We start from the raw sequence: 56,289 nt of genomic DNA on the forward strand, positions 1-56,289 counted from the left end.
CAAGCTTCCTGCAGTCTCTCCTGGTACCTTACTGAACCAGCAGACAGCAATCTGTCGCTAAGGAACAATAGATTATGAAATACAATAACATTATTTTCCTCGGTTTATGTCTGGGGTTAACCACCTATTCTGCTTTATCTGCAGATAGCGTTATTAAAATTAGCGGGCGCGTCCTCGATTATGGCTGTACAGTCTCATCGGATTCGCTTAATTTTACCGTAGATCTCCAAAAAAACAGTGCCAGACAATTTCCAACGACCGGTAGCACAAGTCCAGCCGTCCCTTTTCAGATTACATTAAGTGAATGCAGCAAAGGGACAACGGGAGTTCGGGTTGCATTTAACGGTATTGAGGATGCAGAAAATAATACTCTGTTGAAACTGGATGAAGGAAGCAATACGGCCTCCGGTTTGGGTATAGAAATACTGGACGGAAATATGCGTCCGGTGAAATTGAATGACCTTCATGCCGGGATGCAGTGGATCCCATTGGTACCAGAACAGAACAATATTTTGCCTTACTCCGCTCGTTTGAAGTCAACTCAGAAGTCCGTCAATCCTGGACTGGTGAGCGCTTCGGCAACCTTTACCCTTGAATTTCAATAATCAGAGTCAGATATGAAAAGACTTCACAAGAGGTTCCTGTTAGCTACGTTTTGCACATTATTCACAGCAACTCTCCAGGCCGCCGATGTCACTATCACTGTTAATGGTCGGGTAGTCTCTAAACCATGCACTATTCAAACCAAAGAAGCTAACGTTAATCTCGGAGATCTTTATACACGCAATCTGCAACAACCTGGTTCTGCATCTGGCTGGCACAATATTACTTTGTCATTAACCGATTGTCCGATTGAAACAAGTGCAGTGACGGCAATCGTGACAGGTTCAACTGACAATACGGGTTATTACAAAAATGAAGGTACTGCCGAAAATATTCAGATAGAGCTGAGGGATGACCAGGATGCGACGTTAAAAAATGGCGATAGCAAAACGGTTATTGTTGATGAGATCACTCGTAATGCACAGTTTCCACTTAAGGCAAGAGCTATCACGGTGAATGGAAACGCAAGCCAGGGAACGATCGAGGCGCTAATCAATGTGATCTACACCTGGCAATAACGTCGATTCGATTTTCTTAGCCTTCTTTTTAAATCAATTTTTTAACCTTAGGATATATCATGGGTAAAACAATCAGTATAAAGGTCCTGTTCGGTATTTATTTTCTATTAATGGCAGGTAAAGTTTTTGCCTTCAGTTGTAATGTCGATGGCGGGTCAAGTATTGGAGCTGGTACAACCTCTGTTTATGTTAATCTCGACCCTGTAATACAGCCGGGCCAGAATCTGGTTGTAGACTTGTCTCAGCATATAAGTTGCTGGAATGATTACGGCGGCTGGTACGACACTGATCATATAAACCTGGTACAAGGCTCAGCTTTCGCAGGCTCTCTACAGTCATATAAGGGATCGCTGTACTGGAATAATGTGACCTACCCCTTCCCGTTGACGACAAATACCAACGTATTGGATATTGGTGATAAGACACCGATGCCATTACCGTTAAAACTCTATATTACCACAGTCGGGGCGGCCGGTGGAGTTGTCATAAAAGCCGGGGAAGTTATTGCCCGTATTCATATGTATAAAATTGCCACGTTAGGAAGCGGAAATCCGCGTAATTTTACGTGGAATATTATTTCAAATAACAGTGTTGTTATGCCAACAGGCGGCTGCACTGTTGATAGTCGTAATGTCACCGTGGATCTCCCGGACTTTCCTGGAAGCGCAGAAATACCCCTTGGCGTATATTGCTCAAGCGAACAAAAGCTCTCATTTTATCTTTCGGGTGCCACCACTGACAGTGCCCGACAAGTGTTTGCTAACACGGCACCTGATGCAACAAAAGCATCGGGAGTGGGTGTCTCTCTGATACGTAATGGAAAAATACTGGCAACGGGAGAAAATGTCTCCCTGGGGACAGTAAATAAAAGCAAAGTACCTCTGGGTTTAAGCGCAACCTATGGACAAACAGGAAACAAGGTTGCAGCCGGAGCCGTCCAGTCAGTCATTGGTGTCACTTTTATCTATGAATAATTGTGATTTTGACCTTAGTCTAAGCGCTCCATTCGCGAAAATTGCGCGGATAATTATTTTGTGAAGGCTATTATCCTACACCTGTAAGAAAATCCGCGCACAATTAACGCCAGAGTCTTATTTTTTATATTGAAAAACATGTTAATTTAAACACTATGAGAGATGATGCTTAACTTATCGTATTTATACCATTCTATTATTTAACGATAATAGATTAAAAATAGAAAGAGAGTAGTCCCCTACTCTTATATATCCATATTGACGATAATCCCTTTGTATATACTGTGCATCATCGCTATTTCAAATCCTAATAATTCATTTCCACACAGGATAAGTAGATGAAGAAAAAAATTGAATCCTACCAGGGGGCTGCCGGTGGTTGGGGTGCTGTTAAATCCGTAGCGAATGCAGTACGTAAGCAGATGGATATACGCCAGGATGTTATTGCCATGTTTGACATGAATAAGCCAGAGGGCTTTGACTGTCCGGGTTGTGCATGGCCAGATCCTAAGCACAGTGCGTCATTCGACATTTGTGAAAATGGCGCAAAAGCAATCGCCTGGGAAGTCACGGATAAGCAGGTAAACGCCTCTTTCTTTGCTGAGAATACGGTTCAATCATTACTTACCTGGGGAGACCACGAGCTTGAGGCTGCGGGGCGTCTCACCCAGCCTTTGAAATATGATGCCGTCAGCGACTGTTACAAGCCATTAAGCTGGCAACAAGCTTTCGACGAAATTGGCGAACGCCTTCAAAGCTATAGTGATCCCAATCAGGTTGAATTCTATACTTCGGGCCGCACTTCCAATGAAGCTGCCTTTCTTTATCAGCTTTTTGCCCGTGAATACGGGAGCAATAACTTCCCCGACTGCTCCAACATGTGCCATGAACCGACCAGTGTGGGTTTGGCAGCGAGTATCGGTGTAGGTAAAGGGACCGTGTTGCTGGAAGACTTTGAGAAATGCGATTTAGTCATTTGCATTGGGCATAACCCTGGTACAAACCACCCTCGCATGTTGACTTCGTTGCGCGCTTTAGTGAAACGGGGAGCGAAAATGATCGCCATCAATCCTCTACAGGAACGTGGCCTGGAGCGATTTACCGCACCGCAAAACCCGTTTGAAATGCTGACGAACTCTGAGACTCAGTTGGCCAGTGCCTACTACAACGTGCGCATTGGTGGTGATATGGCGTTGCTCAAGGGGATGATGCGCCTGTTAATTGAGCGCGATGATGCTGCAAGCGCCGCAGGTCGGCCCTCATTGCTGGATGACGAATTTATTCAAACGCATACCGTCGGCTTTGACGAGCTACGCCGTGATGTTCTCAATTCCGAGTGGAAAGATATCGAGCGTATTTCTGGACTAAGTCAGACTCAAATCGCCGAACTGGCTGATGCATATGCCGCTGCCGAACGCACCATTATCTGTTACGGGATGGGGATCACTCAGCACGAACATGGTACCCAGAATGTACAGCAACTGGTCAATCTGCTGTTGATGAAAGGTAACATTGGCAAGCCTGGTGCGGGTATCTGCCCACTACGAGGTCACTCTAATGTACAGGGCGACCGAACCGTCGGTATCACCGAGAAACCGTCTGCAGAGTTTCTGGATCGCCTGGGTGAGCGCTATGGCTTCACCCCACCTCATTCACCTGGACATGCTGCAATCGCCAGCATGCAAGCTATATGTACGGGGCAAGCTCGAGCATTGATCTGCATGGGGGGCAACTTTGCGCTGGCAATGCCAGATCGGGAAGCGAGCGCTGTACCGTTAACGCAATTAGATCTGGCGGTACACGTAGCCACTAAGCTTAACCGCTCTCATCTGCTGACCGCACGGCATAGCTATATTCTGCCGGTTCTGGGACGTAGCGAGATTGACATGCAAAAAAGCGGTGCGCAGGCGGTAACCGTTGAGGATTCAATGTCGATGATTCATGCCTCGCGTGGCGTGTTAAAACCCGCCGGTGTAATGCTGAAATCAGAGTGTGCAGTGGTCGCAGGTATCGCGCAGGCGGCACTACCCCAGAGCGTGGTAGCCTGGGAGTATCTGGTGGAAGATTATGATCGCATTCGCAATGACATTGAAGCTGTGCTGCCAGAGTTCGCCGACTATAACCAGCGCATCCGACATCCTGGAGGTTTTCACCTGATAAACGCAGCTGCTGAAAGGCGCTGGAGGACGTCGTCAGGTAAGGCTAATTTCATTACCAGTAAAGGGCTGTTAGAAGATCCCTCTTCAGCGTTTAACAGTAAGCTAGTCATGGCGACAGTACGCAGTCACGATCAGTACAACACGACGATTTATGGTATGGATGATCGCTATCGAGGGGTATTCGGTCAACGAGATGTGGTCTTTATGAGTGCTAAACAAGCTAAAATTTGCCGTGTAAAAAACGGCGAAAGAGTTAATCTTATTGCGCTTACGCCAGACGGTAAGCGAAGCTCACGCCGCATGGATAGATTAAAAGTGGTCATTTACCCTATGGCTGACCGCTCACTGGTGACCTATTTTCCAGAATCGAATCACATGCTAACACTTGATAACCACGATCCATTAAGTGGCATTCCTGGCTATAAAAGTATTCCGGTTGAATTAGAACCATCAAATTAATGCCTCTTCTCATTTCTTCTGCTGTCATCCGCACAGCAGAAGAATTCCTCATTGACTATTATCGCGCAATTTGCTCACATGGATTAAATTAAACTACATACTATAAGATATAAACTTCTGCCTACAGATGTAAGAAACTCCGCTCAGTACTGAAGCGCCAGTCCTATTTCCTCTATTCTCCAGCCTGTTATATTAAGCATACTGATTAACGATGCTTAACGTCATTCGTTTAATAAACACATTTGAAATGCATGCGACCATAGTGAAAAATAAAATCACGCAAAGAGACAACTATAAAGGGATCATGTCTGTAATTGTGGTTGTCTTATTACTGACCCTTACATTGATAGCCATTTTTTCGGCAATTGATCAGCTGGGTATTTCAGAAATGGGTCGCATTGCAAGGGATCTTACACATTTCATTATCAATAGTTTGCAAGACTGAAAATAAACAGCAAATTATAAATATGAAATGTTAAAAAAGTATCGATAAAAACTTTATTGTTTTAAGGAGATAAAATGTCGCTCGTTTGTTCTGTTATATTTATTCATCATGCCTTCAACGCTAACATTTTAGATAAAGATTACGCCTTCTCTGACGGCGAGATCCTGATGGTAGATAACGCTGTTCGTACGCATTTTGAACCTTATGAGCGGCATTTCAAAGAAATCGGATTTAATGAAAACACCATTAAAAAATATCTACAATGCACTAACATCCAGACAGTGACGGTGCCTGTTCCTGCGAAGTTTTTACGTGCTTCAAATGTACCGACGGGATTGCTTAATGAAATGATTGCTTATCTCAACTCGGAAGAACGCAATCATCATAACTTTTCAGAACTTTTGCTTTTTTCTTGCCTGTCTATTTTTGCCACATGCAAAGGTTTCATTACACTATTAACTAACGGTGTGCTATCCGTTTCCGGGAAAGTGAGAAATATTGTCAACATGAAGCTGGCGCACCCATGGAAGCTGAAAGATATTTGTGACTGCCTGTACATCAGTGAAAGCCTGTTGAAGAAAAAACTTAAGCAAGAGCAAACGACATTCTCACAGATTCTTTTAGATGCCAGAATGCAGCACGCAAAAAATTTGATACGCGTAGAAGGTTCAGTCAATAAAATTGCCGAACAATGTGGTTATGCGAGTACATCTTATTTTATTTATGCGTTCCGCAAACATTTCGGCAACAGTCCGAAGAGAGTTTCGAAGGAGTACCGTTGTCAAAGGCACACCGGTATGAACACGGACAACACGATGAGTGCTTTAGCTATTTGATTATTTGCTAACGAGTAGTCAACCACACACGCTACGTAAGAATTAAATGGGGCAGCCATTTCCTGCCCCGCGTTGTTTTTAGGCGATATATTTCTTGAAATAAATAAGTGACATTCATCACATATTTATGCATTTGCATAACCTGTTGCATGATTATTTATGATCTCAATTCGGCATTTTGTCATTAAAATGCAATAATTTATTAAATATCAATAGATTAGTTGTTTATCGGCGAGAAATTACTTAGTAGAACAGAAAGTAATGTCAACGCTTTATGGACTGTTATTTCCCTTTTTTTAGCTAAATCTGCTATCTCTTTATGTGACTCACTTCACTTACATCCACTTATTTCTCTTCGTAAAATTACTTTGGAATTAAGTACAATAAGAAGAGGAACATTTATGAAGTCTGCATTAAAGAAAAGTGTCGTAAGTACCTCGATATCTTTGATACTGGCATCTGGTATGGCTGCATTTGCTGCTCATGCGGCAGATGATGTAAAGCTGAAAGCAACCAAAACAAACGTTGCTTTCTCAGACTTTACGCCGACTGAATACAGTACCAAAGGAAAGCCAAATATTATCGTACTGACCATGGATGATCTTGGTTATGGACAACTTCCTTTTGATAAGGGATCTTTTGACCCAAAAACAATGGAAAATCGTGAAGTTGTCGATACCTACAAAATAGGGATAGATAAAGCCATTGAAGCTGCGCAAAAATCAACGCCGACGCTCCTTTCATTAATGGATGAAGGCGTACGTTTTACTAACGGCTATGTGGCGCACGGTGTTTCCGGCCCCTCCCGCGCCGCAATAATGACCGGTCGAGCGCCCGCCCGCTTTGGTGTCTATTCCAATACCGATGCTCAGGATGGTATTCCGCTAACAGAAACTTTCTTGCCTGAATTATTCCAGAATCATGGTTATTACACTGCAGCAGTAGGTAAATGGCACTTGTCAAAAATCAGTAATGTGCCGGTACCGGAAGATAAACAAACGCGTGACTATCATGACAACTTCACCACATTTTCTGCGGAAGAATGGCAACCTCAAAACCGTGGCTTTGATTACTTTATGGGATTCCACGCTGCAGGAACGGCATATTACAACTCCCCTTCACTGTTCAAAAACCGTGAACGCGTCCCCGCAAAAGGTTATATCAGCGATCAGTTAACCGATGAGGCAATTGGCGTTGTTGATCGTGCCAAAACACTTGACCAGCCTTTTATGCTTTACCTGGCTTATAATGCTCCGCACCTGCCAAATGATAATCCTGCACCGGAGCAATATCAGAAGCAATTTAATACCGGTAGTCAAACAGCAGATAACTACTACGCTTCCGTTTATTCTGTTGATCAGGGTGTAAAACGCATTCTCGAACAACTGAAGAAAAACGGACAGTATGACAATACTATTATTCTCTTTACCTCCGATAATGGTGCGGTTATCGATGGTCCTCTGCCGCTGAACGGGGCGCAAAAAGGCTATAAGAGTCAGACCTATCCTGGCGGTACTCACACCCCAATGTTTATGTGGTGGAAAGGAAAACTTCAACCCGGTAATTATGACAAGCTGATTTCCGCAATGGATTTCTACCCGACAGCTCTTGATGCAGCCGATATCAGCATTCCAAAAGACCTTAAGCTGGATGGCGTTTCCTTGCTGCCGTGGTTGCAAGATAAGAAACAAGGCGAGCCACATAAAAATCTGACCTGGATAACCTCTTATTCTCACTGGTTTGATGAAGAAAATATTCCCTTCTGGGATAATTACCACAAATTTGTCCGCCATCAGTCAGACGATTACCCGCATAACCCCAACACCGAGGACTTAAGCCAATTCTCTTATACGGTGAGAAATAACGATTATTCGCTTGTCTATACAGTAGAAAACAATCAGTTAGGTCTATACAAACTGACGGATCTACAGCAAAAAGATAACATTGCCGCCGCCAATCCGCAGGTCGTTAAAGAGATGCAAGGCGTGGTAAGAGAGTTTATCGACAACAGCCAGCCACCGCTTAGCGAGGTAAATCAGGAGAAGTTTAACAATATCAAGAAAGCACTAAGCGAAGCGAAATAACTAAACCTTCATGCGGCGGATTTTTCCGCCGCCTTATTGAGCGAGATAGCGATGCACGTTACAGCCAAGCCCTCCAGTTTTCAATGTAATCTCAAATGTGATTACTGTTTTTACCTTGAAAAAGAGTCGCAGTTTACTCATGAAAAATGGATGGATGACAGCACTCTGAAAGAGTTCATCAAACAATATATCGCAGCGTCTGGCAATCAGGTCTATTTTACCTGGCAAGGCGGTGAACCCACTCTGGCTGGCCTGGATTTTTTCCGTAAAGTTATTCACTATCAACAACGCTATGCAGGTCAAAAACGTATTTTTAATGCATTACAAACGAATGGCATTTTATTGAATAATGAATGGTGTGCCTTTCTCAAAGAACATGAGTTTCTGGTTGGTATCTCGATCGATGGACCCCAGGAGCTACATGACCGTTACAGACGCAGTAATTCAGGTAACGGTACTTTTGCAAAAGTGATAGCAGCCATCGAGCGTCTGAAATCATATCAAGTAGAGTTTAATACGTTAACCGTCATTAATAACGTTAATGTCCATTACCCTCTTGAGGTTTATCATTTTTTAAAATCTATCGGCAGTAAACATATGCAATTTATCGAATTGCTCGAAACCGGGACGCCGAATATTGATTTCAGTGGTCATAGTGAGAACACATTCCGTATCATTGATTTTTCTGTGCCTCCTACGGCTTATGGCAAGTTTATGTCGACCATTTTTATGCAATGGGTTAAAAACGATGTGGGTGAAATTTTCATCCGTCAGTTTGAAAGCTTTGTCAGCCGTTTTTTGGGGAATGGGCATACCAGTTGTATTTTCCAGGAATCCTGCAAGGATAATCTGGTTGTTGAAAGTAATGGAGATATTTACGAATGCGATCATTTTGTCTATCCACAGTACAAAATTGGAAACATTAATAAATCTGAACTCAAAACGATGAACAGTGTTCAACTGACAGCGCAAAAAAAACGGATTTCAGCGAAATGTCAGCAATGTGCATATAAACCTATCTGCAATGGTGGTTGCCCTAAGCATCGTATTACTAAAGTAAACAATGAGACTGTTTCCTATTTTTGCGAAGGTTATAAAATCCTTTTTTCAACCATGGTACCTTATATGAACGCCATGGTGGAGTTAGCTAAGAACAGAGTACCGCTTTACCACATTATGGATGTTGCAAAACAAATGGAGAATAATTAATAACGCTCCCCCTTAGCTCCATTCTTAGCCTCCTTCTTATGACCTTAACAAGGCACCCGACATAAATTCCTGTCGGGTGTTTCGTCTTCATCATCTTCCTTTGCGAAAATCCTGGCTTACGAGGTATGCGTCAGGGCATTAGCAATACCCTTGATTATCAATAGCATAACCATAACCACTGAAAATGAAATATTTCTTTATATTTCATATTGTTAAATGATACTTAAATAAATTTCATCAGTATATCATTGCCATAGATAATCATTGGATGGCACAATCAATTTTTCGCTAATGATAACCATTCCCATTACGTTTTGTATGTTGATAGCAAAGTATCTCTGTCTGCTGAAGCCCTTTTGGCTGCGTAAGAATAATAAAACTTCAGTGTTGTTAATCATTATTATCCTCGCCATGATCCTTGGCGTGGTTAAAATTCAGGTCTGGTTAAACGACTGGAATAATGATTTTTTCAATGCGCTAAGCCAGAAAGAAACTGATAAGCTTTGGCAGCTTGTCCTTTGGTTCCCTGCCCTGCTGGGGATCTTTGTATTAATATCCGTAAACAAAACATGGTTAATTAAACTACTGACTATTCGCTGGCGCGAATGGTTAACAGATTACTACCTTAATCGCTGGTTTGCAGATAAAAACTACTACTTCACGCAGATCTACGGCGAGCATAAAAATACAGATAACCCTGACCAACGTATCGCTGAAGACATTCTCTTACTGATCAGCAAAACGCTCAGTCTTTCATTTGGCTTCATCCAGTCACTTAGCATGCTGATCACCTTTACCGTTATTCTTTGGCAAAGCGCGGGTACGCTCTCATTCACTGTTGGTGGAACTGAATGGAATATCCAGGGGTATATGGTCTATACCGTCGTGCTCATTGTGATCGGTGGAACTTTATTTACCCATAAGGTTGGTAAACGTATTCGTCCGCTTAATGTGGAAAAACAACGTAGCGAAGCGACATTTCGAACTAATCTTGTGCAGCATAATAAGCAGGCAGAACTGATTGCGCTAAGCAATGCTGAGTCTCTACAACGCCAGGAGTTGAGCGAAAATTTTCATACCATTAAAGAGAACTGGCATCGTTTAATGAATCGTCAGCGGTGGCTTGATTACTGGCAGAATATTTATTCGCGCTCGCTTAGCGTTCTTCCCTACTTTCTGTTATTGCCGCAGTTTATTAGCGGACAGATCAATCTGGGCGGACTGATGAAATCGCGCCAGGCATTTATGCTGGTATCGAACAATTTAAGCTGGTTTATTTATAAATATGATGAACTTGCTGAACTGGCTGCGGTTATCGATCGCTTGTATGAGTTCCATCAACTCACCGAACAGCGCCCTACGAATAAGCCTAAAAATTGCCAACATGCGGTACAAGTGGCTGACGCGAGTATTCGTACTCCTGATAATAAGATCATATTAGAGAACCTGAACTTTCATGTTTCGCCAGGCAAATGGCTATTACTGAAAGGTTACTCTGGTGCGGGAAAAACTACACTGCTTAAAACATTATCCCACTGCTGGCCGTGGTTCAAAGGTGATATTTCTTCTCCTGCTGACAGTTGGTATGTGTCACAAACACCGTTAATCAAAACCGGCTTACTGAAAGAGATTATTTGTAAAGCACTTCCCCTGCCCGTAGACGATAAATCGTTGAGTGAAGTACTGCATCAGGTTGGGCTGGGGAAATTGGCTACGCGTATTCATGACCACGATCGCTGGGGAGATATTCTTTCCAGCGGCGAAAAACAACGTATCGCCCTGGCTCGATTAATTTTACGACGTCCGAAATGGATATTTCTTGACGAAACTACCTCTCATCTTGAGGAACAAGAGGCAATCCGCTTACTGCGTTTAGTGCGAGAAAAACTCCCCACAAGCGGCGTCATTATGGTTACACATCAACCCGGTGTCTGGAACCTGGCCGATGATATTTGTGACATTAGCGCGGTTTTATAAAAACAATAAAAGCCCTGCTGTACGGAGATATAAATAAATGAAGCGAGTTCTTATTCCTGGCGTCATTTTATGTGGCGCTGATGTAGCGCAGGCCGTCGATGACAAAAATATGTACATGCATGTTTTTGAAGAGATGACGGTCTATGCTCCTGTCCCTGTACCCGTAAACGGCAACACGCATTACACCAGTGAAAGCATCGAGCGTTTACCGACCGGGAATGGCAATATCAGCGATCTGCTGAGAACCAACCCTGCGGTACGCATGGATTCAACGCAAAGTACCTCGTTGAACCAGGGAGATATTCGCCCGGAAAAAATCTCTATTCACGGTGCGTCGCCCTACCAGAATGCCTATTTGATTGATGGCATTAGTGCAACTAATAACCTGAACCCAGCGAATGAGTCCGATGCCAGTAGTGCAACCAATATTAGCGGGATGTCACAGGGCTATTATCTTGATGTCAGCTTACTGGACAATGTGACGCTTTATGACAGTTTTGTGCCGGTTGAATTTGGTCGCTTCAATGGCGGGGTAATTGATGCAAAGATCAAACGCTTCAACGCTGATGATAGCAGCGTGAAACTGGGTTATCGCACTACGCGTTCGGACTGGTTAACATCGCATATCGATGAGAATAACAAGAGCGCATTTAATCAAGGTTCTTCAGGAAGTACTTATTACTCTCCAGATTTTAAAAAGAACTTTTATACCTTGTCGTTTAATCAGGAACTCGCTGATAACTTTGGCGTTACCGCCGGTTTATCGCGCCGCCAGTCTGATATCACCCGCGCGGATTATGTTTCGAATGACGGCATTGTCGCCGGCCGGGCACAGTATAAAAACGTTATCGATACTGCATTGAGCAAATTTACTTGGTTTGCCAGCGACCGCTTTACCCACGATTTAACCTTAAAATATACCGGCTCCAGCCGTGATTATAATACCAGCACCTTCCCGGAGTCTGATCGCGAAATGGGTAATAAATCCTATGGTCTGGCATGGGATATGGATACCCAGCTCGCATGGGCCAAACTGCGTACCACCGTTGGTTGGGATCATATTAGTGATTATACCCGTCACGATCATGACATCTGGTACACCGAACTTTCATGTACATATGGTGATATTTCAGGGCGTTGCACCCGTGGCGGATTAGGACACATTTCCCAGGCTGTAGATAATTACACCTTCAAAACACGCCTGGACTGGCAAAAATTCACCGTGGGTAATGTTTCGCATCAACCCTACTTCGGCGCGGAATACATCTATTCCGATGCATGGACTGAACGCCATAACCAGTCTGAATCCTATGTGATTAATGCTGCCGGAAAGAAAACTAACCATACCATTTACCATAAAGGTAAAGGCAGCCTGGGAATTGACAACTACACGCTGTATATGGCGGATCGCATTAGCTGGCGTAATGTGTCATTAATGCCCGGCGTGCGGTATGACTATGACAACTATCTGTCAAACCACAATATCTCCCCGCGTTTTATGACGGAATGGGATATTTTTGCTGATCAAACCTCAATGATTACCGCAGGTTATAACCGTTACTATGGCGGGAATATTCTTGATATGGGATTACGTGATATTCGCAATAGCTGGACGGAATCGGTATCAGGCAATAAAACCCTGACGCGTTATCAGGATTTGAAAACGCCTTATAACGATGAACTGGCAATGGGATTGCAGCAAAAAATCAGTAAGAACGTTATTGCGCGCGCAAACTATGTTTACCGTGAAGCGCATGATCAAATCAGCAAAAGCAGTCGTACCGACAGCGCGACTAAAACCACCATTACTGAATATAACAACGACGGTAAAACCAAAACGCATTCGTTCAACCTCAGTTTTGAACTGGCCGAACCCCTGCATATCAGCCAGGTAGATATTAACCCGCAAATTGTCTTTAGCTATATCAAGAGCAAGGGCAACTTGTCGTTAAACAATGGTTATGAGGAGAGCAATACCGGTGATAACCAGGTGGTTTATAACGGTAATCTGGTCTCTTACGATAGCGTTCCAGTGGCGGATTTTAATAATCCATTAAAGATCTCCTTAAACATGGATTCACGCATCAACCGAGCGGGTTGGTGTGGGCGAATACGCTGACCTGGCAAGAAGCGCGTAAAGCTCGCATTATCCTGGGTAAGACGAATGCGCAATACATCAGCGAATATTCAGATTACAAGCAGTATGTTGACGAAAAACTGGATAGCAGCCTGACCTGGGACACCCGCTTGTCCTGGACGCCACAATTTCTGAAACAACAAAACCTGACGTTCAGTGCCGATATTCTCAATGTACTGGATAGCAAAACCGCTGTTGATACAACGAATACCGGTGTGGCGACCTACGCCAGTGGCCGTACTTTCTGGCTTGATGTCAGCATGAAATTTTAATAGTTCGGATTTTACTTAACCGGGTAAATTCGCCCGGTTTTCGCATGGAGATAATTATGAGAAACCTCTGTTTCTTACTGACGTTAGTGGCAACTCTGTTGCTCCCCGGGCGGCTGATTGCCGCCGCCTTACCGCAGGATGAAAAGTTAATTACCGGGCAACTGGACAATGGCTTGCGATATATGATTTATCCGCATGCTCAACCAAAGGATCAGGTAAATTTATGGCTGCAAATTCATACCGGTTCATTGCAGGAAGAGGACAATGAGCGCGGCGTGGCTCATTTTGTAGAACATATGATGTTTAACGGCACAAAAACATGGCCGGGTAATAAAGTCATCGAAACATTTGAGTCAATGGGCCTGCGTTTTGGTCGCGATGTTAATGCCTATACCAGCTATGACGAAACAGTGTATCAGGTGAGTTTGCCGACTACGCAGAAACAAAATCTGCAACAAGTGATGGCAATCTTCAGTGAATGGAGTAATGCCGCAACCTTTGAAAAACTCGAAGTAGACGCTGAACGTGGCGTAATTACTGAGGAATGGCGTGCCCATCAGGATGCAAAATGGCGCACCTCTCAGGCGCGCCGCCCTTTCCTGCTGGCAAATACCCGTAATTTAGACCGTGAACCTATCGGCCTGATGGATACCGTCGCCACGGTCACACCGGCACAATTGCGCCAATTTTATCAACGCTGGTATCAACCAAATAATATGACCTTTATTGTGGTCGGCGATATCGACAGTAAAGAAGCGCTGGCGCTGATAAAGGATAATTTAAGTAAGCTTCCGGCTAACAAAGCAGCTGAAAATCGCGTCTGGCCGACAAAAGCCGAAAACCACCTGCGCTTTAATATCATCAATGATAAAGAAAACCGGGTGAACGGCATCGCACTCTATTATCGCCTGCCAATGGTGCAAGTGAGCGATGAGCAAAGCTTTATCGAACAAGCTGAATGGAGCATGTTAGTTCAGCTGTTCAATCAACGTCTGCAGGAACGTATACAGTCGGGCGAGTTGAAGACTATTTCTGGCGGCACTGCGCGCAGCGTTAGAATTGCACCCGATTATCAGTCGCTGTTTTTCCGTGTAAATGCACGAGACGATAATATGCAGGATGCTGCGAATGCATTAATGGCAGAGTTGGCAACTATTGATCAGCATGGTTTTTCCGCTGAAGAACTCGATGATGTCAAATCTACCCGCCTCACCTGGCTGAAAAATGCGGTTGATCAGCAAGCTGAACGTGATTTACGTATGCTGACCAGTCGCCTGGCATCCAGCTCATTAAATAATACGCCGTTCTTGTCGCCGGAAGAGACATATCAACTTTCGAAACGTCTGTGGCAGCAAATTACCGTGCAAAGTCTGGCGGAAAAATGGCAGCAGTTAAGAAAGAACCAGGACGCATTTTGGGAGCAAATGGTAAACAATGAGGTTGCCGCCAAAAAAGCATTGTCTCCTGCGGCTATCCTGGCGCTGGAAAAAGAGTACGCCAACAAAAAGCTGGCGGCTTACATCTTCCCAGGCAGAAATTTATCGTTAACAGTAGACGCTGACCCACAGGCGGAAATTAGCAGCAAAGAAACGCTGGCTGAGAATCTGACATCATTAACACTTTCCAATGGTGCCAGGGTTATTCTGGCAAAATCCGCGGGTGAAGAGCAAAAGCTACAAATTACTGCCGTATCTAATAAAGGCGATTTAAGTTTCCCTGCGCAGCAAAAATCACTTATCGCGCTGGCAAATAAAGCAGTAAGCGGAAGCGGCGTTGGTGAACTCTCCTCTTCCAGCCTGAAACGCTGGAGTGCGGAAAACTCGGTAACCATGAGCAGTAAAGTCAGTGGCATGAATACGTTGCTCTCCGTTAGCGCGCGGACTAATAACCCTGAACCTGGTTTCCAGTTGATTAACCAGCGAATCACCCACAGCACGATTAACGACAATATTTGGGCATCGCTGCAAAATGCTCAAATTCAGACGTTGAAAACGCTCGACCAGCGTCCAGCGGAGAAATTCGCCCAGCAGATGTATGAGACGCGCTATGCTGATGACCGCACGAAATTACTGCAAGAAAATCAGATTGCACAGTTTACTGCCGCAGATGCGCTGGCTGCCGATCGCCAGTTGTTTTCATCTCCTGCGGATATCACGTTTGTCATTGTCGGTAATGTCGCAGAAGACAAACTCGTGGCGTTAATTACGCGTTACTTAGGATCAATCAAACACTCTGATTCGTCATTAGCCGCAGGTAAACCATTAACTCGCGCGACGGACAACGCATCGGTTACTGTAAAAGAACAAAATGAACCTGTGGCACAGATTTCACAGTGGAAGCGTTATGATTCCCGAACACCTGTAAATCTGGCGACGCGTATGGCGCTCGATGCTTTTAACGTCGCACTGGCAAAAGATCTACGCGTTAATATTCGTGAACAGGCATCTGGAGCATACAGCGTTTCTTCTCGTCTCTCGGTTGATCCTCAGGCCAAAGATATCAGTCATTTGCTGGCTTTTACTTGTCAACCAGAACGACATGATGAACTGTTAACGTTAGCGAATGAAGTGATGGTTAAGCGTCTGGCTAAAGGGATCAGTGAGCAAGAACTGAATGAATACCAGCAAAACGTTCAGCGCAGCCTCGATATCCAACAGCGTAGCGTTCAACAATTAGCGAACACCATTGTAAATAGTCTTATTCAATATGACGATCCTGCAGCATGGACTGAGCAGGAGCAATTATTGAAACAAATGACGGTAGAGAATGTTAACACTGCCGTTAAACAATATCTTTCTCATCCGGTGAATACCTATACCGGAGTATTATTGCCAAAATAATAACAGCCCCGTCAACACCTCGTTGGCGGGGATTTTAGCAATATTCGCCATTTTTATGTAATAATTTTATAAATGCGTTCAAAATAATAGCCGAGTGCTAATAGTGATATTTTAAGGTCTGATTTTTATGTGATAATTCAGGAGGCGTAGAAAGTGCATAAAAATAACAGCATAAAACACCTTGCCACCACCCAAGAATTCAATAATATATTGATTTTCAATGATAAAATATAATTCGCATAATATCTCGCGATAAATAACATTAGGATTTTGTTATTTAAACACGAGTCCTTTGCACTTGCTTACTTTATCGATAAATCCTACTTTTTTAATGCGATCCAATCATTTTAAGGAGTTTAAAATGGATAAGAAGCAAGTAACGGATTTAAGGTCGGAACTACTCGATTCACGTTTTGGTGCAAAGTCTATTTCCACTATCGCAGAATCAAAACGTTTTCCGCTGCACGAAATGCGCGACGATGTCGCATTTCAGATTATCAATGACGAATTATATCTTGATGGCAACGCTCGTCAGAACCTGGCCACTTTCTGCCAGACCTGGGACGACGAAAATGTCCACAAGTTGATGGATTTATCCATTAACAAAAACTGGATCGACAAAGAAGAATATCCGCAATCTGCGGCCATCGACCTGCGTTGCGTAAACATGGTTGCCGATCTGTGGCATGCGCCTGCACCGAAAAATGGTCAGGCCGTTGGCACCAACACCATTGGTTCTTCCGAGGCCTGTATGCTTGGCGGGATGGCGATGAAATGGCGTTGGCGCAAGCGTATGGAAGCTGCAGGCAAACCAACGGATAAACCAAACCTGGTGTGCGGTCCGGTACAAATCTGCTGGCATAAATTCGCCCGCTACTGGGATGTGGAGTTGCGTGAGATCCCTATGCGCCCCGGTCAGTTGTTTATGGACCCGAAACGCATGATTGAAGCCTGCGACGAAAACACCATCGGCGTGGTGCCGACTTTTGGCGTGACCTACACCGGTAACTATGAGTTCCCGCAGCCGCTGCACGATGCGCTGGATAAATTCCAGGCCGACACCGGTATCGACATCGACATGCACATCGACGCTGCCAGCGGTGGCTTCCTGGCACCGTTCGTCGCCCCGGATATCGTCTGGGACTTCCGCCTGCCGCGTGTGAAATCGATCAGTGCTTCAGGCCATAAATTCGGTCTGGCTCCGCTAGGCTGCGGCTGGGTTATCTGGCGTGATGAAGAAGCGCTGCCGCAGGAACTGGTGTTCAACGTTGACTATCTCGGTGGTCAGATTGGGACTTTCGCCATCAACTTCTCCCGCCCGGCGGGTCAGGTGATTGCACAGTACTATGAATTCCTGCGCCTCGGTCGTGAAGGCTATACCAAAGTACAGAACGCTTCCTACCAGGTTGCCGCTTATCTGGCGGATGAAATCGCCAAACTGGGGCCGTATGAGTTCATCTGTACCGGTCGCCCGGACGAAGGCATCCCGGCGGTTTGCTTCAAACTGAAAGATGGTGAAGATCCGGGATACACCCTGTACGACCTCTCTGAACGTCTGCGTCTGCGCGGCTGGCAGGTTCCGGCCTTCACTCTCGGCGGTGAAGCCACCGACATCGTGGTGATGCGCATTATGTGTCGTCGCGGCTTCGAAATGGACTTTGCTGAACTGTTGCTGGAAGACTACAAAGCCTCCCTGAAATATCTCAGCGACCACCCGAAACTGCAGGGTATTGCCCAGCAGAACAGCTTTAAACACACCTGATAACGTTTAACGGTAACGCTGTCCCGAAACGAAGCCGTTTCGGGACAATTTCCAAAGTCTGTTCACTGGCATTAGCAACGGAAAATATTGTTCTGAATACGCTTCAGAACAAAACAGGTGCGGTTCCGACAGGAATACCGTTTTAGGGGGATAATATGGCTACATCAGTACAGACAGGTAAAGCTAAGCAGCTCACATTACTCGGATTTTTTGCCATAACGGCATCGATGGTAATGGCTGTTTATGAATACCCTACCTTCGCAACATCGGGCTTTTCATTAGTCTTCTTCCTGCTATTAGGCGGGATTTTATGGTTTATTCCCGTGGGACTTTGTGCTGCGGAAATGGCTACCGTCGACGGCTGGGAAGAAGGTGGCGTCTTCGCCTGGGTATCAAATACTCTGGGGCCGAGATGGGGATTTGCAGCGATCTCATTTGGCTATCTGCAAATCGCCATTGGTTTTATTCCGATGCTCTATTTCGTGTTAGGGGCACTCTCCTACATCCTGAAATGGCCAGCTCTGAATGAAGACCCCATTACCAAAACTATTGCAGCACTCATCATTCTTTGGGCGCTGGCATTAACGCAGTTTGGTGGCACGAAATACACGGCGCGAATTGCTAAAGTTGGCTTCTTCGCCGGTATCCTGTTACCTGCATTTATTTTGATCGCATTAGCGGCTATTTATCTGCACTCCGGTGCCCCCGTTGCAATCGAAATGGATGCGAAGACCTTCTTCCCTGACTTCTCTAAAGTGGGCACCCTGGTTGTATTTGTTGCCTTCATTTTGAGTTATATGGGCGTTGAAGCTTCCGCAACCCACGTCAATGAAATGAGCAACCCCGGGCGCGACTATCCACTGGCTATGTTACTGCTGATGGTGGCGGCAATCTGCTTAAGCTCTGTTGGCGGTTTGTCTATTGCGATGGTCATTCCGGGTAATGAAATCAACCTCTCCGCAGGGGTAATGCAAACCTTTACCGTTCTGATGTCACATGTGGCACCGGAAATTGAGTGGACGGTTCGCGTGATCTCCGCACTGCTGTTGCTGGGTGTTCTGGCGGAAATCGCTTCCTGGATTGTTGGTCCTTCTCGCGGGATGTATGTCACAGCGCAGAAAAACCTGCTGCCAGCGGCATTCGCTAAAATGAACAAAAATGGCGTACCGGTAACGCTGGTCATTTCGCAGTTGGTGATTACTTCTATCGCGTTGATCATCCTCACCAATACCGGTGGCGGTAACAACATGTCCTTCCTGATCGCACTGGCGCTGACGGTGGTGATTTATCTGTGTGCTTATTTCATGCTGTTTATTGGCTACATTGTGTTGGTTCTCAAACATCCTGACTTAAAACGCACATTTAATATCCCTGGTGGTAAAGGGGTGAAACTGGTCGTGGCTATTGTCGGTCTGCTGACTTCAATTATGGCGTTTATTGTTTCCTTCCTGCCGCCGGATAACATCCAGGGTGACTCTACTGATATGTATGTTGAATTACTGGTCGTGAGTTTCCTGGTGGTACTTGCCCTGCCCTTTATTCTCTATGCTGTTCATGATCGTAAAGGCAAAGGGAATACCGGCGTCACTCTGGAGCCAATCAACAGTCAGAACGCACCAAAAGGTCACTTCTTCCTGCACCCGCGTGCACGTTCACCACACTATATTGTGATGAATGACAAGAAACACTAACCATGTCTGAATGGTTATAAGATAAGGGAGCGATAATTCATCGCTCCCTTTTTCGTGCTTGCTGTCGTATTGACTTAACTGGGATAAGTACGAGAATGAGCGCACATCTGTTTACCGGAAACCAGCACATATGGATATCTGCTCCCGAAACGAGAAATTAGCGATTAGAAGACCAGCGATACTGGTTGCACTGGCACTTTTACTGTGTAGTTGTAAAAGCACGCCCCCAGAGTCAATGGTGACACCACCAGCGGGTTCAAAGCCACCAGCCACGACGCAACAATCGTCACAACCGATGCGTGGCATCTGGCTGGCCACGGTGTCTCGCCTCGACTGGCCACCGGTTTCCTCGGTTAACATTAGTAACCCCACCAGCCGGGCCCGTGTACAACAACAAGCGATGATTGACAAACTGGAGCATCTGCAACGTCTCGGCATAAACACGGTCTTTTTCCAGGTCAAGCCAGACGGTACCGCCCTGTGGCCATCGAAAATTTTGCCGTGGTCCGATCTTATGACCGGTAAGATTGGTGAAAATCCGGGTTACGATCCGCTGCAATTCATGCTCGACGAAGCCCACAAGCGAGGGATGAAAGTTCACGCCTGGTTTAACCCCTATCGCGTATCGGTTAATACGAAGCCCGGTACTATCAGGGAACTGAATAGCACTCTGTCTCAACAACCGGCGAGCGTCTATGTGCAACACCGCGACTGGATCAGAACGTCCGGCGATCGCTTTGTCCTCGACCCGGGCATCCCTGAAGTTCAGGACTGGATCACATCAATAGTTGCGGAAGTGGTTTCCCGCTATCCGGTAGATGGCGTGCAGTTTGACGACTATTTCTATACTGAGTCACCAGCTTCACGGCTAAATGATAACGAAACGTACCGCAAATACGGCGGCGCATTTGCGTCAAAAGCAGACTGGCGGCGCAACAATACTCAGCAGTTAATTGCGAAGGTATCGCACACCATTAAAAGCATTAAGCCGGAAGTCGAATTTGGCGTTAGCCCGGCAGGCGTGTGGCGTAACCGATCACACGATCCGCTCGGTTCCGATACCCGAGGCGCGGCAGCCTATGACGAATCCTACGCTGATACCCGTCGATGGGTGGAACAAGGGTTGCTGGATTACATTGCTCCCCAAATTTACTGGCCATTCTCACGGAGTGCCGCGCGTTATGACGTGTTGGCAAAATGGTGGGCGGATGTCGTTAAACCGACCAGGACCCGCCTGTATATCGGTATCGCCTTCTATAAAGTAGGAGAACCTTCAAAGATAGAGCCAGACTGGATGATTAACGGCGGCGTACCGGAACTGAAAAAGCAGCTCGATCTTAACGATGCCGTGCCAGAAATTAGCGGCACAATCTTGTTCCGTGAGGACTATCTGAATAAGCCACAGACTCAACAAGCGGTCAGCTATCTGCAAAGTCGTTGGGGCAGTTAAACTCCCATTCTTACTTTGTAACAAGCCGGTGCTTTCCCCCCGGCTTGTTACTCTCTTGAAATATCCCACTAGTAATCATGCTTACTTAAGTCAAATTAACTACGCAATTAACCACACTTAGTTAAACAGTCATAAATCCCCTAATAAAAATGTATGAACATGAAAAAACATACGATATTCGCTGTCACCGAAAAATAATTACGATGGGCTATACTCTTCTGAAGAACAGTAGCGTAGATTGAAACTGTCCTAAGTCGCTTATTTGTTTTCAGTATATCTTCATATTTCAGGAGAGTATGGTGCAGTTAGTCGATCTCGCACGTTGCGTTTCGTTTTGATTCCGTCTGCTTTCCCAGCCTTATAAGGGTGTGAATTATGGAGATGTATTTTAAAAGAATGAAAGATGAGTGGACCGGGCTTGTCGAACAAGCAGATCCGCTCATTCGTGCTAAAGCCGCGGAAATTGCCGTTGCGCATGCTCATTATCTGAGTATTGAGTTTTATCGAATTGTCCGCATCGACCCGCATGCCGAAGAATTCTTGAGTAATGAACAAGTTGAGCGGCAGTTGAAAAGTGCGATGGAACGCTGGATTATTAACGTGCTTTCTGCCCAGGTTGACGATGTCGAAAGGCTAATACAAATCCAGCATACCGTCGCGGAAGTGCATGCCCGCATAGGAATTCCGGTAGAAATTGTCGAGATGGGGTTTCGGGTGCTGAAAAAAATCCTCTATCCGGTAATCTTCTCTTCGGATTATTCCGCCGCAGAAAAACTTCAGGTCTACCATTTCTCGATTAACAGTATTGATATCGCTATGGAAGTGATGACCCGCGCGTTTACCTTTAGTGACAGTAGTGCCTCAAAGGAAGATGAAAACTATCGTATCTTCTCGTTACTGGAAAATGCCGAAGAAGAAAAAGAACGGCAAATAGCCTCAATACTTTCATGGGAAATAGATATTATCTATAAAGTCCTGCTGGATTCTGATTTAGGCAGTAGTTTGCCTTTAAGCCAGGCTGATTTTGGCCTGTGGTTTAACCATAAAGGTCGACATTATTTTAGCGGCATAGCCGAAGTGGGCCATATCTCCCGTCTGATTCAGGATTTCGACGGTATTTTCAATCAAACCATGCGTAACACCAGGAATTTGAATAACAGAAGTTTACGGGTGAAATTTTTATTACAGATAAGAAATACCGTATCGCAAATTATTACCTTGTTGCGTGAATTGTTTGAAGAAGTATCGCGCCACGAAGTCGGTATGGATGTCCTGACGAAATTACTTAACCGCCGTTTCCTGCCGACTATCTTCAAACGCGAAATTGCCCATGCCAACCGGACCGGTACACCGCTGTCAGTGCTGATTATTGACGTTGATAAATTCAAAGAGATTAACGATACGTGGGGCCATAACACTGGCGATGAAATTCTGCGTAAAGTCTCTCAGGCCTTTTATGACAACGTCCGCAGTAGTGATTATGTTTTCCGCTACGGTGGCGATGAATTTATCATTGTTTTGACTGAAGCTTCGGAAAACGAAACGTTACGTACCGCAGAACGTATTCGCAGTCGGGTGGAGAAAACCAAACTGAAAGCCGCAAACGGCGAAGATATTGCCCTCTCACTTTCCATCGGTGCCGCCATGTTTAATGGTCATCCTGACTATGAGCGCCTCATTCAAATAGCCGATGAAGCTCTGTATATCGCCAAAAGACGAGGTAGAAACCGTGTTGAACTCTGGAAAGCCAGTCTTTAGATGCGTCAGGATGCAGAGGTAATTATGAAGCTAACCGATGCGGATAATGCCGCCGATGGCATTTTTTTCCCCGCCCTTGAGCAAAATATGATGGGCGCGGTGTTAATTAACGAAAATGATGAAGTGATGTTTTTCAACCCCGCCGCAGAGAAGCTCTGGGGATACAAACGTGAAGAAGTCATTGGCAATAACATTGATATGCTGATTCCGCGGGATTTGCGTCCTGCGCATCCTGAATATATCCGTCACAACCGTGAAGGCGGTAAAGCGCGCGTCGAGGGGATGAGTCGGGAGCTGCAGCTGGAGAAAAAAGACGGCAGTAAAATCTGGACCCGTTTTGCGCTATCGAAAGTGAGCGCCGAGGGGAAAGTTTATTACCTGGCGCTGGTACGGGATGCCAGCGTAGAAATGGCGCAAAAAGAACAGACCCGACAATTGATTATTGCCGTTGACCATCTCGACCGACCGGTGATTGTCCTCGATCCGGAACGCCATATTGTGCAGTGCAATCGCGCATTTACCGAAATGTTTGGTTACTGCATTAGCGAAGCCAGCGGTATGCAGCCCGATTCACTCCTTAACATTCCTGAATTCCCTGCCGATAACCGCATTCGTTTACAACAGTTGCTATGGAAAACCGCCCGCGATCAGGATGAATTTCTGCTGTTGACGCGCACCGGTGAAAAAATCTGGATTAAAGCCTCTATCAGCCCGGTTTATGACGTGCTCGCGCATCTGCAGAACCTGGTAATGACCTTCTCGGATATCACCGAAGAACGGCAAATCCGCCAGCTTGAAGGCAATATTCTCGCCGCCATGTGCAGCAGCCCGCCATTTCATGAAATGGGGGAAATCATTTGTCGTAACATCGAATCTGTACTCAACGAATCGCATGTTTCGCTGTTCGCGCTGCGCAACGGGATGCCGATACACTGGGCGTCATCTTCGCACGGTGCAGAAGTTCAAAATGCGCAAAGCTGGTCAGCGACCATTCGTCAGCGTGATGGTGCGCCGGCGGGGATCCTGCAAATTAAAACCTCGTCAGGAGCAGAAACCAGCGCCTTTATCGAACGCGTGGCAGATATTAGCCAGCATATGGCCGCGCTGGCGCTGGAACAGGAAAAAAGCCGTCAGCATATTGAACAACTCATCCAATTTGATCCGATGACCGGTCTGCCAAATCGCAATAACCTGCACAATTACCTCGATGACCTGGTCGACAAAGCCGTCTCTCCGGTGGTGTATCTCATCGGTGTTGACCATATTCAGGATGTGATTGATAGCCTTGGCTATGCGTGGGCCGATCAGGCATTGCTGGAAGTGGTCAATCGCTTTCGTGAAAAACTCAAACCGGATCAATATCTCTGTCGTATCGAAGGTACGCAGTTTGTCCTCGTGAGCCTCGAAAACGACGTCAGTAACATTACGCAGATCGCCGATGAGCTACGGAATGTGGTCAGCAAGCCGATAATGATTGACGATAAACCATTCCCGCTCACCTTGAGCATTGGCATCAGCTACGACGTGGGTAAAAACCGCGATTACCTGCTCTCCACTGCTCACAATGCAATGGATTTTATTCGCAAAAATGGCGGTAACGGCTGGCAGTTCTTCAGCCCGGCGATGAACGAAATGGTAAAAGAGCGTTTGGTTTTAGGCGCGGCGCTGAAAGAAGCAATTAGCAATAACCAACTGAAACTGGTTTACCAGCCACAAATCTTCGCAGAAACGGGTGAACTGTACGGCATCGAAGCCCTTGCTCGCTGGCACGATCCCCTGCATGGTCATGTGCCCCCTTCACGGTTTATTCCTCTCGCAGAAGAGATCGGTGAAATAGAAAATATTGGACGCTGGGTCATCGCGGAAGCTTGTCGTCAGTTAGCAGAATGGCGTAGCCAGAATATTCATATCCCGGCGTTATCCGTGAACTTGTCGGCGCTGCACTTTCGCAGTAATCAGCTGCCTAATCAGGTGTCTGATGCAATGCAAGCCTGGGGTATTGACGGCCACCAGCTGACGGTAGAAATCACGGAAAGCATGATGATGGAACACGATACCGAAATCTTTAAGCGCATTCAGATCCTGCGCGATATGGGCGTGGGCTTATCGGTAGATGATTTTGGCACGGGCTTTTCCGGATTATCCCGCTTAGTCAGTCTTCCGGTAACGGAAATCAAAATTGACAAAAGTTTTGTCGATCGTTGTCTGACGGAAAAACGCATCCTTGCCTTACTTGAAGCCATTACCAGCATTGGGCAAAGCCTTAATTTAACCGTCGTGGCGGAAGGCGTCGAAACCAAAGAGCAATTTGAGATGCTACGCAAGATCCACTGTCGCGTTATTCAGGGATATTTCTTTTCCCGCCCCCTACCCGCCGAAGAAATTCCAGGCTGGATGAGCAGTGTGTTACCGCTGAAAATCTGACAAATTCCTCTCGCCCGCACTCGCGGGTTTTCCTTTAACGTGACACTGTCACTTAAATACTGTGATTTCAGCTACGATTCCGGGAGATTCCTTCCTTAACTTCCCCTCTTGCACCAAAACTGCACTACGCTGCACAAATGTTGATCAAAGGTTAAAAAATATAACTTTAAGCCAGCATTCTGGCGCTTATCCCGGCATGGCATGAGATCTGCATAAGCGGAAAGCGCAGCAATTTTTGTCTTATACAGGAACCGTTTATGTCGGATACCACCGAACTGGTTGATTTAGCCGTGATCTTCCCTGATCTGGAGATCGAACTGAAATACGCCTGCGCTGATAACATCACAGGTAAAGCTATTTATCAGCAAGCGCGTTGTCTGTTACACAAGGATGCGATTACCGCGCTGGCGAAAAGTATCAGTATCGCCCAGCTGTCAGGCTTACAACTGGTGATTTACGATGCGTATCGCCCACAACAAGCACAGGCGATGTTGTGGCAAGCCTGCCCAGACCCGCAATATGTTGTTGATGTGGCGGTCGGTTCTAATCACAGCCGTGGCACGGCGATCGACCTGACGCTTCGTGATGAGCACGGGAACATACTGGATATGGGTGCAGAGTTCGATGAAATGCACGAACGTTCCCATGCTTATCACCCTTCCGTCCCGCCAGCCGCTCAGCGCAATCGGCTGTTGCTGAATGCGATTATGACTGGCGGTGGCTTTGTCGGTATCCCGAGCGAATGGTGGCACTTCGAATTACCCCAGGCCGCGAGTTACCCACTACTCGCTGATCAATTCACCTGTTTTATATCCCCTGGCACACAGCACGCCAGTTAATCAGGAAACTGTCATGAAGAGATCGATTTTGTTTCGTCCTACATTGCTCGCGATCGTCCTTGCCACAACAATGCCGGTTGCGCACGCCGCCGTACCGAAAGATATGCTGGTGATCGGTAAAGCTGCCGACCCACAAACCCTCGACCCAGCGGTGACAATTGATAATAACGACTGGACAGTGACCTACCCGTCTTATCAGCGACTGGTTCAGTACAAAACGGACGGTGATAAAGGCTCAACCGACGTTGAAGGCGATCTGGCAAGTAGCTGGAAAGCGTCTGACGATCAAAAAGAGTGGACGTTCACCCTGAAGGACAATGCTAAATTTGCCGATGGCACACCTGTCACTGCCGAAGCAGTAAAACTCTCTTTTGAGCGGTTACTAAAAATCGGCCAGGGGCCAGCAGAAGCATTTCCCAAAGATTTAAAGATTGATGCTCCCGACGAACATACAGTGAGGTTTACCCTTAGCCAGCCATTCGCACCGTTCCTCTACACGCTGGCGAATGACGGTGCATCCATTATCAATCCGGCGGTCTTAAAGGAGCATGCGGCGGATGATGCCCGTGGTTTCCTCGCGCAAAATACCGCTGGCTCCGGACCGTTTATGCTGAAAAGCTGGCAAAAAGGTCAGCAATTAGTTCTGGTGCCAAATCCGCATTACCCCGGCAATAAACCGAATTTCAAACGGGTATCGGTAAAAATTATCGGTGAAAGTGCTTCCCGTCGCCTGCAGCTCTCCCGTGGCGACATTGACATTGCCGATGCGCTGCCGGTGGATCAACTCAACGCACTGAAGCAGGAAAACAAAGTCAATGTGGCAGAGTATCCGTCACTGCGCGTCACCTATCTGTATCTGAATAACAGCAAAGCGCCACTTAATCAGGTGGATTTGCGGCGGGCTATCTCCTGGTCTACCGATTATCAGGGCATGGTTAACGGCATTCTGAGTGGTAACGGAAAACAAATGCGCGGCCCGATTCCGGAAGGCATGTGGGGATACGATGCGACGGCAATGCAATACAACCATGACGAAACGAAAGCCAAAGCCGAATGGGATAAAGTGACGAGCAAACCCACCAGCCTGACGTTTCTCTATTCTGATAATGATCCGAACTGGGAGCCTATTGCTCTGGCGACACAATCCAGTCTCAACAAGCTGGGCATCAATGTGAAGCTGGAAAAGCTGGCGAACGCCACCATGCGCGACAGAGTGGGTAAAGGTGATTACGACATCGCGATTGGCAACTGGAGTCCGGATTTTGCCGACCCGTATATGTTTATGAATTACTGGTTTGAGTCCGACAAAAAAGGTCTGCCGGGTAACCGCTCGTTCTATGAAAACAGTGAGGTCGATAAGTTACTGCGCAATGCGCTAGCGACCACCGACCAGACGCAGCGTACCCGGGACTACCAGCAGGCACAGAAAATCGTCATTGATGACGCTGCTTATGTGTACCTGTTCCAGAAAAACTATCAACTGGCGATGAACAAAGAGGTGAAAGGCTTTGTGTTCAATCCCATGCTGGAACAGGTCTTCAATATCAATACTATGAGTAAATAACGTGACCTTCTGGAGCATTTTACGCCAACGCTGCTGGGGGCTGGTGCTCGTGGTGGCGGGCGTCTGCGTAATTACGTTTATTATCTCGCATCTTATCCCCGGCGATCCGGCGCGGTTGCTGGCTGGCGACCGCGCCAGCGATGCCATCGTGGAAAATATTCGCCAGCAACTGGGACTGGACCAGCCACTGTATGTACAGTTTTACCGCTACGTCAGCGACCTGTTTCAGGGTGACCTGGGAACATCCATTCGTACCGGGCGTCCGGTGCTGGAAGAGTTGCGTATATTTTTCCCGGCGACGCTGGAACTGGCTTTTTGTGCCCTGCTGCTGGCACTTCTGATTGGCATCCCGCTGGGCATACTCTCTGCAGTCTGGCGAAATCGCTGGCTGGATCATCTGGTGCGAATAATGGCCATTACCGGAATCTCCACACCTGCGTTCTGGCTTGGGCTGGGCGTCATTGTGCTGTTTTATGGTCATCTGCAAATTCTTCCCGGCGGCGGAAGGCTTGATGACTGGCTGGATCCACCAACGCACGTTACCGGCTTTTATCTGCTCGATGCGCTGCTTGAAGGCAACGGTGAGGTCTTCTTCAATGCGTTGCAACATCTTATCTTACCGGCATTAACGCTGGCGTTCGTTCACCTGGGGATTGTCGCCCGCCAGATCCGCTCAGCTATGCTGGAACAATTGAGTGAAGATTACATTCGTACCGCCCGGGCCAGCGGCTTGCCCGGCTGGTATATCGTTTTATGTTATGCGCTACCCAATGCGTTGATCCCCTCGATTACCGTATTGGGACTGGCGCTGGGCGATTTGTTGTATGGCGCAGTGCTCACCGAAACCGTTTTTGCCTGGCCCGGAATGGGTGCATGGGTAGTAACATCAATACAGGCGCTCGACTTCCCGGCAGTGATGGGCTTTGCCGTCGTGGTTTCGTTTGCTTATGTGCTGGTGAACCTGGTGGTGGATTTGCTCTATTTGTGGATTGATCCGCGTATCGGACGTGGAGGTGGTGAATGATGCTAAGCGAGGAAACGTCCGCCGTACGCCCACAAAAACAAACGCGATTTAACGGTGCAAAACTGGTATGGATGCTGAAAGGCAGCCCGCTCACCGTGACCGGCGCAGTCATCATTGTATTAATGCTATTGATGATGATTTTTTCACCGTGGCTGGCGACGCATGATCCCAACGCCATTGATTTAACCGCCCGCCTTTTGCCGCCTTCTGCAGCGCACTGGTTTGGCACCGATGAAGTGGGACGCGATCTGTTTAGCCGCGTACTGGTCGGCAGTCAGCAATCAATTCTCGCCGGATTAGTGGTGGTCGCCATTGCAGGTATGATGGGGTCGCTACTCGGGTGTCTATCCGGTGTGCTTGGCGGACGCGCAGACGCGATCATCATGCGCATCATGGACATTATGCTGTCGATTCCTTCGCTGGTGCTGACAATGGCACTGGCAGCCGCTCTCGGGCCGAGTTTGTTTAACGCCATGCTGGCGATTGCTATCGTGCGAATCCCGTTTTATGTGCGCCTGGCGCGGGGGCAAACATTAGTTGTCCGCCAGTACACTTTCGTTCAGGCGGCGAAAACCTTTGGTGCGTCGCGTTGGCATCTGATCAACTGGCATATTTTACGTAACTCCCTGCCGCCGCTGATTGTGCAGGCATCGCTGGATATCGGTAGCGCGATTTTAATGGCCGCCACGTTGGGATTTATTGGCCTTGGTGCTCAACAACCGAGTGCTGAATGGGGGGCGATGGTGGCGAATGGTCGCAACTATGTGCTCGATCAATGGTGGTATTGCGCATTTCCGGGGGCAGCGATTTTGCTTACCGCCGTCGGGTTTAATCTCTTTGGCGATGGTATTCGCGATCTGCTTGACCCGAAAGCAGGAGGAAAGCAGTCATGACCCAACCCGTTCTGGACATTCAACAACTGCATTTGAGTTTCCCCGGTTTTAACGGCGACGTTCACGCGCTCAACAATGTGTCATTGAAAATCAACCGCGGTGAAATTGTCGGTCTGGTGGGAGAATCCGGCTCGGGTAAATCAGTCACTGCAATGTTGATTATGCGTCTGCTACCGACGGGCAGTTATTGCGTACATCGGGGACATATTTCACTGCTGGGAGAAGATGTTCTTAACGCTCGGGAAAAGCAGCTTCGTCAGTGGCGCGGCGCACGAGTGGCGATGATCTTTCAGGAACCGATGACCGCCCTCAATCCGACACGTCGAATAGGTCTTCAGATGATGGACGTGATCCGCCATCATCAACCAATAAGTCGTCGGGAAGCCAGAGCTAAAGCGATTGCCCTGCTGGAAGAGATGCAAATCCCGGATGCCGTGGAAGTTATGTCGCGCTATCCGTTTGAGCTTTCAGGTGGTATGCGCCAGCGGGTAATGATTGCGCTGGCATTCTCCTGCGAGCCGCAATTGATTATTGCCGACGAACCGACTACGGCGCTGGACGTCACGGTACAGTTGCAGGTACTGCGTCTGCTTAAACATAAAGCCCGCGCCAGTGGAACTGCGGTACTGTTCATCAGCCATGATATGGCCGTGGTGTCGCAACTGTGCGATAGCGTTTACGTGATGTATGCCGGAAGCGTGATTGAAAGCGGCGTGACGGCAGACGTTATCCATCATCCCCGGCATCCGTATACCATTGGTTTGCTGCAATGCGCACCGGAACATGGAATACCGCGCCAGCCATTACCCGCCATTCCAGGGACGGTACCAAACCTCACCCATTTGCCTGACGGCTGCGCTTTTCGCGATCGTTGCTATGCGGCAGGTGCGCAGTGTGAAAACGTCCCGGCGCTAACAGCGTGTGGTGACAACAACCACCGCTGCGCCTGTTGGTATCCTCAGCAGGAGGTCATTAGTGTCTGACACGTTATTAACGTTACGCGACGTCCATATCAATTTCCCGGCCCGAAAAAACTGGCTTGGTAAAACTACGGAACATGTTCATGCCATCAATGGTATTGATTTACAGATCCGTCGTGGTGAAACCTTAGGGATCGTCGGTGAGTCAGGTTGCGGCAAAAGCACCCTCGCACAGCTTTTAATGGGTATGCTGCAACCGAGCCACGGGCAGTACATCCGTTCAGGATCACAACGCATTATGCAGATGGTGTTTCAGGACCCGCTCTCTTCGCTTAATCCGCGCTTACCGGTGTGGCGCATCATCACGGAACCGCTCTGGATTGCTAAGCGTAGTAGTGAACAACAGCGGCGAGCGTTGGCAGAGGAGCTGGCTGTGCAGGTGGGTATTCGTCCGGAGTATCTCGACCGCTTGCCTCATGCGTTCTCCGGCGGGCAGCGGCAACGTATCGCCATTGCCAGAGCACTCTCTTCGCAGCCTGACGTGATTGTGCTTGATGAACCAACCTCGGCGCTGGATATCTCCGTGCAGGCGCAGATCCTCAATTTACTGGTAACGCTACAGGAAAATCGCGAGCTGACTTATGTGCTGATTTCACACAATGTCTCGGTGATACGTCATATGAGCGATCGGGTGGCGGTGATGTATCTCGGACAGATTATGGAATTAGGAGACGCGCAACAGGTGCTGACAGCTCCGGCACATCCCTACACCCGATTATTGCTGGATTCCCTCCCCGCCATTGATAAACCGCTGGAGGAAGAATGGGCATTACGTAAAACGGATCTACCAGGAAACCGCACGTTGCCACAAGGCTGTTTTTTCCGCGAACGTTGCCCTCTGGCAACCCACGGGTGTGAAGTCCGGCAATCATTAACAATAAGGGAGGACGGACGTGAGATCCGGTGCTGGCGGGCGCTGTAGAGACGCTAACAACGCATCAGGCAATCACGCGCCTGACGCGTCATACGGCAACGCTTTATGATTTCAACTGGTAATCAAGCGTAATTTCAGCTTTCAGTACCTGAGAAACCGGGCATCCTGCTTTTGCTTTCTGGATAATGCCGTCAAAAGTAGAGGCATCAATACCCGGCACCGCAACTTCGCTCTTCAGTGCGATTTTAGTAATCGCAAAACCGGCATCCACTTTATCCAGCGACACATCGGCGGTGGTATCAATCGATGTTGGCGTGAATCCCGCTTCCCCCAGCATTAATGAAAGCGCCATTGAGAAACATGCGGCATGCGCTGCGCCAATCAGTTCTTCAGGGTTGGTTCCTTTTTCGCCTTCAAAACGCGTGTTAAATCCATACGGCTGTTGGTTCAGCACGCCGCTCTCGGTGGATACAGTTCCCTTCCCGCGTTTGATATCGCCTTCCCAGTGTGCCTGACCTTTCTTATGGATTGTCATTGTTGCTCTCCTGTGGGCTTAAAAAGGAAATTATAGACTACGTGAGAAACCGCACGAGGATAAGCAGGTTATTCCGAATAAAATCCGGCGAAAATATTACTTCTGCACTTAAATTAAATTCCCACAATAGATTACCGGGAATATATATATCAAGAGATATTGCATCAATATCATTCAACTCACCACAATAATAATACCTATCAATATCATGGGGTTAAAATATAAAAATTATCAACCAGGACTAATCTTAACAACGAAGCGGCAAATATTTGCCATGCTGAATGTGCTTTATAAATCTGCGATCCGTAGCAGACACCATAAATACACAGACACGGAGAATCACTATGTTTACTTATTATCAGGCAGAAAATTCAACAGCAGAACCCGCTCTGGTTAATGCCATTGAGCAAGGCCTTCGGGCAGAGCACGGTGTTGTCACTGAAGATGACATTCTCATGGAGCTGACCAAATGGGTGGAAGCTTCTGATAACGACATCCTCAGTGATATCTACCAGCAAACGATCAATTATGTGGTCAGTGGCCAGCACCCTACGCTTTAAGGTGCTATGCTTGATCGGCAACCTAATTTAGGGGTTTAGCACGTGTTTCTTCGCTACGGCGATGTTGTCCTTAAAACTAGCAACAGGATTGAGGAGTTAAAATGAAATCGAACCGTCAGGCACGTCATATTCTTGGACTGGACCATAAAATTTCTAACCAGCGCAAAATAGTTACCGAAGGTGACAAATCCAGCGTGGTAAATAACCCAACCGGCAGAAAACGCCCCGCTGAAAAGTAATCTTTAACAATCAGTCCTCAATGACGATTAAACACCATTGCCTGCGCAATGGTGTTTTTGTTTTTATCTGCTTTATACTTGGGGCCGACGCCCTGGCGGTAAAGCAAAGACGATAAAAGCGTGCCAGGGATGGATATTCAAAAAAGAGTGAGTGACATGGAACCAAAAACAAAAAAACAGCGTTCGCTTTATATCCCTTACGCTGGCCCTGTATTGCTGGAATTTCCGTTGTTGAATAAAGGCAGCGCCTTCAGCATGGAAGAACGCCGTAACTTCAACCTGCTGGGGTTACTGCCGGAAGTGGTCGAAACCATCGAAGAACAAGCGGAACGAGCATGGATCCAGTATCAGGGATTCAAAACCGAAATCGACAAACACATCTACCTGCGTAACATCCAGGACACTAACGAAACCCTCTTCTACCGTCTGGTAAACAATCATCTTGATGAGATGATGCCAGTCATTTACACCCCAACCGTCGGCGCAGCCTGTGAGCGTTTTTCTGAGATCTACCGCCGTTCACGCGGTGTGTTTATCTCTTACCAGAACCGCCACAATATGGACGATATTCTGCAAAACGTACCAAACCATAATATCAAAGTGATTGTGGTGACTGACGGCGAACGTATTCTGGGGCTTGGTGACCAGGGCATCGGCGGGATGGGCATTCCGATCGGTAAACTGTCACTCTATACCGCATGTGGCGGCATCAGCCCAGCGTATACCCTTCCGGTGGTGCTGGATGTCGGGACGAACAACCAACAGCTGCTTAACGATCCGCTGTATATGGGCTGGCGTAATCCGCGTATCACTGACGACGAATACTATGAATTCGTTGATGAATTTATCCAGGCTGTGAAACAACGCTGGCCGGACGTACTGTTGCAGTTTGAAGACTTCGCACAAAAAAATGCGATGCCGTTACTTAACCGCTATCGCAATGAAATTTGTTCTTTTAACGATGACATTCAGGGCACCGCGGCGGTAACGGTCGGCACACTGATCGCAGCCAGCCGCGCGGCGGGTGGTCAACTGAGCGAGAAAAAGATTGTCTTCCTCGGCGCAGGCTCTGCGGGGTGCGGGATTGCCGAAATGATCATCGCCCAGACCCAGCGCGAAGGATTAAGCGAGGAAGCGGCGCGGCAGAAAGTCTTTATGGTCGATCGCTTTGGCCTGCTGACCGACAAGATGCCGAACCTGCTGCCTTTCCAGACCAAACTGGTGCAGAAACGCGAAAACCTCAGCGACTGGGATACCGACAGCGATGTGCTGTCACTGCTGGATGTGGTGCGCAATGTAAAACCAGATATTCTGATTGGCGTCTCAGGACAGACCGGGCTGTTTACGGAAGAGATCATCCGTGAGATGCACAAACACTGTCCGCGTCCGATCGTGATGCCGCTGTCTAACCCGACGTCACGCGTGGAAGCCACACCGCAGGACATTATCGCCTGGACCGAAGGTAACGCGCTGGTCGCCACTGGCAGTCCATTTAATCCAGTGGTATGGAAAGATAAAATCTACCCTATCGCCCAGTGTAATAACGCCTTTATTTTCCCGGGCATCGGGCTGGGTGTTATTGCTTCCGGCGCGTCACGTATCACCGATGAAATGCTGATGTCGGCAAGTGAAACGCTTGCTCAGTATTCGCCGCTGGTCCTGAACGGCGAAGGTCTGGTACTGCCGGAACTGAAAGATATTCAGAAAGTATCCCGCGCAATTGCGTTTGCGGTTGGCAAAATGGCGCAGCAGCAAGGCGTGGCGGTGAAAACCTCCGCCGAAGCTCTGCAACAGGCCATTGATGATAATTTCTGGCAAGCCGAATACCGCGACTACCGCCGTACCTCCATCTAAGCCTGCGCCCGGTAGTGAAGGCTACCGGGCAATTTCCCTCTCCCTTTTTCAGATCTCATCCATACTGGGTAGTGGCGAATAAATCTCATTTGCCTCACCTGCTATGCAGAACATCATCCGAAAAGGAGGAACTATGAAGGCTGCAGTTGTTACGAAGGATCATCATGTTGACGTTACGGATAAAACACTGCGCTCACTGAAACATGGCGAAGCCCTGCTGAAAATGGAGTGTTGTGGTGTATGTCATACCGATCTTCATGTTAAGAATGGCGATTTTGGTGACAAAACCGGCGTGATTCTGGGACACGAAGGTATTGGTGTGGTGGCAGAAGTTGGCCCAGGTGTCACTTCATTAAAACCAGGCGATCGTGCCAGCGTGGCGTGGTTCTATGAAGGATGCGGTCATTGCGAATACTGTAACAGTGGTAACGAAACGCTCTGCCGTTCAGTAAAAAATGCCGGATACAGCGTTGATGGCGGGATGGCTGAAGAATGCATCGTGGTCGCCGATTACGCGGTTAAAGTGCCGGATGGCCTGGACTCGGCGGCGGCCAGCAGCATTACCTGTGCGGGGGTCACCACCTACAAAGCCGTTAAGCTGTCAAAAATTCGTCCAGGGCAGTGGATTGCTATCTACGGTCTTGGCGGTCTGGGTAACCTCGCCCTGCAATACGCGAAGAATGTCTTTAACGCGAAAGTGATCGCCATTGATGTCAATGATGAGCAGTTAAAACTGGCAACCGAAATGGGCGCTGATTTAGCGATTAACTCACGCACCGAAGACGCCGCCAAAATTGTGCAGGAAAAAACCGGTGGCGCTCACGCTGCGGTGGTGACAGCGGTAGCTAAAGCTGCGTTTAACTCGGCGGTGGATGCTGTCCGTGCAGGCGGGCGTGTTGTGGCTGTCGGTCTGCCGCCGGAGTCTATGAGCCTGGACATCCCGCGGCTGGTGCTGGATGGCATTGAAGTGGTCGGTTCGCTGGTCGGCACGCGCCAGGATTTAACTGAAGCCTTCCAGTTTGCCGCCGAAGGCAAAGTGGTACCGAAGGTCGCCCTGCGTCCGTTAGCGGACATCAACACAATCTTTACTGAGATGGAAGAAGGCAAAATCCGTGGCCGTATGGTGATTGATTTCCGCCGCTAAGAGGCCTTTGCTGCGACTGCTATGTTCGGGTCGCAGCCTGTTTTGCGAGACGCTTTCCGCAATTTCACTCTTCTTCTTTTCCTCCCCCATCTTTCCCCTCACAATTCGCGAAAACGTAGCGAAATTTGTTGCGCTGCACGGAACAATAGTGATAGTGTTCCTTTTGAGGGAACAAGGATGAAGAGATGATAATGAATTTCAGACACAAGGGATTGCGTGACTTGTTTCTTCTCGGCAAAACCTCCGGCGTTATACCGACGCAAGTCAAACGATTACGCCACCGACTCGCTGTGATTGATGCAGCAAGCTGTCTTGCAGATATCGATATGCCCGGTTACCGATTACACCCGTTAAGCGGCGATCGCGATGGAATTTGGGCGATATCTGTCTCGGGCAACTGGCGGATAACGTTCGAGTTCGTCAATGGCGATGCATACATACTGGATTACGAGGACTATCACTGATGAAAATGGCCAATCATCCCCGCCCGGGGGACATTATTCAGGAATCACTGGACGAACTTAATGTCAGCCTGCGCGAGTTTGCCAGAGCTATGGAAATTGCGCCCTCAACGGCAAGCCGATTGCTGACCGGAAAAGCAGCTTTGACGCCAGAAATGGCAATTAAACTTTCCGTGGTGATCGGCAGTTCGCCGCAAATGTGGCTGAATCTGCAAAACGCCTGGAGCCTGGCAGAGGCTGAAAAAACGGTGGATGTGTCGCGACTGCGCCGTCTGGTTACGCAATAAAAAAATGGCGCTTCTTAAAGCGCCATTTTCAGCTTAAAGTTCAAAAGAGATTACATCCCTTCTTCACTCTCTTTTTTCGCTTCTGCCTTCTCGATTTCACGATACCAGCGTGGATGGTGTTTCTTCGCCCAGCGACGGCTCACCTTCCCTTCGATCATCCCTTTAATCGATCCTTTCACCCAGAATGCCATATACATATGGATCAGGATGGCGTGGATCAGGATGATACCCGCAGCCGCGTGAATCAGCAGGCTGTAGCGAACAACCTGCATCGGGAAGTACTGCGCAAAGTACGGACGCCAGATAATCACCCCGGTCACCAGCAGCACGAAAATCATGCTCATGATCGACCAGAACATCATCTTCTGCCCGGCGTTGTACTTACCAACATCCGCCACTTTGTGCTCATTGCCTTTTAATACTTCGACAATGTTCAACAGCCACGGAATATCTTTCTTATCCGGGATGTTGTGATGCACAAAACGCACAAACATAAACATCAGCGCGACGAAAATCGCAATGCCGAAGAACGGGTGCAAAATGCGTCCCATCTGCGGCGTACCGAAGGTTTGCGTCAGCCATTGCAGCGTCGGGAAGAAGAACGAAATCCCGGACAGCGCCACCAGGAAGAAACAAATCACCACGGTCCAGTGACAGGCGCGATCAATAAATTTGGTGCGCACAATCATTTTCGACTTACTCATGATGATCCTCCTCGTCATCGTCCACTTCCTTATTCGGGCCAATACCGATGTAGTGGAAAATCAACCCGGCAAAAGTGGCGATAAAGCCAGCCGCTGCCAGCGGTTTCAACGCGCCTTTCCACAGGCTTACCGAGGTGTCGATCTTCGGATCTTTCGGCAGACCGTGATACAGCTCCGGCTGATCGGCATGATGCAGCACGTACATAACGTGCGTACCACCGACCCCTTCCGGGTTGTAGACGCCAGCATGTTCGTAACCACGCGCTTTCAGTTTCGCCACGCGCTGTTCCGCCAGCTCCAGCATCTCCTTCTTGGTGCCGAAGTGGATAGCCCCGGTCGGACAGGTTTTCACACAAGCCGGTTCCTGGCCGACGCTGACGCGATCGACGCAGAGCGTGCATTTATATACCCGGTTATCCTCTTTGTTGAGGCGCGGAATATTAAACGGACACCCGGCAATGCAGTAACCACAGCCGATGCAGTTTTCCGACTGGAAATCGACAATCCCGTTAGCGTACTGAATGATTGCACCAGCAGACGGGCATGCCTTCAGGCAGCCCGGATCTTCACAGTGCATACAGCCGTCTTTACGGATCAGCCACTCCAGCTTGCCGTTCTGTTCGGTTTCGCTAAAGCGCATCACCGTCCAGGACTTGGCGCTCAGATCGGCGGGGTTATCGTAAACCCCGACGCAGTGCCCCACTTCATCACGGATGTCGTTCCACTCCGAACACGCCACCTGACAGGCTTTACAGCCGATACAGGTGGAAACGTCGATAAGTTTTGCGACTTCTGCTTTGTAATCACGCACCTGCGAAGGCGGCGTGATGGAGTTAGTTGCGGACCTTTTGATAATGTCCTGCGTTTCCATAGCCATCTGTTCGCCCCCTTACGCCTTCTCGATGTTGACTAAGAACGCTTTATATTCCGGCGTTTGCGAGTTTGCATCACCGACATTCGGCGTCAGAGTGTTAGCGATATAACCTTTACGCGCGACACCCTCAAAGCCCCAGTGGATCGGAATACCCACCGTTTCAACCTGCTGACCGTTTACATTCAGCGGTTTCAGACGGCGCGTTACCACCGCCACCGCGCGGATAAAGCCACGCTTGCTTGAGACAGTGACACGATCGCCATTATTAATGCCTTTCGCCGCCGCCAGCGTTTCGCTGATTTCCACAAACTGTTCCGGCTGAGCAATTGCGTTGAGCAATGCGTGCTTGGTCCAGGTGTGGAAGTGCTCGGTCAGACGATAGGTCGTACCCACATACGGGAACTGCTCTTTTTTACCCATCCGCAGCGCGTCTTGTTCATACAGACGAACAACCGGGTTAGACACCACGTTCGGATGCAACGGGTTAGTGCCCAGCGGCGTTTCAATTGGCTCGTAGTGTTCCGGGAACGGACCTTCCGCCATTTTGTTGATGGCAAACAGGCGTCCCATCCCTTCCGGCTGCATGATAAACGGCCCGGTTGGCGTACCCGGTGCGGCATTGCCGAAGTCCGGAATATCGTTACCCGTCCACTTGCTACCGTTCCACTGGATCAGCATCCGTTTCGGATCCCACGGTTTACCGTTGATATCCGCCGAAGCACGGTTGTAGAGTACGCGACGGTTGAGCGGCCACGCCCAGGCCCATCCCAGCGTATTCCCCAGACCGGACGGGTCGGAGTTATCGCGGTTAGCCATCTGGTTGCCCTGCTCTGTCCAGCTACCGGTGTAGATCCAGCAAGACGATGCGGTTGTACCGTCATCACGCAGATGCGCAAAGCTACTCAGCAACTGACCTTTCTTCGCAATCAGCACGCCATTAGCATCATAGAGATCTTCCAGCGCATAGCCGTTGTTCTCTTTAGCTACTTCGTCAGATTGCGGTTCGTGCGGCTGCTTGTAGTTCCAGCTCATCTTCATCAGCGGTTCTACGCCTTTACCACCTTCGGCCTGGTACAACTCGCGCAGATGATGGTAGATACCCGCCAGAATTTCGCCGTCGTTACGCGCTTCGCCCGGCGCGTCCTGACCTTTCCAGTGCCACTGCAACCAGCGACCGGAGTTAGCGATAGAACCATCTTCTTCAGCAAAGCAGGTCGAAGGCAGACGGAATACTTCAGTCTGAATAGACGCCGGATCGACATCGTTCGACTCGCCGTGGTTCTGCCAGAAGGTAGAAGTTTCAGTCACCAGCGGATCGATTACCACCATGTACTTCAGCTTGCTCAGGCAGCTCACCACTTTGTTTTTGTCCGGGAAGGACGCAACCGGGTTAAAGCCCTGGCAGAAATAACCGGTGACTTTGCCTTCGTCCATCATGTTGAAATACTTGATGACGTCGTAGGTCTGGTCCCACTTCGGCAGCCAGTCGTAGCCCCAGTTGTTCTCTTTTTGCGCGGCATCGCCGTAGAAAGATTTCATCAGGCTAACGAAGAACTTCGGATAGTTGCTCCAGTAGTTCACCTGATCAGCCAGCGTCGCTTTCGGCGTATTCGCTTCCAGATACGACTGCAAATCAACCTGTTTTTCTGACGGTAGCGTCAGATAACCTGGCAGGCTGGTAGAGAGCAGGCCTAAGTCAGTCAGGCCCTGAATGTTGGAGTGGCCACGCAATGCGTTCACGCCGCCACCGGCCATACCCATGTTACCGAGCAGCAACTGGATCATCGCCATAGTACGGATGTTCTGCGCACCCACGGTGTGCTGCGTCCAGCCCAGCGCGTACAGGAAGGTGGTTGTGCGATCCGGTGCGCTGGTGGAGGCCAGCACTTCACACACTTTCAGGAAGTCGGCTTTTGGCGTACCGCAGATGTTTTCTACTACGTCCGGCGTGTAGCGGGAAACGTGCGCTTTCAGCAGGTTCCACACACAGCGCGGATGAGTCAGTGTTTCATCGCGTTTCGCATAGCCGTTTTCATCGAACTGATAGTTCCAGGACGATTTATCGTATTGCCGTTTTTCAGCGTCGTAGCCGCTGAACAGACCGTCTTCGAAAGCAAAATCATCACGCACCAGCAGGCTGGCGTTGGTGTAATGCTTAACATATTCGGCGTTGATTTTGTTGTTTTCGATCAGGTAGCGCAAAACGCCAGACAGGAACGTAATGTCCGTACCGGAACGAATAGGTGCGTAAATATCCGCTACAGAAGCGGTACGCGTAAAACGGGGATCGACAACGATCAAGGTTGCATCGTTGTTGTTTTTCGCTTCCATCGCCCAGCGGAAACCGACGGGATGCGCTTCAGCAGCGTTACCGCCCATCACCATCACGACGTTAGCGTTTTTGATATCCACCCAGTGGTTGGTCATCGCACCGCGACCAAATGTTGGAGCAAGACTTGCTACCGTTGGTCCGTGTCAGACGCGCGCCTGGTTGTCTACCGCCAGCATCCCGAGGGAGCGGGCAAATTTTTGAGTCAGCATCCCGGTTTCGTTGCTGGCACCGGAGGCACACAGCATACCGGTAGAAAGCCAACGGTTTACCGTTACGCCCTGCTCGTTCTTTTCAATAAAGTTAGCGTCACGGTCAGCTTTCATCAGCTTCGCAATACGGGAGAATGCTTCATCCCAGCTAATACGCTGCCATTTATCAGAACCTGGCGCACGATATTCCGGGTAGCGCAGACGGTTTTCGCTGTTGACGTAATCCAGCAAACCGGCCCCTTTCGGGCACAGCGCACCACGGCTTACCGGATGATCCGGGTCACCTTCAATGTGATAAATCGCTTCTCTGGCGTTTTTCGCGCCATCACCCAGGCTATACATCAATAGCCCGCAACCTACGGAACAGTATGTGCAGGTGTTACGGATCTCTTTAGCGCGTAATAATTTGTAGTTTCGCGCCTGAGCCAGTGCTTGCTTTGGGGCAAAGCCCAATGCCGCTACTGTTGTTCCAGCCATACCGCCCGCGCAGATTTTAAAAAATTGTCTGCGACTGACGTCCATTGCTTTCCTCTTTTTTCAGGGGTATTACTGCGCGAGGAAACTAACAGTAAAATTCTGAATCTTTTTGCGCGAAATCAAAAAGAACACGTGTTTGCCACAAAATAATCCGCCTGCGCAAATTGACCTACCTCAATAGCGGTAGAAAAACGCACCACTGCCTGACAGGCCAGTTAAAAAAATGCTATAAAATTCAGCTTAATTTTTAACGGCAAGAGAGACAAAACAGCGAGCATGACACGACAAAAAGCAACGCTCATAGGGCTAATAGCGATCGTCCTGTGGAGCACGATGGTAGGATTGATTCGCGGTGTCAGTGAGGGGCTCGGCCCGGTCGGCGGCGCAGCTGCTATCTATTCATTAAGCGGGCTGCTGTTAATCTTCACGGTTGGATTTCCGCGTATTCGGCAGATCCCGAAAGGCTATTTACTCGCCGGGTGTCTGTTATTCGTCAGCTATGAAATCTGTCTGGCGCTTTCCTTAGGATATGCGGCGACCCGTCATCAGGCGATTGAAGTGGGTATGGTGAACTATCTGTGGCCCAGCCTGACAATTCTCTTTGCCATTCTGTTTAATGGTCAGAAAACCAACTGGCTGATTGTACCAGGATTATTATTAGCCCTGGTTGGCGTCTGCTGGGTGTTAGGTGGTGACAATGGGTTACATTATGATGAAATCATCAATAATATCACCACCAGCCCATTGAGTTATTTCCTGGCGTTTATTGGTGCGTTTATCTGGGCAGCCTATTGCACAGTAACGAATAAATACGCACGCGGATTTAACGGAATTACCGTTTTTGTCCTGCTAACGGGAGCAAGTCTGTGGGTTTACTATTTTCTCACGCCACAACCAGAAATGGTATTTAGCACGCCAGTCATGATTAAACTCATCTCTGCGGCATTTACCTTAGGATTTGCTTATGCTGCATGGAACGTCGGTATATTACATGGCAACGTCACCATTATGGCGGTAGGTTCGTATTTTACGCCCGTCCTTTCCTCAGCGCTTGCAGCCGTGCTGCTCAGCGCCCCGCTGTCGTTCTCGTTCTGGCAAGGCGCGCTAATGGTCTGCGGCGGTTCCCTGCTCTGCTGGCTGGCGACACGTCGTGGCTAAAATAATTGTCGGGTCTACGGCCCGGCAGTTAATCAGATAAATTCCGACAATATAAAAAATAAATTTCAAATACCAGTAGTTCACCTTATATTTCATTTCGACTTCGATCACATATCGATAAATAATATTATTTCATCTATTTTTCTCATTGTGTTTAATCACCATCCCATTTTAAAAACAGTATGTCATTTATAAATGACGTCGTTTAAAATTCGTTTAGAAAATACGTTTAACGATAATTAAAAGGATTCTGTTAAATGAAATTAAAAATAGTTGCGGTGGTTGTAACTGGTTTGTTAGCTGCGAACGTAGCACACGCTGCCGAAGTCTATAACAAGGATGGTAATAAACTCGACCTTTATGGCAAGGTTACCGCTCTACGTTATTTTACTGATGATAAGCGTGACGATGGTGATAAAACTTATGCCCGTCTCGGCTTTAAAGGAGAAACGCAAATCAATGATCAAATGATTGGTTTTGGTCACTGGGAATATGATTTTAAAGGCTATAACGATGAAGCCAACGGCTCGCGCGGTAACAAGACCCGTCTGGCCTATGCAGGTTTAAAAATTAGTGAATTTGGCTCTCTGGACTATGGTCGTAACTACGGTGTCGGCTATGACATTGGTTCATGGACCGATATGTTGCCAGAATTTGGTGGCGATACCTGGAGTCAGAAAGATGTCTTCATGACATACCGTACTACCGGTGTGGCAACCTATCGCAACTACGATTTCTTCGGCTTAATTGAAGGTCTGAACTTTGCCGCGCAATATCAAGGCAAAAATGAACGCACTGACAATGGTCATCTTTATGGTGCTGACTACACGCGTGCCAATGGTGACGGTTTCGGTATCTCCTCAACTTATGTTTATGATGGCTTTGGTATCGGTGCGGTGTATACCAAATCCGATCGGACAAATGCGCAGGAAAGAGCCGCTGCTAATCCTCTCAATGCCTCCGGTAAGAATGCAGAACTGTGGGCTACAGGTATAAAATATGATGCCAACAACATCTACTTTGCAGCTAATTACGCTGAAACATTAAACATGACCACCTATGGCGATGGTTATATCTCTAACAAAGCACAAAGTTTTGAAGTAGTGGCACAATATCAATTCGACTTCGGCTTGCGCCCATCACTCGCTTACCTGAAATCGAAAGGCAGAGATCTGGGCCGCTACGGCGACCAGGACATGATTGAGTATATCGACGTTGGTGCGACGTATTTCTTCAACAAAAATATGTCGACCTATGTTGATTATAAAATCAACCTGATTGATGAAAGCGACTTTACCCGTGCCGTAGATATTCGCACCGATAACATCGTCGCAACGGGAATTACCTATCAGTTCTAACATCCTCTCCTGACCAGCCCTTCTCTGGGCTGGTTTTTGATTTAAGTGCTGCTGTATGACTCCTTAAGTAAAAATGAGCAATTTTTGATATATCTGGTCATTCACCTCAATTAATATTATTCCATACCCTCCGGGGACATCTTACTATAATATTTATTGATGAGTGATTATGACCAATATTAATACAGCTTGTGTAAAAAATAATGCCAGTTATCAATTAAATAACGCATTACCTAACAAAGAAACCATCTCCAGCAATTTTTGTGAACGACTGGCACAATGGGGTAATAAGTCGCTTAATAATGGTGAAGAAAGAGCAATTGCCGTGGAGCGAATTAAAGAAGCTTACAATTCGAACATGGCATCTCTTGATTTGTCATATCTTGATTTGAGTGAGTTACCCCCTATCCCCTCGACAGTTAACACGTTAAATCTGGAAAACAATTGTCTCACTTGTCTTGACTTTACTGACAATGCCAGCCTCGTCAATATCAACCTCAGCTTTAATAAAATTAAAACGATAACCTTTCCAAATCAATCAAAACTGGAAAATATTTATATTGATCACAACAATCTGGAAAATTTGGATTTAAAAAATCAGCTTTCATTGGTTAACCTGGAAGCGCAAAATAACAACCTGACAAAAATTAATATTTCTGATAGTTATAAACTGAAATTTCTTAATCTTGATTATAACAAACTAGCATCGCTGGATCTCTCCCGGCAAGAATCTCTGATTGAGTTAAGTGCCCATCACAACATGATCAATGACCTTATATTACACAATCACCCCATAGTGGAGAAAATCACTTTAAACGACAACCATATTGCACATTTAAACGCGAAAACCACTACAAAACTGGAATATTTAAACTTAAGCAATAACAATTTATTGCCAACAGATGACATTGATCAATTAATATCATCAAAACATCTTTGGCATGTATTAGTTAACGGCATCAACAATGATCCACTTGCCCAAATGCAGTACTGGACTGCAGTAAGAAATATAATTGATGACACTAATGAAGTGACCATTGATTTATCTTATAACCTGGCAATCACAAATATCGATACCAGCGATGAACATCTTGTAGAAGTAAGCGAGAATTCCGAAGGAAATCATATAAAAGAAAATGACTCAATGTCTATTCGTTATAGATCAAAATATTATTCCAGAGAGTACGCCTTAATAGAAGAAGAAACAATATTTTCTGACGCAGAACTAAAAGCTATTCTGCCTATGCGTCGCATGTACGGGGTTGGTGACTATAAGTCAAATTCCTCTTCTCTACCCTCACACTCGGGGCTAAAGGACCCAACGGGCACACCCGTCTGTTATTATATTCATAATGAGGATAAACCTTCCTTAGGTTTTGGTCCAACATCCAATAATTGGTTAAGCCAATCCTTTACAACAGAGTTATAAAACACATCCTGATTTATCAAGGGTAATAAATCATTAAAATAAAGCATTACTACGGAGCAGTTATGAAATTCCCTTCAATATTTAATAAAATAAATCCACAATCCATACAGCAACATCCAGAAAAAAATGAACTTAACTGGATGCTCGAATTAAATCAATGGAAAGCAGAACGCATACTTACAGGTGAAATCCATCGTCCGGAATGCCGAAACGAAGCCGCTAAAAGGATAAATTGTGCTTTTTTGTCGAAACAGAATGATATTGATTTATCAGGACTTAATTTAACTACCCAACCACCAGGGCTGCAAAACTTCACCTCTATCAATCTTGATAATAACCAACTCACACATTTTGATACAACCACCTACGATAGACTCGTAAAGCTTAGTCTGAATAGTAATGCTCTTGAGTCAATAAATTTTCCTCAAGGTAGAAATGTAAGCATTACACATATATCTATGAATAATAATTCTCTCAGAAATATTGATATAGATCGGCTTTCATCAATTACTTATTTTAGTGCGGCACATAATCAACTAGAGTTTGTGCAATTAGAATGTTGCGAAAGGCTGCAGTACCTGAATCTCAGCCACAATCAATTAACTGATATTGTGGCAGGAAATAAAGATGAACTTTTACTGCTGGATCTATCCCATAATAAACTAACAAGTTTACATAATGCCTTATTCCCCAACTTGAATACGTTACTTATCAACAACAACTTGCTTTCTGAAATTAAAATATTCTTTAGCAACTTCTGCAATGTTCAGACATTAAACGCTGCGAACAATCAGTTGGAAAAAATAAACCTTCATTTCCTGACTTATCTTTCATCTATCAAAAGTTTAAGGCTGGACAATAATAAAATAACCCGCATTGACACTAAGAATACATCCGATATTGGAACTTTATTCCCCATAATAAAACAGAGCAAAAACTTAAATTTTTTAAATGTTTCTGGGAAGAACAATTGCCCTACTATGCAGCTCATGTTATTTAATTTATTTTCCCCAGCACTTAAGCTTAATACTGGCCTGGCAATTCTTTCGCCTGGTGCATTTGAAGTTCACTCTGACGGAGTAGATGTGGATAACGAATTGTTTCACTATACTATTAAAGAAGCATATACCCCATATAATATACACACTTATAAAACAGAAGAAGTTGTAAATCAGATGAATATAAAAATTAAAAATATGACATTAGATGAAATAAACAATACTTACTGTAATAACGATTATTACAATGAGGCGATAAGAGAGGAACCGATAGACTTTCTGGACAGATCGTTTTCCTCCAGCTCATGGCCTTTTCAGTGAATAAATCATCACTAATTCTATAAGTGTCTGGTCTTGTTGAGAATATAGTTAATATGCAACCCTTTAGATTCACGATCTGAAGGGTTGAAACATGACATACGTTCAAAGATTAACCCCCGTTTAATGGTTACATTTAGTAACACATATCTGTCTGTTTAATCCACATTCTGCCCCCGCAGTTACGCTTTCTTATCTATTCTTCTAATCAGCACTTCACCTGATTCATCCTTAATTCTAATAACTGGCTATTGCGCCTTACCTCCTGTTTTGTCTTTTTTTCATTACCAATGTGTGCATGTGAGGAACAATATGGCACTGCAAAATGAGAAAAATAGTCGTTATCTTTTACGCGACTGGAAACCAGAAAATCCGGCCTTCTGGGAAAATAAAGGAAAACATATTGCACGAAGAAACCTCTGGATATCAGTCAGTTGTCTACTTCTTGCCTTCTGTGTCTGGATGCTATTTAGCGCAGTTACTGTTAATCTCAATAAAATCGGTTTTAATTTCACTACCGATCAACTCTTTTTATTAACCGCATTACCCTCCGTTTCTGGCGCATTATTGCGTGTCCCCTACTCCTTTATGGTGCCTATATTCGGTGGACGCCGATGGACGGTTTTTAGTACTGCAATCCTGATTATTCCTTGCGTCTGGCTCGGAATTGCCGTGCAGAATCCGAATACTCCTTTTGGGATATTTATCGTTATCGCTTTGCTATGCGGTTTTGCAGGTGCGAACTTTGCTTCGAGCATGGGCAATATCAGTTTCTTCTTCCCAAAAGCCAAACAAGGGAGCGCACTTGGGATTAATGGCGGATTAGGAAACTTAGGTGTAAGTGTGATGCAGCTGGTTGCACCGCTGGTCATTTTTGTACCCGTATTTGCCTTTCTCGGCGTCAATGGCGTACCGCAGGCCGACGGTTCGGTAATGTCGCTGGCGAATGCCGCATGGATTTGGGTGCCATTACTGGCGATTGCCACGATCGCCGCCTGGTCAGGGATGAATGATATCGCCAGTTCACGCGCGTCAATTGCCGACCAGCTGCCAGTGTTACAACGCCTGCATCTCTGGCTGCTGAGCCTGCTTTACCTTGCCACCTTCGGTTCGTTTATCGGTTTTTCTGCGGGTTTTGCCATGCTGGCGAAAACTCAGTTCCCGGATGTGAATATTCTGCGCCTGGCGTTCTTTGGCCCATTTATCGGTGCCATCGCGCGATCGCTTGGTGGTGCTATTTCCGATAAATTCGGCGGCGTGCGGGTGACGTTGATCAACTTCATTTTTATGGCGATTTTCAGCGCCCTGCTGTTCCTTACCTTACCGGGCACAGGCTCCGGTAATTTCATCGCATTTTACGCCGTATTTATGGGGCTGTTTCTGACCGCGGGTCTGGGAAGTGGTTCTACTTTCCAGATGATCGCCGTCATCTTTCGCCAGATAACCATTTATCGGGTGAAGATGAAAGGCGGTAGTGATGAGCAAGCTCAAAGAGAAGCCGTCACCGAAACGGCAGCCGCTCTGGGCTTTATCTCAGCCATTGGCGCAGTGGGCGGCTTTTTTATTCCGCAGGCGTTTGGCATGTCGCTCAATATGACCGGCTCTCCGGTGGGCGCGATGAAAGTGTTTTTAATCTTCTACATCGTTTGCGTGCTACTGACCTGGCTGGTTTATGGTCGGCGGAAGTTCAGCCAAAAATAAGAGATCGATGCCTGACACGTCTTATCAGGCTACAACCGTGTCGCGTCCGACAAGGCATCAGATCCCAATTCATTCCTGGAGCAGGAGTTATGTCATGAGTAAACTTTTGGATCGCTTTCGCTACTTCAAACAAAAGGGCGAAACCTTTGCCGATGGTCACGGACAGGTGATGCATAGCAACCGCGACTGGGAGGACAGCTATCGCCAGCGTTGGCAGTTCGACAAAATCGTGCGTTCCACCCACGGTGTTAACTGTACAGGCTCCTGTAGCTGGAAAATATACGTTAAAAATGGTCTGGTGACCTGGGAAATCCAACAGACCGACTACCCGCGCACTCGCCCTGACCTGCCAAATCACGAACCTCGCGGCTGCCCGCGTGGCGCAAGTTACTCCTGGTATCTCTACAGCGCTAACCGCCTGAAATACCCGCTCATTCGTAAACGACTGATTGAACTGTGGCGCGAAGCCCTCAAGCAACACAGCGATCCGGTACTGGCGTGGGCATCAATTATGAACGATCCGCAAAAGTGCCTGAGCTACAAACAAGTACGTGGACGCGGCGGCTTTATCCGCTCCAACTGGCAGGAGCTAAACCAGCTGATTGCCGCTGCTAACGTCTGGACCATCAAAACTTACGGCCCGGATCGCGTTGCCGGTTTCTCGCCGATCCCGGCGATGTCGATGGTTTCTTACGCCGCCGGAACACGTTATCTGTCGCTGTTAGGTGGCACCTGTTTAAGCTTCTACGACTGGTATTGCGACCTGCCGCCCGCCTCGCCGATGACCTGGGGCGAGCAAACCGACGTACCGGAATCTGCCGACTGGTATAACTCCAGTTACATCATCGCCTGGGGGTCTAACGTACCGCAGACACGTACGCCGGACGCCCATTTCTTTACCGAAGTACGCTACAAAGGCACTAAAACCATCGCCATTACCCCTGACTACTCTGAAGTGGCCAAATTGTGCGACCAGTGGCTGGCACCGAAACAAGGCACTGATAGTGCCCTGGCAATGGCAATGGGCCATGTCATTTTAAAAGAGTTTCATCTCGATAATCCCAGCGACTACTTTATCAACTACTGCCGCCGCTACAGCGACATGCCGATGCTGGTAATGCTGGAACCTCGCGACGACGGCAGCTACGTTCCCGGGCGCATGGTCCGCGCGTCTGACCTGGTAGATGGACTGGGCGAAAGCAATAATCCGCAGTGGAAAACCGTGGCAGTTAATACCGCAGGTGAACTGGTGGTGCCGAACGGTTCGATTGGTTTTCGCTGGGGAGAAAAAGGCAAATGGAATCTGGAATCCATTGCCGCCGGTACGGAAAACGAATTGTCGTTAACTCTGCTCGGTCAACATGATGCCGTTGCAGGCGTGGCCTTCCCCTACTTTGGCGGCATTGAAAATCCGCATTTTCGCCGCGTAAAACACAATCCGGTCCTGGTGCGCCAATTGCCCGTTAAAAACCTGACATTAGCCGATGGCAACACCTGTCCGGTCGTCAGCGTTTATGATTTGGTACTGGCGAATTATGGCCTCGATCGCGGGCTGGAAGATGAAAACAGCGCGAAAGATTACGCTGAAATCAAACCGTACACCCCAGCCTGGGGTGAGCAAATTACCGGCGTGCCGCGCCAGTATATTGAAACCATCGCCCGTGAATTTGCCGATACCGCCCATAAAACGCATGGGCGTTCGATGATTATTCTCGGTGCTGGCGTCAACCATTGGTATCACATGGACATGAACTACCGCGGGATGATCAATATGCTGATCTTCTGCGGTTGTGTCGGGCAAAGCGGTGGCGGCTGGGCACACTATGTCGGTCAGGAAAAACTGCGCCCGCAAACCGGCTGGCTGCCTCTGGCTTTTGCGCTCGACTGGAACCGACCACCGCGCCAGATGAACAGCACCTCGTTTTTCTACAATCATTCCAGCCAATGGCGCTATGAAAAAGTCTCTGCTCAGGAGTTACTTTCACCGCTTGCCGATGCCAGTAAGTACAGCGGTCATCTGATTGATTTCAACGTTCGCGCCGAACGTATGGGCTGGCTACCTTCTGCGCCGCAGTTGGGGCGTAATCCGCTCGGGATTAAAGCTGAAGCCGACAAGGCCGGATTATCTCCCACAGAATTCACCGCCCAGGCGCTGAAATCGGGCGATTTACGTATGGCCTGCGAACAACCAGATAGCGGCAGCAATCATCCGCGTAATTTGTTTGTCTGGCGTTCTAACCTGCTTGGCTCCTCCGGCAAAGGTCACGAGTATATGCAGAAGTATCTGCTGGGAACCGAAAGTGGGATTCAGGGTCAGGAACTCGGTGCCAGCGACGGGATCAAACCAGAAGAAGTCGAGTGGCAAACTGCGGCGATTGAAGGCAAGCTCGACCTGCTGGTGACGCTCGACTTCCGTATGTCCAGTACCTGCCTGTTCTCCGATATCGTTCTGCCCACCGCCACCTGGTACGAAAAAGACGATATGAACACCTCGGATATGCATCCGTTTATTCATCCGCTTTCTGCGGCGGTCGATCCGGCGTGGGAATCACGCAGCGACTGGGAAATCTACAAAGGTATCGCCAAAGCATTTTCGCAACTGTGCGTGGGTCATCTTGGCAAAGAAACCGACGTGGTATTACAACCACTGCTACATGACTCTCCGGCAGAACTCTCCCAGCCGTGTGAAGTGCTCGACTGGCGCAAAGGCGAATGCGATCTGATTCCAGGTAAAACCGCGCCCAATATTGTGGCGGTGGAACGCGACTACCCTGCTACCTATGAACGCTTTACCTCGCTCGGGCCATTGATGGACAAACTTGGCAACGGCGGTAAAGGGATTTCGTGGAATACCCAGGATGAAATCGATTTCCTCGGCAAACTCAACTACACCAAACGTGAAGGCCCGGCACAGGGGCGTCCGCTGATTGACACCGCCATTGACGCATCAGAAGTGATTCTGGCGCTGGCACCGGAAACCAACGGTCATGTTGCAGTCAAAGCGTGGCAGGCGCTGGGCGAGATCACCGGACGCGAACATACCCATCTGGCGCTGCACAAAGAGGACGAGAAGATTCGCTTTCGCGATATTCAGGCGCAGCCACGTAAAATTATCTCCAGCCCCACATGGTCTGGTCTGGAAAGCGATCACGTCTCCTATAACGCGGGATACACCAACGTTCATGAGTTAATTCCGTGGCGCACGCTGTCGGGACGCCAGCAACTCTATCAGGATCATCCGTGGATGCGTGCTTTTGGTGAAAGTCTGGTGGCTTATCGCCCGCCTATCGACACCCGTAGCGTCAGTGAAATGCGCCAGATACCGCCAAACGGCTTCCCGGAGAAAGCCCTTAACTTCCTGACACCGCATCAGAAATGGGGCATTCACTCAACCTACAGTGAAAACCTGCTAATGCTGACGCTCTCTCGCGGTGGACCGATTGTCTGGATCAGCGAAACCGATGCCCGTGAACTGACCATTGTCGATAACGACTGGGTGGAAGTGTTTAACGCCAATGGCGCGCTGACGGCCCGCGCGGTGGTCAGCCAGCGTGTACCGCCGGGCATGACCATGATGTATCACGCCCAGGAACGCATTATGAATATTCCTGGTTCGGAAGTAACTGGCATGCGCGGCGGCATTCATAACTCGGTCACCCGCGTTTGTCCGAAACCAACGCATATGATTGGCGGTTACGCGCAGCTGGCCTGGGGCTTTAACTACTACGGCACCGTCGGCTCGAACCGCGACGAATTCATCATGATCCGCAAGATGAAGAACGTTAACTGGCTGGATGATGAAGGTCGCGATCAGGTTCAGGAGGCGAAAAAATGAAAATACGTTCGCAAGTCGGCATGGTGCTTAACCTCGATAAATGTATTGGCTGCCATACCTGTTCGGTGACCTGTAAAAACGTCTGGACCGGACGCGAAGGCATGGAGTACGCATGGTTTAACAACGTCGAAACCAAACCGGGCATTGGTTATCCGAAAAACTGGGAAGATCAGGAAGAGTGGCAAGGCGGCTGGGTGCGTGATGTGAATGGCAAGATCCGCCCGCGTCTGGGCAGCAAGATGGGCGTAATAACCAAAATCTTCGCCAACCCGGTGGTGCCGCAGATTGATGATTACTACGAACCTTTCACCTTCGACTACGAACATTTGCATAGCGCACCGGAAGGCAAACATATCCCTACTGCTCGCCCGCGTTCACTGATTGACGGCAAACGGATGGACAAAGTGATCTGGGGGCCAAACTGGGAAGAATTGTTGGGCGGCGAATTCGAAAAACGCGCCCGTGACCGCAACTTCGAGGCCATGCAAAAGGAGATGTACGGGCAGTTTGAAAACACCTTCATGATGTACCTGCCGCGCTTGTGCGAACACTGTCTCAATCCCAGTTGCGTGGCGACCTGCCCAAGCGGCGCTATCTACAAACGCGAAGAAGACGGCATTGTGCTGATCGATCAGGATAAATGCCGTGGCTGGCGTTTGTGCATTAGCGGTTGTCCGTACAAAAAAATCTACTTCAACTGGAAAAGCGGCAAGTCAGAAAAATGTATCTTCTGTTACCCACGAATTGAGTCAGGCCAACCCACCGTGTGCTCAGAAACCTGCGTGGGTCGCATCCGATATCTGGGCGTGCTGCTTTACGACGCCGACCGCATCGAGGAAGCGGCGAGCACCGAGCGCGAAGTTGACCTCTATGAACGCCAGTGCGAAGTGTTCCTCGATCCGCACGATCCCTCGGTGATCGAGGAAGCCCTGAAACAAGGTATTCCACAAAACGTGATTGACGCTGCCCAGCGTTCGCCAGTCTACAAAATGGCAATGGACTGGAAACTGGCGCTACCGCTGCACCCTGAATACCGCACCCTGCCGATGGTCTGGTACGTTCCGCCGCTGTCACCGATTCAGTCCTACGCTGATGCGGGAGGTTTGCCGAAAAGCGAAGGCGTGCTGCCCGCCATCGAAAGCCTGCGTATTCCGGTGCAATATCTCGCCAATATGTTGAGTGCCGGTGATACCGGTCCGGTACTGCGGGCGCTGAAACGGATGATGGCGATGCGCCACTATATGCGTTCACAAACCGTGGAAGGCGTTACTGATACTCGTGCCATCGACGAAGTAGGTCTGAGCGTCGCCCAGGTCGAAGAGATGTATCGTTACCTCGCCATTGCCAACTATGAAGACCGTTTTGTCATCCCGACAAGCCATCGGGAAATGGCGGGCGATGCCTTCGCAGAACGCAACGGCTGCGGTTTTACCTTTGGCGACGGTTGCCACGGCTCGGACAGCAAATTCAACCTGTTCAACAGTAGCCGTATCGATGCCATCAACATCACCGAAGTGCGCGACAAAGCGGAGGGCGAATAATGCAGATCCTCAAAGTGATCGGCCTGTTGATGGAGTATCCGGACGAGCTGTTGTGGGAATGTAAGGAGGACGCGCTGGCGTTGATCCGCCGCGACGCACCGATGCTTACGGATTTTACCCGCAACCTGCTTAACGCGCCGCTGCTGGATAAACAGGCCGAATGGTGCGAAGTGTTTGACCGTGGACGTACCACATCGCTGCTGCTGTTCGAACATGTTCATGCCGAGTCCCGCGATCGCGGCCAGGCAATGGTGGACCTGCTGGCGGAGTATGAAAAGGTCGGTCTGCAGTTGGATTGTCGAGAACTGCCCGATTATCTGCCGCTGTATCTGGAGTACTTAAGCGTACTGCCGGACGATCAGGCGAAAGAAGGCTTGCTCAACGTTGCGCCGATCCTCGCCCTGCTTGGCGGACGCTTAAAACAACGCGAGGCACCGTGGTACGCGTTATTTGACACCCTGTTGCAACTGGCAGGAAGCCCTCTGTCAAGTGACAGCGTCACAAAACAGATTCGCAGTGAAGAGCGTGACGACACCCGCCAGGCGCTGGATGCGGTGTGGGAAGAAGAACAGGTGAAGTTTATTGAAGATAACGCCACGGCGTGTGACAGCTCGCCGCTTAATCAATATCAGCGACGCTTTAGCCAGGATGTCGCGCCGCAGTATGTCGACATCAGTGCGGGAGGTGGGAAATGATTCAGTATCTGAACGTCTTTTTTTACGATATCTACCCGTACTTGTGTGGCACGGTTTTTATCCTTGGAAGCTGGCTGCGCTACGATTACGGGCAGTATACCTGGCGCGCCGCCTCCAGCCAGATGCTGGATAAACGTGGTATGGTGCTGTGGTCGAATCTGTTCCATATCGGCATTTTGGGGATTTTCTTCGGGCACCTGTTCGGCATGTTAACGCCGCACTGGATGTACGCGTGGTTTTTGCCAGTGGCAGCGAAACAACTAATGGCGATGATCCTCGGCGGAATATGCGGGGTATTGACGCTGATTGGCGGTGCGGGGCTACTGGTGCGTCGTTTAACAAATCCGCGTATCAGGGCGACGTCTTCTGGTGCGGATATCCTGATCCTCGCCATTTTGTTAATTCAGTGCATTCTTGGGTTAACCACCATTCCTTTTTCAGCACAACATCCGGACGGCAGTGAAATGATGAAGCTGGTGGGCTGGGCGCAAAGCATTGTCACTTTCCAGGGCGGTGCATCTACGCATCTTGATGGTGTCGCCTTTATATTCCGCATTCATCTGGTGCTTGGAATGACCATCTTTCTGCTCTTCCCGTTCACCCGACTGGTGCATGTCTGGAGCGCGCCGTTTGAGTACTTTACTCGTCGGTATCAGATTGTGCGTTCGCGGCGTTAATTCTCTCGCGGGCCGGATAGCTCTTCGCTCTCCGGCCACTTGCAGGCTATGATAGTTCTCCAGCCACAGGAGAACATTAATGAAACCGCAGGTTTACCACGTCGATGCTTTTACCTCTCAACCGTTTCGCGGCAATTCTGCCGGTGTTGTTTTCCCCGCCGATAATCTTAGCGAAGCGCAAATGCAGCTTATCGCCCGCGAGTTAGGTCATTCGGAAACTGCTTTTCTGCTGCACAGCGACGACAGCGATGTGCGCATCCGCTACTTTACGCCAACGGTTGAAGTTCCGATTTGTGGTCACGCGACAGTAGCTGCGCACTATGTACGTGCAAAGGTGTTAGGTTTAGGAAATTGCACCGTCTGGCAAACGTCGCTGGCAGGAAAACATCGTGTGACTATCGAAAAGCAAAATGATGATTATCGTATTTCGCTGGAACAAGGTACTCCAGGCTTTGAGCCACCGCTGAAAGGTGAAACACGTGCAGCGATTATCAACGCGCTTCATCTCACTGAAGACGATATTTTGCAAGGCTTGCCAATCCAGGTGGCTACCACAGGACACTCAAAAGTGATGATTCCACTGAAGCCGGAAGTGGATATCGACGCCCTTTCGCCTGACCTTGCTGCGCTGACCACAATCAGCAAACAGATTGGCTGCAATGGTTTCTTCCCGTTCCAGATCCGCCCAGGCAAAAACGAAACCGATGGTCGCATGTTCTCGCCTGCGATTGGTATTGTGGAAGATCCGGTGACTGGCAATGCCAATGGCCCGATGGGTGCATGGTTAGTACATCACAACGTATTGCCACACGATGGCAACGTGTTGCGTGTTAAAGGCCATCAGGGGCGCGCATTGGGGCGTGATGGTGTAATTGATGTGACGGTGACAATTCGAGATAACCAACCGGAGAAAGTCACCATTTCTGGCACAGCGGTGATTCTTTTCCATGCCGAATGGGAAATTGAACTCTGAAACCTTTACCTGATGCGCTTCGCTTATCAGGTCTACAACCGGACTAATGTAGATACTGTTATGGCCTGCAAGTTTTTTCCTGGTCCGGTTTCCCGGATTGCAGGCATGCCAGACACAGCGCCGTCAGGCGCTGTTGTTTCATCCCTTCCGCGATTTTT

42 protein-coding genes and 2 pseudogenes (1 of these 44 only partly in view) are annotated in these 56,289 nt (G+C 48.1%); 39 read left to right on the forward strand and 5 right to left on the reverse strand.

Going from position 1 to position 56,289, the window contains the following annotated elements:
• The 9 genes from ACJHYW_RS01720 to ACJHYW_RS01760 form a co-directional block, all read left to right on the forward strand.
• Positions 1 to 61, forward strand: the end of a protein-coding gene (locus ACJHYW_RS01720) for a fimbria/pilus outer membrane usher protein (RefSeq protein ID WP_061092700.1). The gene continues 2,591 nt to the left of window position 1, outside the view; only the last 61 of its 2,652 coding nucleotides appear in the window; its start codon lies beyond the left edge, outside the window; the stop codon is at positions 59 to 61.
• A gap of 13 nt (positions 62 to 74) precedes the next feature.
• Positions 75 to 605 carry a fimbrial protein gene (locus tag ACJHYW_RS01725; RefSeq protein ID WP_001682889.1) on the forward strand — a complete coding sequence of 177 codons (531 nt, stop codon included), beginning with the start codon at positions 75 to 77 and terminating at the stop codon, positions 603 to 605.
• 12 nt (positions 606 to 617) lie between these two features.
• On the forward strand, positions 618 to 1,121 hold the full coding sequence (locus ACJHYW_RS01730; protein ID WP_061092701.1) for a fimbrial protein: 504 nt from the start codon (positions 618 to 620) through the stop codon (positions 1,119 to 1,121).
• Positions 1,122 to 1,180: 59 nt separating this feature from the next.
• A complete protein-coding gene (locus ACJHYW_RS01735; RefSeq protein ID WP_061092702.1) occupies positions 1,181 to 2,095 on the forward strand; it encodes a fimbrial protein in 915 nt (304 codons plus the stop codon).
• Positions 2,096 to 2,433: 338 nt separating this feature from the next.
• Positions 2,434 to 4,713 carry an acid resistance putative oxidoreductase YdeP gene (gene ydeP / locus ACJHYW_RS01740; protein WP_001571414.1) on the forward strand — a complete coding sequence of 760 codons (2,280 nt, stop codon included), beginning with the start codon at positions 2,434 to 2,436 and terminating at the stop codon, positions 4,711 to 4,713.
• A 247-nt stretch (positions 4,714 to 4,960) separates the two neighbouring features.
• The gene (gene safA / locus ACJHYW_RS01745) at positions 4,961 to 5,158 is read left to right on the forward strand and encodes a two-component system connector SafA (protein ID WP_001309504.1); all 198 of its coding nucleotides are present in this window, start codon (positions 4,961 to 4,963) and stop codon (positions 5,156 to 5,158) included.
• A gap of 74 nt (positions 5,159 to 5,232) precedes the next feature.
• Positions 5,233 to 5,994 (forward strand): acid stress response transcriptional regulator YdeO, encoded by a 762-nt coding sequence (ydeO, locus tag ACJHYW_RS01750; RefSeq protein WP_000060482.1) that lies wholly within the window; start codon positions 5,233 to 5,235, stop codon positions 5,992 to 5,994.
• Positions 5,995 to 6,395: 401 nt separating this feature from the next.
• The gene (locus ACJHYW_RS01755; RefSeq protein WP_061092703.1) at positions 6,396 to 8,078 is read left to right on the forward strand and encodes a sulfatase-like hydrolase/transferase; all 1,683 of its coding nucleotides are present in this window, start codon (positions 6,396 to 6,398) and stop codon (positions 8,076 to 8,078) included.
• 51 nt (positions 8,079 to 8,129) lie between these two features.
• On the forward strand, positions 8,130 to 9,287 hold the full coding sequence (locus ACJHYW_RS01760; RefSeq protein ID WP_001299007.1) for an anaerobic sulfatase maturase: 1,158 nt from the start codon (positions 8,130 to 8,132) through the stop codon (positions 9,285 to 9,287).
• Here the strand turns inward: ACJHYW_RS01760 and ACJHYW_RS01765 are convergent.
• Complete coding sequence (locus ACJHYW_RS01765) at positions 9,253 to 9,378, reverse strand: hypothetical protein (RefSeq protein ID WP_122083086.1); 126 nt, start codon at positions 9,376 to 9,378, stop codon at positions 9,253 to 9,255. The two genes, ACJHYW_RS01760 and ACJHYW_RS01765, sit on opposite strands and share 35 nt — an antisense overlap.
• Before the next feature lie 200 nt (positions 9,379 to 9,578).
• On the opposite strand from ACJHYW_RS01765, the gene ACJHYW_RS01770 reads away from it, so the two are divergent.
• From ACJHYW_RS01770 to ACJHYW_RS01835, 14 genes and pseudogenes are all read left to right on the forward strand, one after another.
• A complete protein-coding gene (locus ACJHYW_RS01770) occupies positions 9,579 to 11,264 on the forward strand; it encodes an ABC transporter ATP-binding protein/permease (RefSeq protein WP_061092704.1) in 1,686 nt (561 codons plus the stop codon).
• A gap of 37 nt (positions 11,265 to 11,301) precedes the next feature.
• Positions 11,302 to 13,673, forward strand: a pseudogene (locus ACJHYW_RS01775) (TonB-dependent receptor plug domain-containing protein).
• Between the two features lie 56 nt (positions 13,674 to 13,729).
• Positions 13,730 to 16,513, forward strand: coding sequence for a M16 family metallopeptidase (locus ACJHYW_RS01780; protein ID WP_001361867.1), 2,784 nt, complete (start codon positions 13,730 to 13,732; stop codon positions 16,511 to 16,513).
• Positions 16,514 to 16,874: 361 nt separating this feature from the next.
• A complete protein-coding gene (locus tag ACJHYW_RS01785; protein WP_000358930.1) occupies positions 16,875 to 18,275 on the forward strand; it encodes a glutamate decarboxylase in 1,401 nt (466 codons plus the stop codon).
• 155 nt (positions 18,276 to 18,430) lie between these two features.
• Positions 18,431 to 19,966 carry an acid resistance gamma-aminobutyrate antiporter GadC gene (gene gadC, locus ACJHYW_RS01790; RefSeq protein ID WP_000246009.1) on the forward strand — a complete coding sequence of 512 codons (1,536 nt, stop codon included), beginning with the start codon at positions 18,431 to 18,433 and terminating at the stop codon, positions 19,964 to 19,966.
• 130 nt (positions 19,967 to 20,096) lie between these two features.
• On the forward strand, positions 20,097 to 21,416 hold the full coding sequence (locus ACJHYW_RS01795; protein ID WP_000350361.1) for a family 10 glycosylhydrolase: 1,320 nt from the start codon (positions 20,097 to 20,099) through the stop codon (positions 21,414 to 21,416).
• Positions 21,417 to 21,791: 375 nt separating this feature from the next.
• Positions 21,792 to 23,174 carry a diguanylate cyclase DosC gene (dosC, locus tag ACJHYW_RS01800; RefSeq protein ID WP_000426277.1) on the forward strand — a complete coding sequence of 461 codons (1,383 nt, stop codon included), beginning with the start codon at positions 21,792 to 21,794 and terminating at the stop codon, positions 23,172 to 23,174.
• A gap of 24 nt (positions 23,175 to 23,198) precedes the next feature.
• Positions 23,199 to 25,598 carry an oxygen-sensing cyclic-di-GMP phosphodiesterase DosP gene (gene dosP, locus ACJHYW_RS01805; protein WP_072275270.1) on the forward strand — a complete coding sequence of 800 codons (2,400 nt, stop codon included), beginning with the start codon at positions 23,199 to 23,201 and terminating at the stop codon, positions 25,596 to 25,598.
• A 257-nt stretch (positions 25,599 to 25,855) separates the two neighbouring features.
• A complete protein-coding gene (gene ddpX, locus ACJHYW_RS01810) occupies positions 25,856 to 26,437 on the forward strand; it encodes a D-alanyl-D-alanine dipeptidase (RefSeq protein ID WP_001285824.1) in 582 nt (193 codons plus the stop codon).
• A 13-nt stretch (positions 26,438 to 26,450) separates the two neighbouring features.
• A complete protein-coding gene (locus tag ACJHYW_RS01815; RefSeq protein ID WP_061092706.1) occupies positions 26,451 to 28,001 on the forward strand; it encodes an ABC transporter substrate-binding protein in 1,551 nt (516 codons plus the stop codon).
• 1 nt (position 28,002) lies between these two features.
• On the forward strand, positions 28,003 to 29,025 hold the full coding sequence (locus ACJHYW_RS01820; protein WP_000145126.1) for an ABC transporter permease: 1,023 nt from the start codon (positions 28,003 to 28,005) through the stop codon (positions 29,023 to 29,025).
• Positions 29,022 to 29,918: a D,D-dipeptide ABC transporter permease gene (gene ddpC / locus ACJHYW_RS01825; RefSeq protein ID WP_000979619.1), complete on the forward strand. Its 897-nt coding sequence runs from the start codon at positions 29,022 to 29,024 to the stop codon at positions 29,916 to 29,918. Before ACJHYW_RS01820 ends, ddpC begins: the two co-directional genes overlap by 4 nt.
• The gene (locus ACJHYW_RS01830; protein WP_000193514.1) at positions 29,915 to 30,901 is read left to right on the forward strand and encodes an ABC transporter ATP-binding protein; all 987 of its coding nucleotides are present in this window, start codon (positions 29,915 to 29,917) and stop codon (positions 30,899 to 30,901) included. Before ddpC ends, ACJHYW_RS01830 begins: the two co-directional genes overlap by 4 nt.
• On the forward strand, positions 30,894 to 31,820 hold the full coding sequence (locus tag ACJHYW_RS01835) for an ABC transporter ATP-binding protein (RefSeq protein ID WP_001285545.1): 927 nt from the start codon (positions 30,894 to 30,896) through the stop codon (positions 31,818 to 31,820). Before ACJHYW_RS01830 ends, ACJHYW_RS01835 begins: the two co-directional genes overlap by 8 nt.
• Positions 31,821 to 31,875: 55 nt before the next feature.
• Here ACJHYW_RS01835 and osmC read toward each other — a convergent pair whose 3' ends face one another.
• Positions 31,876 to 32,307: a peroxiredoxin OsmC gene (gene osmC / locus ACJHYW_RS01840; protein ID WP_000152305.1), complete on the reverse strand. Its 432-nt coding sequence runs from the start codon at positions 32,305 to 32,307 to the stop codon at positions 31,876 to 31,878.
• 344 nt (positions 32,308 to 32,651) lie between these two features.
• Here osmC and bdm point away from each other — a divergent pair, with 344 nt between their 5' ends.
• The 6 genes from bdm (at position 32,652) to ACJHYW_RS01870 (ending at position 36,852) form a co-directional block, all read left to right on the forward strand.
• Positions 32,652 to 32,867, forward strand: a complete 216-nt coding sequence (bdm, locus tag ACJHYW_RS01845) for a biofilm-dependent modulation protein (RefSeq protein ID WP_000495766.1) — start codon at positions 32,652 to 32,654, stop codon at positions 32,865 to 32,867.
• Between the two features lie 101 nt (positions 32,868 to 32,968).
• Positions 32,969 to 33,106 (forward strand): stationary-phase-induced ribosome-associated protein, encoded by a 138-nt coding sequence (gene sra / locus ACJHYW_RS01850; protein ID WP_000841554.1) that lies wholly within the window; start codon positions 32,969 to 32,971, stop codon positions 33,104 to 33,106.
• A 156-nt stretch (positions 33,107 to 33,262) separates the two neighbouring features.
• Entirely contained in the window at positions 33,263 to 34,960 is a 1,698-nt protein-coding gene (maeA, locus tag ACJHYW_RS01855) for a malate dehydrogenase (RefSeq protein ID WP_000433464.1), read from the forward strand.
• A 133-nt stretch (positions 34,961 to 35,093) separates the two neighbouring features.
• Positions 35,094 to 36,104, forward strand: coding sequence for an alcohol dehydrogenase AdhP (gene adhP, locus ACJHYW_RS01860; RefSeq protein WP_000642407.1), 1,011 nt, complete (start codon positions 35,094 to 35,096; stop codon positions 36,102 to 36,104).
• 185 nt (positions 36,105 to 36,289) lie between these two features.
• Positions 36,290 to 36,568, forward strand: coding sequence for a type II toxin-antitoxin system RelE/ParE family toxin (locus tag ACJHYW_RS01865; RefSeq protein WP_000605676.1), 279 nt, complete (start codon positions 36,290 to 36,292; stop codon positions 36,566 to 36,568).
• On the forward strand, positions 36,568 to 36,852 hold the full coding sequence (locus tag ACJHYW_RS01870) for a HigA family addiction module antitoxin (protein WP_000781370.1): 285 nt from the start codon (positions 36,568 to 36,570) through the stop codon (positions 36,850 to 36,852). Before ACJHYW_RS01865 ends, ACJHYW_RS01870 begins: the two co-directional genes overlap by 1 nt.
• A gap of 50 nt (positions 36,853 to 36,902) precedes the next feature.
• Here the strand turns inward: ACJHYW_RS01870 and fdnI are convergent, their stop codons facing one another.
• From fdnI to fdnG, 3 genes are read right to left on the reverse strand one after another with little or no spacing between them, the layout of a single operon-like run.
• Positions 36,903 to 37,556: a formate dehydrogenase-N subunit gamma gene (gene fdnI / locus ACJHYW_RS01875; RefSeq protein WP_000045650.1), complete on the reverse strand. Its 654-nt coding sequence runs from the start codon at positions 37,554 to 37,556 to the stop codon at positions 36,903 to 36,905.
• Positions 37,549 to 38,433 (reverse strand): formate dehydrogenase N subunit beta, encoded by an 885-nt coding sequence (gene fdnH / locus ACJHYW_RS01880; RefSeq protein WP_001240582.1) that lies wholly within the window; start codon positions 38,431 to 38,433, stop codon positions 37,549 to 37,551. Before fdnH ends, fdnI begins: the two co-directional genes overlap by 8 nt.
• A gap of 12 nt (positions 38,434 to 38,445) precedes the next feature.
• Complete coding sequence (gene fdnG / locus ACJHYW_RS01885; protein ID WP_012311994.1) at positions 38,446 to 41,493, reverse strand: formate dehydrogenase-N subunit alpha; 3,048 nt, start codon at positions 41,491 to 41,493, stop codon at positions 38,446 to 38,448.
• Between the two features lie 231 nt (positions 41,494 to 41,724).
• On the opposite strand from fdnG, the gene yddG reads away from it, so the two are divergent.
• The 10 genes and pseudogenes from yddG (at position 41,725) to ACJHYW_RS01935 (ending at position 56,131) form a co-directional block, all read left to right on the forward strand.
• Complete coding sequence (yddG, locus tag ACJHYW_RS01890) at positions 41,725 to 42,606, forward strand: aromatic amino acid efflux DMT transporter YddG (RefSeq protein ID WP_000198203.1); 882 nt, start codon at positions 41,725 to 41,727, stop codon at positions 42,604 to 42,606.
• 257 nt (positions 42,607 to 42,863) lie between these two features.
• Positions 42,864 to 43,964, forward strand: a complete 1,101-nt coding sequence (gene ompC / locus ACJHYW_RS01895; protein WP_000768393.1) for a porin OmpC — start codon at positions 42,864 to 42,866, stop codon at positions 43,962 to 43,964.
• Positions 43,965 to 44,724: 760 nt separating this feature from the next.
• Positions 44,725 to 45,012: pseudogene (locus tag ACJHYW_RS01900) on the forward strand (leucine Rich Repeat family protein); the annotation flags it as partial.
• Between the two features lie 443 nt (positions 45,013 to 45,455).
• Entirely contained in the window at positions 45,456 to 46,712 is a 1,257-nt protein-coding gene (locus ACJHYW_RS01905; RefSeq protein ID WP_000671703.1) for a leucine-rich repeat domain-containing protein, read from the forward strand.
• A gap of 309 nt (positions 46,713 to 47,021) precedes the next feature.
• Positions 47,022 to 48,410 (forward strand): nitrate/nitrite transporter NarU, encoded by a 1,389-nt coding sequence (gene narU / locus ACJHYW_RS01910; RefSeq protein ID WP_001207900.1) that lies wholly within the window; start codon positions 47,022 to 47,024, stop codon positions 48,408 to 48,410.
• Between the two features lie 94 nt (positions 48,411 to 48,504).
• Positions 48,505 to 52,245, forward strand: coding sequence for a nitrate reductase Z subunit alpha (gene narZ, locus ACJHYW_RS01915; RefSeq protein WP_001361907.1), 3,741 nt, complete (start codon positions 48,505 to 48,507; stop codon positions 52,243 to 52,245).
• A complete protein-coding gene (gene narH / locus ACJHYW_RS01920; protein WP_000702551.1) occupies positions 52,242 to 53,786 on the forward strand; it encodes a nitrate reductase subunit beta in 1,545 nt (514 codons plus the stop codon). Before narZ ends, narH begins: the two co-directional genes overlap by 4 nt.
• On the forward strand, positions 53,786 to 54,481 hold the full coding sequence (gene narW, locus ACJHYW_RS01925; RefSeq protein WP_001166366.1) for a nitrate reductase molybdenum cofactor assembly chaperone: 696 nt from the start codon (positions 53,786 to 53,788) through the stop codon (positions 54,479 to 54,481). The genes narH and narW overlap by 1 nt, the downstream gene beginning before the upstream one ends.
• Positions 54,478 to 55,158 carry a respiratory nitrate reductase subunit gamma gene (narI, locus tag ACJHYW_RS01930; RefSeq protein WP_000617131.1) on the forward strand — a complete coding sequence of 227 codons (681 nt, stop codon included), beginning with the start codon at positions 54,478 to 54,480 and terminating at the stop codon, positions 55,156 to 55,158. The genes narW and narI overlap by 4 nt, the downstream gene beginning before the upstream one ends.
• 79 nt (positions 55,159 to 55,237) lie before the next feature.
• Positions 55,238 to 56,131 (forward strand): PhzF family isomerase, encoded by an 894-nt coding sequence (locus ACJHYW_RS01935; RefSeq protein ID WP_000804421.1) that lies wholly within the window; start codon positions 55,238 to 55,240, stop codon positions 56,129 to 56,131.
• The last annotated feature ends 158 nt before the right edge of the window (positions 56,132 to 56,289 follow it).

Origin of the sequence: Escherichia sp. WS3063, from assembly GCF_046486595.1 — a bacterium.
GTDB lineage: Bacteria > Pseudomonadota > Gammaproteobacteria > Enterobacterales > Enterobacteriaceae > Escherichia > Escherichia coli.

Coding starts and splice junctions, on each gene's coding strand:
- ddpC (WP_000979619.1), top strand. CDS start 29,022: ATGATGCTAAGCGAGGAAACGTCCGCCGTACGCCCACAAAAACAAACG.
- bdm (WP_000495766.1), top strand. CDS start 32,652: ATGTTTACTTATTATCAGGCAGAAAATTCAACAGCAGAACCCGCTCTG.
- sra (WP_000841554.1), top strand. CDS start 32,969: ATGAAATCGAACCGTCAGGCACGTCATATTCTTGGACTGGACCATAAA.
- ACJHYW_RS01865 (WP_000605676.1), top strand. CDS start 36,290: ATGATAATGAATTTCAGACACAAGGGATTGCGTGACTTGTTTCTTCTC.
- ACJHYW_RS01815 (WP_061092706.1), top strand. CDS start 26,451: ATGAAGAGATCGATTTTGTTTCGTCCTACATTGCTCGCGATCGTCCTT.
- ACJHYW_RS01780 (WP_001361867.1), top strand. CDS start 13,730: ATGAGAAACCTCTGTTTCTTACTGACGTTAGTGGCAACTCTGTTGCTC.
- ACJHYW_RS01770 (WP_061092704.1), top strand. CDS start 9,579: ATGATAACCATTCCCATTACGTTTTGTATGTTGATAGCAAAGTATCTC.
- ACJHYW_RS01830 (WP_000193514.1), top strand. CDS start 29,915: ATGACCCAACCCGTTCTGGACATTCAACAACTGCATTTGAGTTTCCCC.
- maeA (WP_000433464.1), top strand. CDS start 33,263: ATGGAACCAAAAACAAAAAAACAGCGTTCGCTTTATATCCCTTACGCT.
- ACJHYW_RS01905 (WP_000671703.1), top strand. CDS start 45,456: ATGAAATTCCCTTCAATATTTAATAAAATAAATCCACAATCCATACAG.
- ACJHYW_RS01785 (WP_000358930.1), top strand. CDS start 16,875: ATGGATAAGAAGCAAGTAACGGATTTAAGGTCGGAACTACTCGATTCA.
- ACJHYW_RS01755 (WP_061092703.1), top strand. CDS start 6,396: ATGAAGTCTGCATTAAAGAAAAGTGTCGTAAGTACCTCGATATCTTTG.
- ompC (WP_000768393.1), top strand. CDS start 42,864: ATGAAATTAAAAATAGTTGCGGTGGTTGTAACTGGTTTGTTAGCTGCG.
- narW (WP_001166366.1), top strand. CDS start 53,786: ATGCAGATCCTCAAAGTGATCGGCCTGTTGATGGAGTATCCGGACGAG.
- dosP (WP_072275270.1), top strand. CDS start 23,199: ATGAAGCTAACCGATGCGGATAATGCCGCCGATGGCATTTTTTTCCCC.
- narH (WP_000702551.1), top strand. CDS start 52,242: ATGAAAATACGTTCGCAAGTCGGCATGGTGCTTAACCTCGATAAATGT.
- ACJHYW_RS01795 (WP_000350361.1), top strand. CDS start 20,097: ATGGATATCTGCTCCCGAAACGAGAAATTAGCGATTAGAAGACCAGCG.
- gadC (WP_000246009.1), top strand. CDS start 18,431: ATGGCTACATCAGTACAGACAGGTAAAGCTAAGCAGCTCACATTACTC.
- ACJHYW_RS01725 (WP_001682889.1), top strand. CDS start 75: ATGAAATACAATAACATTATTTTCCTCGGTTTATGTCTGGGGTTAACC.
- adhP (WP_000642407.1), top strand. CDS start 35,094: ATGAAGGCTGCAGTTGTTACGAAGGATCATCATGTTGACGTTACGGAT.
- ACJHYW_RS01935 (WP_000804421.1), top strand. CDS start 55,238: ATGAAACCGCAGGTTTACCACGTCGATGCTTTTACCTCTCAACCGTTT.
- fdnH (WP_001240582.1), bottom strand. CDS start 38,433: ATGGCTATGGAAACGCAGGACATTATCAAAAGGTCCGCAACTAACTCC.
- osmC (WP_000152305.1), bottom strand. CDS start 32,307: ATGACAATCCATAAGAAAGGTCAGGCACACTGGGAAGGCGATATCAAA.
- ydeP (WP_001571414.1), top strand. CDS start 2,434: ATGAAGAAAAAAATTGAATCCTACCAGGGGGCTGCCGGTGGTTGGGGT.
- ACJHYW_RS01760 (WP_001299007.1), top strand. CDS start 8,130: ATGCACGTTACAGCCAAGCCCTCCAGTTTTCAATGTAATCTCAAATGT.
- ACJHYW_RS01735 (WP_061092702.1), top strand. CDS start 1,181: ATGGGTAAAACAATCAGTATAAAGGTCCTGTTCGGTATTTATTTTCTA.
- yddG (WP_000198203.1), top strand. CDS start 41,725: ATGACACGACAAAAAGCAACGCTCATAGGGCTAATAGCGATCGTCCTG.
- ddpX (WP_001285824.1), top strand. CDS start 25,856: ATGTCGGATACCACCGAACTGGTTGATTTAGCCGTGATCTTCCCTGAT.
- safA (WP_001309504.1), top strand. CDS start 4,961: ATGCATGCGACCATAGTGAAAAATAAAATCACGCAAAGAGACAACTAT.
- fdnI (WP_000045650.1), bottom strand. CDS start 37,556: ATGAGTAAGTCGAAAATGATTGTGCGCACCAAATTTATTGATCGCGCC.
- ydeO (WP_000060482.1), top strand. CDS start 5,233: ATGTCGCTCGTTTGTTCTGTTATATTTATTCATCATGCCTTCAACGCT.
- dosC (WP_000426277.1), top strand. CDS start 21,792: ATGGAGATGTATTTTAAAAGAATGAAAGATGAGTGGACCGGGCTTGTC.
- narZ (WP_001361907.1), top strand. CDS start 48,505: ATGAGTAAACTTTTGGATCGCTTTCGCTACTTCAAACAAAAGGGCGAA.
- ACJHYW_RS01730 (WP_061092701.1), top strand. CDS start 618: ATGAAAAGACTTCACAAGAGGTTCCTGTTAGCTACGTTTTGCACATTA.
- ACJHYW_RS01870 (WP_000781370.1), top strand. CDS start 36,568: ATGAAAATGGCCAATCATCCCCGCCCGGGGGACATTATTCAGGAATCA.
- narI (WP_000617131.1), top strand. CDS start 54,478: ATGATTCAGTATCTGAACGTCTTTTTTTACGATATCTACCCGTACTTG.
- ACJHYW_RS01765 (WP_122083086.1), bottom strand. CDS start 9,378: ATGAAGACGAAACACCCGACAGGAATTTATGTCGGGTGCCTTGTTAAG.
- narU (WP_001207900.1), top strand. CDS start 47,022: ATGGCACTGCAAAATGAGAAAAATAGTCGTTATCTTTTACGCGACTGG.